Raw genomic sequence first — 48,561 nt, 5'->3', positions numbered from 1 at the left:
TATCAAAGATTCTAGCAGTTTCTTTATATGAAAGTTGATTAGTAATTCTATACTGAATGATTCTTAATTTTTCATCTGTTGAATATTTCTTTCTGGTCATACTGGATATAAGACCGTCAATACCGAATGTATCAAATTGGTAAGTCCATGTTTTTAGTTGTGAAGGATCGATATCATATTTGTTACTTAATGAATCATAACCAATATTTCCTTCTTTATATTCTTTGATTAGTTTTAATTTAAAATCAAGATTATGCTTTTTATTCAAAATAAACACCCCTAAAGTTGAATTTTAAGGTTCATTTAGGGGTGCACTTCAATTTTTGCGGTTTTTTTATTTTTGATTATTTTGCTGATTCGCTATATATCTTTTTCTGTTTCGAGTTGCTCCGATAATAAATAAAGTGAATAATATGATAATCGCACCAGCAGCAATTAGGTAACCATTGTTAAATCCTTGATTCTTCACAACTGCATATAGTTCCGCTTCTTCACGATTTGTAATCAGTGAAAACTTATTATCTTTATAATGAATACGGTCTCCTATTAATAATCCACTTAACATTTTATCTTTAGGAATACGGTTGCTATCCAGCTTAATATTCGTTGCCTTGCTCGTATTATTAATGTTATAGATAAAGTCAACCTTGTTTGTATCAAAATAAATTAATTGATTACCTTCATTATTATAGATAACCTCGGATTTACCATCAAACAATTCATTATACTTTTTGTAAACACCACTCGTAACTTCTAAGTATTCAATAACTTCTTTATCAACACGGAAATCAAGTAACTGATGAATATCAGGCGCTTTATCTCCGTTCATTGCTATTTCAGTACCATATGTCATACTAATAGGCATTTTCTGAACCATCAAATAGCTCATAAGCTGCTTTATACGAGTACCTGGAAACATATTTTCATTCGCTGCATAATTTGTAAACCTCGGCATAAAGAAGTTATCACTTGCTAGTAATTCATTCATTTCGTACTTTTTAGGAATATCTTGATCAGTTGTCTTAAAAGCATTAGCGATTGCTTTTGTAGTAGCTAATTTTTGTATGTGTTTGAAACCAGAGACATTAATATCTTCATTTAATATTGCAATCGTTTCAACATTCTCAGGGAATATTGCTTTTGCATCAATGCCATCCTGCATAACGTACATCGAAACACCGTCAATATTATATTTATCAACAAATTGCGTCACTGATGTTTTGAATTTTTTTTGGTTATTACTATTTTTTAAGTCTATGATTTTCATGTCCTTAAAATAAGCTCTTTGAAAGTCATTCATCTTCGTGTCATTTGTCTCAGTATAACCTTCTGTCACAGTAGACGGAATATCTACAATAACTTTCATCTTCTTATCATGAGCGAGTTTAATCATTTTTTTAAATTGTTTCTCGCCACCGTAAACATCATCAATCGTATTATAATTCTTAACTTTATAACCTAAATAATCATTTTGATCTTTTTCGAATACTGGAGAAAGATGAATGGTATTAAACCCCATTTTCTTAATATAATCCATCTTATTGATAACACCATTTAAATCTCCACCATATGGTAGTGTATTATCTTTTTCGTTATGAATATGTTTGTTATTCTCATCATTGGCATTCATAAAACGATCGATTATTAAACTATAAATACGTAAATCCTTTTTTGTAGCGGCATCAGCATTCTGATGAAACGTTAATAATAAAAGAATGCTTGCTAGTAGTGTTATAAATTTTTTCATTCTAATTACCTCACTTTAGTCGTTATCTTTGATTATACTAAAATAAACAGAACGTGGGGAGAAATTCATAAAAAGTTCATGAATGAAAAAAAGAACCTCAATTCTGAGGTTCTTAATGGATTACTTAAACATACCTGTGATTGGTCCAAGTGGTAAATGAACACCTAGTCCAATCGTAATGAGTGCAACTAAAATCACGATGTAGAAGAAGTTTCTTGAAGGTTTCTTTCTCTTCTTACGTGCTAAAGTTACTTCCATCAAAGCAATTGTTGCTAATCCTAATAAAAATTTAAATCCATACATCATTGCATCTGCATTCATTGCTTTAAAGAAGATGTAACATCCACTTACTAGAGCAAGTAAAGCAAAGATACGTAATAACATCATCAGTGGTTTAAAATATTTGCTTGGTCCTAAGCGATCTGAGAAGTTTTCATATGCTGCAAAAAAGACGATTAATAAAACAACCCAACTCATGATGTGTAAATGTAACATACCAGTAATCAACTGTATTCCCCCTATCTATAATACATACTCATATAGTTTAACATATATTTAATTTTTTCGTTACTAATGCGTATAGTTTATTAACTATTATTATAGTTATTCATAAAAAGAGACAGTCCGTTTAAAAAACTGTCCCTCTCATAAAAAGTTTTATTCGCCTACCGTGTTCATCAATGTACCAATACCATCAATCGTAACTTTGATTTCATCGCCACGTTTTAAGTAAACTGGAGGATTCATACCAGCGCCAACCCCACTTGGCGTACCAGTTGCAATAACATCTCCCGGGTGAAGTGCTACATATTTTGAAATTTCAGCAATTAAATCATCAATCTTTAATACCATATCCTTCGTATTACCGTCCTGACGAATTTCATTGTTAACTTTTGTCACAATATTTGCATTTTCAGGCATAGGTAATTCATCTTTCGTAACAATGTATGGTCCCATCGGACAACCACCAATTAAACTTTTTGAAAGAAATGCCTGTGAATGTAATTTCTGTAGGTCACGTGCTGTAATATCGTTGATGATCGTATAACCATAAACATAATCTAATGCCATCGCTTTTGGAATCTTATGTCCGTACTTACCGATAACAACCCCTAGTTCACCTTCATAATCCAACGCTTTCGTTACGTCACTATGTGAAGGAATTTCATTTCCGTCACCAATTAAACTTGATGGTGCCTTTGTAAATACATATAATGCATCCACTTCATTATTTAATTCAGATGCATGTTCTTCATAGTTACGACCGATTGCAATAACGTTATTTGTAGGTGTAACAGGTGGTAAGAATTGAATCGCTGTGAATTCATATTTATAATCAGCTTTATTTTCAGATGCTTCAACTTTTTCAATTGTTGCACGTACTAACTCCTGAAAATCAACTGTATTATTTTGCTGTAAAGCTTCAAGTAACGTTTTAGGATAATCCCCTTCCTTGAAATCAGCAAATACTTTTACTAAATCCCAAGCTGCATCCTCACGTTTAACTTTAACACCATATGTTTCTTTATCGCCAACCTTAAATGTTAAAAACTTCATTCTGCTTCCACTCCTCTTCTGTGTTGCCCTCATTATACAGAATATTGTCATAACTTTCATGCTTTTTAGATTTATCTATTATTATTTTTATAATGTTTATCACTCAAGTTACTTAAATTAATGAATAATATAGCTATAACAAGTGCCACTATCAAAGAATACTGTAATAAATTTATGATAGATGTTGAAGGATACGGTAATTTATATATTCCAGTAAATAAACTATAAATAATCAGTTCAATTAAACACATCATGCTTATAAATAATAATGCATGCTGTGTCATCTCTTCTGCCTTATACTTCCTCTCAATATATCTTACACACAAGATAATTAATAGCATTACTCCTATACCTTGTAAGCCTGAACCAAGAATTGCTAATGAAAATTGCAGAAAGCTATAGCTAAATTTAAAAATAAGTAACTTTACAGCTGTTCCACTAATTAAAAAAATGAGCGCCTGAATGATAATATTAATGGAGTCTTCCCTTTTATTACGATGATACATCCCCATTAACAATCCCGGCATAATTCCGACAAATAATACAACGATATAATGTAATAAGTGTGAAATAAATAACGTTATATTTAAACGTAAGAAATCAAATAATTGATGCTTATTATAAATCTCTATAAACTGCTGAAACTGATTTACATTTAAAAATGCTTCATAATCTTTATAAAGAATCATTAACGGAATGATGATAATAAACAAAAATCCAGCATATATACTGCCAGACAACAACAAATATTGTCTGGAAGATATTTGTTTTCTGCTTAAAAACTTTAATATCGGTAATATAACTGCTAGCTCTAACATCACACTCATTCTTGTGATAAATAATGAAAATAATAAACTAAATAGTATAAATAATAGCATCGATTTATTATTGAGCTTACTTAGAATAGAAAAACGATAAGCAATAATAAATCCGAACATACTAAAACTTACAAATAAAATCATCATGATATATAAAGATAAAGTTGGCATCTCCATTGCATTATAATATTCAAACGGATTAATCAGTTCAATCGGCTGATTGATTAAAAATGCCACACTTAATGTATATAATATAAGTGGTATTGCATATAACACATGTATTAAAGTTTGTTTCATGCTTTCACCTCTACTAATCCACCTTCAAAGAAATACAGATAAGGTGTTACAGGGGCATTCAACACCGTTTCTAGCGCTGCTTTATAATAAGTCATCTGAATACGATAATTCTCTGCCATAGAATGTATTGTTTCATCAATCGTTCTGCCTAACCTTGGCACAACTTTATCTGTCTTATAATCTAATAGATAATATTCATCATGATATTTAAATACACAGTCGATCATCCCCTGTACAAGTTGATCTGGATGTGCATCGACTAAATATTGTTTGCCGATAACAAATGGCAGTTCATGATATACTTCTTCAGCCTCTATTAACATACTGAAAATTTCAGATGACATAAAGGTCTTTATATGCGCGATATTAATATATGCTACGTCTTCAGCAGCAATCAATTTCTTATCAACTAAACTTTCAATGAAGTCCTGTAATTCACTATCATTCATTCTCTTCTGTGGTAAGTGCTGCATAACGAGATGCATTAATGTTCCGACTTCCTGCGCTGTTTTCTTCTGTTCTGTCATAAACTTCGGTCGATCAAATTGTTTCTTACCAAGTTTATATTGATTGACATACGTCCACATTGTTAAGTCGTCTTCTAATTCTGCTTTCTTAATATCAGATACACTTTCTTTTGTCGGTAGCGTAAATTCTTCCTCATATGGATAACGATAATTTTCTAAGTCAGTTAACCATTTTAATGCTTCTAAATCTGCATCAACTGAAGGTTCAGTAATATCTGGTTGAATAAACTCAAGTTCAGAAATCATAGTGACCGGAATATGCAGTGGTGCATCAGGCTGTAATATCGCAGGCAGGATAAATGCTAGAGGCGTCGTAGCATTCATACGATAGAAAAGATCAAGTTTATCGTGCATATCAATATTGTGATATTTCTCTATTGCTTCTTCCGTTCTAACAGAACCAAGTAAAATTAATTTCTCACGTGCACGTGTAAATGCTACATACATGAGACGTAATTCCTCAGATACTTGTGACAATCTGAGCTGATGCTTGAATATACCGTTTAACATTAAAGGAAATGAAACATTTGCTTTTGCATCGAAATAATTAATTGACAATCCCATACGCTGGTCCAGTAATACATCTGAATTCATATCTCTTAAGTTAAATTTTTTATTTAGACCTGCATAGATTACAAATGGAAACTCTAATCCTTTTGAAGCATGGACTGTCATCATTCTTACGACATCCGCTTCATCCGATATAATATTCACTTCACCAAAATCCTTTTGGTTATTTAACATATTATCGATATATCGGATAAACTGGAAAACACCGCGATAACTTGATTGTTCAAAGTTATCAGCTAAACTAAGTAACTTATTTAAATTTGCTTCTCGCTGTTGCCCGCCAGCTAGTAATAAATATTTTTCAACAAAATGTGTATCCTCGTATATATATGACACTAACTGACTTACACTCATCGATTGTTGACAGTTACGATAATCTTCAATATCACTTAATACTTTTATTACTTTTGTTTTTAAAGTATCATTGCTACCACTCTCTTTATACTGCAATAAGTTTTGATAAAGATAGATTGAAGTATCGATAGATCGAATCGTTGCAATTTCATCAGCGCTAAACTGATAGATAATACTACGCAGTATACCTGCTAACGGAATATCCTGCAGCGGATTATCAATAACGCGTAAATAACTCATGATAGATTCAATTTCATCTGTCTTGAAATAACCTTCTTTACTGCTTACATGGAATGGTATATTATATGCTTTCATCACCTGCATATGTGTCACTGCATTACTAAAACCACGTTCAAGAATCGCAATATCTTTATATGCAGCTTTACGGTATTGTTGAGTTTTTACGTCATATACTTGCTCATTTTCAATAATTTGCTGAATACGTTGTGCAATATAATGACTTTCGGGATGTTCTAACTCAATATGCGCTTTATTAATGACAACCATTTCTGTTGATTGTGGTTCATCATCAAATGGTGCCCCGTAATATAGTTTTTGTGCATCATCATACTCAATATCACCTATCGTTGTATCCATAATACGTTCAAATATTGCATTCGTATCATCAATAACAGAAAGACGTGATCTAAAGTTTTTAGAAAGTTCTACAACTTTGCCGGTCTTCTCTGTTTTAAATTCAGCATATTTTTGCAGGAATAACTCAGGTTCAGCCTGTCTAAATTTGTATATCGATTGCTTAACATCTCCAACCATAAATAGATTACCTGAAGCTTCCGGATGTTTTTTTATAGCCTGAATAATACTTTCCTGTACACGGTTAGTATCCTGATATTCATCGACTAAAATTTCATGATAATGCTCACGTAAATTTTGTGCAATTTCAGTTGGTTTACCGTCAGATAATAATATCTTTAATGCAAAATGCTCATAATCACTGAAATCAATGACTTTACGTTCGCGTTTTAATGTTGCAAAACGCTCTATCACTTGCGCTGTTAATTCAGTTAGTGCTGATACTTCACCGTACATTGCCTGAATATCCTCTGCCATTTCTTGTGGTGCAGCGTACAGCATCCTTTGAAGACTAGCAATAATACCTTTTACTTCTGACAGATCTTTAGTGATTAAGTCATTCAACACCTTCGCTTCAGGGTCGTCTTTTGTCTTTACAGCTGGCTTGCGTCCAAACGCAATATCTTTAATAAGTTCATATTGAGCGTCTAATCCATTCGGCATTTCAAGACTTTTATCGATATTCTGTAAATATTCTAACGTCTTCTCAAACACTTCATCCATGCAGTAATTTTCTGCACGTCTGATGAGATATCGTGCATGCTGAATAGACGTGTCTATAATCTCAGCTAAACGTTTGAAATTTTCATCTTCTACATGCGCATCTCTGTATGCTTCTCGCATTTTTTGTAACCATAATAGTGGTTCACTGTTTGCGATTGTAAAGTAGTATAATTTCGACAGTAAGGTGCGTAATTCATTGTCGCTTCGTTCATTTGTTAAATGTAGGATTAATTTTAAATAATCATCATCCAGACGTTCATACGCTTCTTCTAAAACTTCATCAATCGCCTGCATCAATAATAGTGACATTTCTTCGTCGTTTCCTGTTCTGAAAGTAGGATCCAGATCGATTGTATAATAATATTTCTCGATTAAATTTAAACAGAAACGATGAAGCGTTGATATTTCTGCCTGATGAATTTTAATGAGCTGGTTTTTAAGATGTTCTGTTGGATTATTTCTTAATTCACTTAATATTCTTGCATGAATACGTTCGCGCATTTCTTTGGCACTTGCATTCGTAAATGTCACAATCAGCATTTCATCGATATTTATTTTTTGATCGATAATTTTTCGTATAATACGTTCAACGAGAACAGCAGTCTTACCACTGCCTGCTGCCGCTGATACTAAAGTATCCTGACCAACTGTTTCTATCGCAAGCAACTGATCTTCAGTCCACGTCATCGCCATCATTTTGTTCTCCTTTCATTACTTCTTGAATAGCATCTATCTTCTCATCTTTCACACGGATATCCTGTGCATTTAAAATTGGATCGATATGACATACCGGTTTGAAATCACAAAAATCACACGGTAACTTATTATCATATGATAAAGGCATAATACTACAGTCTCCAGATAACACATTTTGCGCCGTCTGTTTAAAGTTATTACGATTATGTTCAATAAAGCGATAAAGCACATCGACAGGTAATACTTTTGATGCAGCAGTAAATTCTCCTGATTTTTTTAAACTAGCAGGTACAATATCAGATTTATTCGATTCACTAATCGCATTATCAAAATAACTCACCAAGTCTAAATCATCAATAATATAACCGTCCATCTTGTATGCCGCAGCTCTTTTCTTTAACAGATCTTCAGACATTTCATTTTTATGATTTAACTTAAGTTTTGGTTCATAAACATGAAAATACAGCATCCCTGCAGGAAGTGTTGTCTCTTTAAGTCCAAGGGCTGATTTATTTTGTAATACGACATCCATATACGTCATCATCTGCATCTGAATGCCATAATAAACTTTTCGTAAGTCAAGGGCTGTAGACCCGGATTTATAGTCTATAACAGAGACATAATCCTGATTCATATGATTTAATATATCAATTCTATCTATCTGACCACTAATCTCGACCTTTTTTCCTGCAGGTAAATTAATCTTCTGGCTTTCAAGTGCTCCGCCTTTACCAAATCGAGTTTCAAATTTAGCCATCTTAAATTTACTTTGTTTCTGATGTGACTGAATCATGCTAAATGTATCAGTCAGCATCGCTTCAATCTTAAGCATCATAAAACGATAATGTTGTTTAGAATACATTATTTCAAACTGTACGTTCGGTAAATATTGTGCTAAATATTGACGTACTGCTTGTCTGATATCTTCTTTAGAAATGTTAAATAATTGGTCTTTAAACGTTTCACCTAAATAGGCCAATACTTCATGATAAATATTTCCAAGCTGGAAACTTTGCAGTTCATAATTATCACGAGGTCTTAGTCTTAATCCATGATCAGCAAAATGTTTAAAAGCACATTGATTATAGCTTTCAAAGCGCGATACACTCGCTTTTATAACATCACCATATAGTGTATCAATATTTATTTCATTCAGTGGTTTTGTCTGGTTACGGTATCTACCTAAATCAAATATGTCGCTGTATCCATTGTTAATGTAGTAGTTAATAATTGACTGCCACTCAGCATCCTGATAATGATGCGCTGCAACATTAATACCAGTATTTATCGTCGTTATACGTTCGTTTGGTTTAAATTCTGACGTGGTAACTGTATGGATAAGACTGATGCCTTTAATATCGTTAATATAAGGAGAAGGACGCATCGCCTCATAAGACTGATTCATCAAACTATATGACAGGAAAAGCAATTCAGAAGCATTGGTCATCGCTATATACGCAACAAAACGTTCATCTTGTGTCAATAAATCAGTGGTTGGTGCTAATTTTAAGCCACCTATATCTGATATATTTCTTTTTTCATAATCGGTAATAATTGCATCTTCTTTTATTCGACGTGGTAATATTTCATCGTTCAATCCACAAACAAAAATAACTTTTTTATTTTCAACTTTAGCTAAATCTAAGTTCAAAATTTGTATTTGGTCCAACCCTTGTGGAGCTGCACTATATTCTAAAGCAACAAGGCCAACATCTAAGATTTCTGTCATTACTTGATAAGGTAAATCTTTATCTCGTAGTACTTCAACAAAGTCGTCCAGCACTTGGTTAATGCCTGTTAACAATTGATCAAACTCAAGTGCCTTATAATTTTGGCCCGCTTCATGCATCTTATCACGACTTGCCATCAAATATTCAGGTAACTGAATTTCCAACAGAAATTGATATAAATATGTAGCAAATTCATTCGCATTCTCAGCACTCATTAAACTAATTCTTAAAGGTTCAATAATTTCCAGTGTTGTTTCAATGTATTGTGAAAACTGCTCCCAAACTTCCGTGGAATACATGTCATCCTTATTAAATTGAAGCTTTCTTCTTTGAATCAAGTCTTTATATTGCATACCTCGTGTTATCATTACATTTTCAAGCATATCAACAAACTGTATGTCTAATCGTTCAACATTTTTCGTGAGTAAACCTGTTTTTAATGCTCTAAACAGATGATCGATTTGATAAGTATTTTTGAAGAAATCAAGTAAAGAACGGATTAATTCTATACTATGGTGATGATGCATCACTTCTTTTTTATCTGTGTGATAAGGAATATTCAGTTGATTTGCTCTTTTAATCAAAGCATCCACATAAGATTGATCTCGATATAATACAGCGATATCTTTATATCTGTATTCTGATTTTCCTAAGTTGTATATTTTATGCATTATTGCATTCACTTCAGACTGGATGTTATCTGATTCTAATAATTCAATAGTAGTTTCAGGTAAAGCATCTACATGAATTGCATCGAAATTTTCTTCTAAATGGTTTAAAGCTGTATTTTTAAAACGAAATTTCGTAATAAATTTTTTGATTTCAAAATCAATTTGGGCAGCCTTTAAATATTCTGTAATATCATGATAAGTTTCTTCTGTTTTACGAAATAGATCACTTCGCTTTTCCGGATCAATCGTCAATGCAATCGTCACAGATTTTGCATGTCTACACAGTGCTAAAATAACTAAATATTCCATGGTCGTAAAATTATAAAATCCGTCTATATATATTTCAGATTGCTTTATTGATGCAGATGATTCTATCAACTGAATTAAATGATAGAGGGTGTCTTCGGATTGCATAAATTCATTGTTCATTTCATTATTTAAATGATCATAAACAAGTGCAATATCATGTAGTTTATCCTGCGTTCTTACTTCTAAGTTAGCAGTTGATAATGCTTTTAATTGCTCAACAGTAACATTATATTTTTTTAATTCACTAATCGTCTGACTGAGTTTTTGACTAAAGCCATAATACTGGCTCGATGTCTGGAAACGACGTAATTTTGTTTGTTGCTGTAATAATACATCATACGTCAACATCTCAATACCCGCTTTTGAAATCAATGATAAATCCGTACCACCAAGTTCACTTTTCAGACGCCAGTATAATCGATCAAAAGAATATATTGCCGTGCGCATACTTCCTTTAATTAATTCATCATGACTTAACGCCTGTTCAATTGAAAATGTACTCTGTCTCGGTGCTATCATAATAATTGGATCACCTAATGCTTGCTCTTTAAGTTTATCTTTAATAGATTCGATAATATATTGCGTTTTACCTGTACCACGTCTACCCATCAAAAATTTAACGGACATAAAATTTACCTCCTAAAAAAAATGCACTTCTTATAATAAATTATAAAAAGTGCAGTAGTTTTTATTTTGAATCAAAATTGTAATGAAAACTATTGAATGGCCAGTAGCGTAATGCAACTTCACCGACCACCTGATCCTCTTTAATTAAACCAAAATAACGGCTATCTTTACTTACTTCACGATTATCACCTAATACAAGTAAGCTATCTTCAGGTATCTTATTTTTACCATTAGCGTTTGCTAAATCTTTAACGCTAAAATTTTCAGTTAATAAAATATTTGTTTTTGCTACTTTATTTTCTTCAAGATAAGGTTCATCTACTTTTTTTCCATTCACAAATAATTGATCATCTTTATATTCAACTGTATCACCTGCATTACCGATAACACGTTTTACATAGTCTGCTTTTTCATCTGCATGGAAAACAATTACATCACCATTGTCAATATTTCCTAATGTATAGCCAATCTTGTTCACAATTACTTTTTCTCCGTCTTTTAAAGTAGGATCCATTGAATCTCCTTTTACGGTATATGTTACAAATAAAAATTGATTAATTACAAATATTAAAGCTACTGCAACTACTATCGCAATCAACCATTCTACGATTTCCTTCTTCAAATTGCCACCTCTTATTTTTTATTCTGCCAATACGTATAAATCACTTTTCCTAACATTTGATTTCGACTGATACATCCATATGTTCTTGAGTCAGTACTATCATTAATATTGTCACCAAGAACTAAATAACAATCTTGCGGAACAGTACGATACTTTCTCATCTTATCATGCAGCAATAGCTTCATCGACGAATCACTGTATCTTGACTTCTTTCCATTAATATAAAGCGTATCCTTAGATATTTTTATGTAATCACCCGGCGTTGCAATAATACGTTTTATCATAGTTTCATTTTCATTCAGTTTAAAAAAGTAAACATCATCTATTTGGGGTTCAATTACAATATCAATAAATTGATTGACGAGTACACGATCACCATCATGATATGTAGGTTCCATTGAGTGACCAACAATAATATAGTTAGAAATAAAAAATGAACGTAATAATATGACAAAAATCAGTGAAAATATTAACGAAATGATAATACTTTTAATTTTCATCGTTTGGCCTCGTTATGTGTAATACTTCTTTCAATAAGCTTTCCAATCATCCATAAAATGAATAAAGCTATAGCTACAATTATACTCTTTTTCGGCTCTCTAACAAAGGAATATATATCATTACCTATAAAACTTAATATGAATAACATAACTGCTTTTCCGCTTAAAACAGCGATAAGATATTGTTTCAAAGGTATTGTACTTAACCCTGCGACAACATTTATCACACTTGATGGTGTAAATGGAAAACATAATAAAATGAATAACGGCATGACACCTTTTTCATCAATACGTCTAATAAACTTTAACGTATGAGGGTGTTTATTGAGATGCCTCAGAAATTTGTGTTGTCCGTATTTCCTTATTAATAGAAATACAATATATGCACCACAAAAAGCACCCAACCAGGTAATAATAAACCCCCAATAAAGCCCATAGGTATTCACATTAACAACTGCAAATAAAGCAATCGGTAATATCGGTATAAATGCTTCGAAAAAAGGTAGTAAGAATGCAATGATGATACCAAATGATTGAAAAGTATCAAAGTATCCTTTGATTGCTTCTTCACTAAAATACTGCATTATAAAATCCATAACGCCACCTACTCTCACCTCATTTTATCGAAAGTAAAGAAAAAGTGCATTAAAAAAGCTAAGGCAATACGCCTTAGCTCAAAAAGTCAACAATATTATTGATTCAAACGTGCTTCAAGTTCAGCTTTTTTATCTTCAAATCCTGGTTTACCTAATAATGCGAACATATTCTGTTTATATGCTTCAACTCCAGGTTGGTTAAATGGATTCACACCTAGTAAATAGCCGCTCATCGCTACACCTAATTCAAAGAAATAAACCATGTAACCAAACGTGAACGCATCAAGTTGTGGTACTTCAACAACCAAGTTCGGCACACCACCATCACTATGGGCTAGAATAGTTCCCTGGAATGCTTTCGTATTAACAAAATCTAATGTTTTACCTGCTAAGAAGTTTAATCCATCTAAATCATTCTCATCAGCTTCAATCGTAATATCAGCTCTTGGATTTTGTACTTTCACAACTGTTTCGAAAATGTCACGGCGTCCTTCCTGAACATACTGACCTAATGAATGTAAGTCAGTAGAGAAGTTTGCACTTGAGGGATAAATACCTTTAAAGTCTTTACCTTCTGATTCACCGAATAATTGTTTCCACCATTCGTTAAAATATTGAAGACTCGGCTCATAGTTGATTAACATTTCGATTGTGTAACCTTTATTATAAAGAACATTACGAATAACGGCATATTGATATGCAATATTTTCTTCTAAGTTATCTGAACCTAAATCGATACGCGCTTGATCTGCACCTTGCATCATCGCTTCAATATCATGACCACTTGCTGCAATCGGTAATAATCCTACAGCTGTTAATACTGAGAAACGTCCTCCCACATCATCAGGTACTACAAATGTTTCGTATCCTTCAGTTGTTGCAAGTGATTTTAAAGCACCTTTAGCTTTATCAGTAGTCGCATAAATTCTAGACTTTGCGCCTTCTTTACCGTATTTCTCTTCTAATATTTTCTTAAATACACGGAATGCTACAGCAGGTTCTGTTGTAGTTCCTGATTTTGAGATAACGTTAACTGAGAATTCTTTATCTTTTACATATTCGATTAAGTCGCTTAAGTATGAAGAAGATAACTGGTGCCCTGCAAAGATGATTTGAGGTTTACCTTGTTCAGTTTTTAAATGATCAAACGATTTGTTTAACATTTCAATCGCTGCACGCGCTCCTAAATAAGAGCCACCAATTCCGATAACTACCAGCACTTCACTATCAGACTGAATCTTTTTCGCAGCAGCCTGAATACGTGCAAATTCTTCTTTATCATAATCTTTCGGTAAGTTCACCCATCCTAGAAAGTCACTACCAGCACCTGTACCGTCATGAATTGTGCTGTGTACGTTCTTAACGATTGACTGCATTTGCTCTAATTCGTGTTGACCAAAAAAAGTTTCAGCTGTACTGTAATCAAATTTAATATGTGTCATTATATATCCTCCTGTTTGTAAATTCACATTTATTGTACTCTATCCAAACATACATCTCAATGGAATCGCATTTTGTAAGCGTATACATAGTTATAAAATTAAAATTTTATGACAATTGATTTTTGCGTAGTATACCTAACGTAGAGCGTTTAAATGATGATCAAACAAATTTATTTTTTATAATTATGCACTTTTATGAATAAAATACTTGAAGTCAATTTTCTATTCTGCTATCTTTATATGTATATTAATTCATAATATCAAATATTTATTACTAAGGAGTTTTTATTTATGACAAAAGAAAAAGTTGTACTTGCATACTCAGGAGGTTTAGATACTAGTGTTGCGATTCAATGGCTTATTGAAAAAGGATATGATGTCATCGCTTGTTGTCTAGACGTTGGCGAAGGTAAAGATCTTCAGACTGTAAAAGAAAAAGCTCTTACAGTTGGAGCAATCGAATCCATTATGTTAGACCAGGTAGAAGTTTATGCAAAAGATTATTTAAGCTATGCGATTAAAGGTAATACTTTATATGAAAATACATATCCTTTAATTTCTGCACTTAGCCGTCCACTTATCGCTAAAGAACTTGTAAAAGTTGCACATCAGTTCGATGCGCAATATATCGCACATGGGTGTACAGGAAAAGGAAATGACCAGGTACGTTTTGAGGTTGCAATCCATAGTTTAGATCCGAGCATAAAAACGTTAGCACCTGTGCGTGATTGGGGATTTAGTCGTGAAGAAGAAATTGAATACGCTAAAGTTCATACCATCCCTATTCCAATCAATCTCGACTCACCTTATTCAATCGACCAAAATTTATGGGGAAGAAGTAACGAATGTGGTATTTTAGAAAATCCATATGTAGAACCACCAGAAGATGCCTACGAATTAACAAAGTCACCCGTTGATGCTCAAGACAATCCAGTTTATCTCGAAATTACGTTTAAAGATGGACTGCCAACTGAAATCGATGGAGAAAACTTACCATTACATACACTGATTAAACAACTGAATAAAATAGGTGGAGAACACGGCGTCGGTAGAATTGATCACGTTGAAAATAGACTTGTCGGTATTAAATCTCGTGAAGTCTATGAAGCACCAGGTGCTATGATTATTATTAATGCCCACCAGGCTTTAGAAACAATAACGCTTACGAAAGATGTGCAACACTTTAAACCATATGTGGAACAACAATTTGCAAACCTCATTTATAATGGCCTATACTTCTCTCCATTATCAGATCATATTAGAAATATGCTGAATGATATGCAGCAATATGTAAATGGAAAAGTTAAAGTTAAACTGTATAAAGGAAATATTACTGTTGTTGGACGTACAAGTGATAACTCATTATATAATGAGAAACTCGCAACATATACAAAAGAAGATGCGTTTAATCAACAAGCAAGTGTCGGCTTTATTGAAATATACGAATTACCTACAAAATTAGCTACAGAAGTTTACAGAGGTGATTTTAATGAGTGATGCATTATGGGGAGGACGCTTTGAAGCATCCATGGATGCGCTCGTTGAGAAATTCAATCAGTCTATCGATGTTGATCAGGCCCTGTTTTATGAAGATATTGAAGGCAGTATTGCGCATGTCACAATGCTTGGTAGTAGTAATATCTTAACGCATGATGAAACAAAGCAAATTAAAGAAGGGCTCGAATCACTTAAGTTGGATCATCAAAACAATGCACTTACTTTTTCATCAAAGTATGAAGATATTCACTTGAATATTGAACATCTGTTGACCGAAAAAATTGGGCCAGTTGCCGGAAAACTTCATACTGGGCGTTCACGTAATGATCAGGTGGCGACAGATATGCATTTATTTACCGTGAAAAAAGTGAAGCTAATGATTAAAACAATAACAAAACTTCAGGAAAGTATTATCCGTGTTGCAGAAGATAATATCGAAGTCATTATTCCAGGCTATACACATCTACAACGTGCCCAACCGATACTATTATCACATCATTTGATGAGTTATTTCTGGATGTTACAACGTGATAAGGAAAGATTAGAGGAAAGTCTATCACGCATTAATGTATCGCCGCTTGGTTCAGGTGCTTTAGCAGGAACTACTTATCCAATCAATCAGCAACATACTGCTGAACTATTAAACTTTGATCACATTTACCCAAATAGTATTGATGCAGTAAGTGATCGAGATTATATTCTTGAGACAATGAACAATATCAATCTAATCATGATGCATCTATCCAGATTATCAGAAGAAATCATCATTTGGTGTTCTCATGAATTTAACTTTATTACGTTGAGTGATGCTTATTCTACAGGATCATCTATTATGCCTCAAAAGAAAAATCCTGATATGGCAGAACTCGTACGTGGCAAATCTGGAACAGTCGCTGGCAATTATATTGGTATGCTAATGACACTTAAATCATTGCCGCTTGCCTATAATAAAGATTTACAGGAAGATAAGAAATCATTCTTTGACTCAATTGAGACTTGTTTAGATAGTTTAACAATCTATAGCGGGATGATCGATACAATGCAAATTAATAAAGAAAATATTTCAAATACGCTTGAACAAGACTTTTCAAATGCAACTGAACTTGCTGATTACCTCGTAAGTTTCGGAATTCCGTTTAGAGAAGCACACGCTATAACAGGTAAACTCGTCGCTGATTGTATAAAAGAGGATATATATTTAAAAGATGTGACGTTAGAAAGATACAAAGCGATTCATCCTGAAATTAGTGATGAAATTTATATTATATTAGCTCCAAAATCTGCTGTTGAACGAAGAACAAATTATAACGGTACAAGCACTCAATCAGTATTAGCACAAATAAAACAAGGCAAGTCTAAGTTATATTAGACTCGCCTTGTTTTTATAATGCAGCTTGATAAATTGACATAATATCTTCTTTTTGAAGTTTATAGAAGTTTCCATAAGGACCATAGATTAAAGTTTTCTCTGCAAATACTTCTAAGTCTTCTTCTTTTACGCCAACTTCAGATAATTTCGTTGGTGCACCAAGTGAAGTCCAGAAATTAGATATCGCATCAATTCCGAAATTAATTTTCTCTTCATCAGATAAACTACTATCGACATCAAATACATCCTCAGCAAACTTGATGAATCGCTCTGGTGATTTCTTACTTACATAACGCATCCATTCAGGGAATATAATTGCTAAACCAACACCATGAGGAATGTCATATATAGCACTAACTGCATGCTCTAAATTATGTGTTGCCCAGTCCCCAGCATATCCTAAACGCATGAAACCATTTAATGCAACTGTAGCGCCAAGCATTGTTGTCTCACGTGCTTCGTAGTTATCAGGTTGTTCTATTGCTACAGGACCAGCTTTCATGATTGCTTTCATTACCCCACTGATCATCGCATCTCCGATTTCAGTATTTGACGCTTCATTGAAATATTGCTCCAGTAAATGACTCATACTATCGATAATACCATTTGCTGTCTGATTTTTAGGTAATGTATAGAGTAATTCCGGATTTAACAAACTAAATTTAGGAAATACAAGTGGAGAACCCCAACCAAGTTTTTCATTTGTTTCCCAGTTAGTAATTACACTTCCTGAATTCATTTCTGAACCAGTAGCTGATATTGTAAGAATCGTTCCAAAAGGAACTGCACTTTCAACAGTTGCTTTTCTTGTAACGATATCCCATGGATCAACATCGCTTGTTGAAGCAGCAGAGATTAACTTAGTACCGTCAATAACTGAACCACCACCTATTGCAACAATAAAATCGATGTTGTTATCTTTAACGGCCTGTACACCTTTTTTTACAGTTGAAAGGCGTGGATTTGGTTCGATACCAGCAAGTTCAAATACATTGTAACCTGCTAATAATTTGATAACACGTTCATAAAGACCCGTTTTCTTAATGCTGCCACCACCATATGTTAATAAGATGTTCTTACCCTCAGTAAATTTTTCAATCATTTGTGGTAATTGGTCAGTACTCTCTTTTCCAAACACTAAAGTGGTTGGATTTTGAAATGTAAAATCGTTCATTTTTATAATCTCCTTTCTATTTGTGTTTATTGTATTAGAAATATTCGATTTTTGGAATTTATTCGACTTAAGAATGAATCTTTACACAAGATATTAGCTTTCGAAATTGGTGATATCCCAATTTCAGTACTTATAAATAAAAAAGACACACCCATAAAAGAGTGTGCCTCAAAAATCTTATGCCCATCCACGGTAACGTGCAGCTTCTGCTGTACGTTTAATACCTACGATGTATGCTGCTAAACGCATATCTACTTTTCTAGCTTCTGCTAATGAATAAACATTATCAAATGCTTTCACTAATTTTTCACGTAATTTTTCATTTACTTCTTCTTCTGTCCAGTAGTAACCTTGGTTGTTTTGTACCCACTCGAAGTAAGATACAGTAACGCCACCAGCACTTGCTAAAACGTCAGGTACAAGTAAGATACCACGTTCAGTTAAAATCTTAGTTGCTTCTGGCGTTGTTGGCCCGTTTGCTGCTTCTACTACGATTTCAGCTTTAATATCATGTGCGTTATCTTTCGTAATTTGGTTAGAGATTGCTGCTGGTACTAAAATATCACAATCTAATTCAAATAATTCTTTGTTTGTAATTGTATCTTCAAAAAGGTTCGTTACAGTACCGAAGCTATCACGACGGTCTAATAAATAATCAATATCTAATCCATTTGGATCATGTAATGCACCATGTGCATCAGAGATACCTACAACTTTAGCACCCATGTCATATAAGAACTTCGCTAAAAAGCTTCCTGCGTTACCGAAACCTTGAATAACAACACGTGCGCCTTCAATTTGTTTTCCACGGCGTTTCGCCGCTTCTTCAATCGCAATTACAACACCTAATGCAGTAGAACGGTCACGGCCTTGTGATCCACCTAATACAATAGGTTTTCCTGTAATAAATCCTGGAGAGTTGAACGCATCCATCATGCTATATTCATCCATCATCCAAGCCATGATTTGTGAGTTTGTAAATACATCTGGCGCAGGGATATCTTTTGTTGGTCCAACAAATTGAGAGATCGCACGAACGTAGCCACGTGATAAGCGTTCTACTTCGTGTATACTCATTTGACGTGGATCACAAACGATTCCACCTTTACCACCACCGTATGGTAAATCAACGATACCGCATTTTAAAGTCATCCACATAGATAACGCTTTTACTTCATCTTCGTCAACGTCTGGATGGAAACGAACGCCACCTTTAGTAGGTCCTACTGCATCGTTATGTTGTGCACGGTAACCTGTAAAAGTTTTTACTGTTCCATCATCCATCTTAACTGGAATACGCACTGTTAATAAACGTAAAGGTTCTTTAACCAGATCATACATTCCTTCATCAAAACCAAGTTTATCCAATGCTTCATGAATTATATTTTGTGTAGATGATACTAAACTTGTAGTGTTTTCTGACATGTTATTCGCCCTCTTTTTCATTCTTAAGTACTTCAATGTTTATTGTAACATATTTAAAATCTTTTAAAACCCCTTTTTGAAAACGCTGCCATTTATTTTTCGAATACTGATTTTACTTTTTCAATCGCCCAGTCTAAATCTTCTTGAGAAATGATTAATGGTGGCGCAAAACGAATTACAGTATCATGTGTTTCTTTACATAATAAACCTAATTCTTTTAATTGCTCACAGTATGGACGTGCATTTTCAGTTAATTCAACTCCGATAAATAATCCTTTACCACGAACTTCTTTAATAATTGGGTTATCGATTTCTTTTAACTTAGATTGGAAATATTCTCCTAACTCTAAAGAACGTTCAGATAACTTTTCATCAACTAGAACATCTAAAGCTGCCATTGAAACTGCACAAGCTAATGGGTTACCACCGAATGTAGAACCATGACTTCCTGCATTGAATACTTCTAAAATTTCTTTATCCGCTAATACACATGAGATAGGAAATACTCCGCCACCTAATGCTTTACCTAAAATGTACATATCAGGGACTACGTTATCCCAGTCAGTTGCGAATAATTTACCAGAACGTCCAAGACCAGCTTGAATTTCATCAGCGATAAATAATACATTATTTTCAGTACAAAGATCACGAACTTCTTTTAAGAATCCGTCTTTTGGAATGTTGATTCCTGCTTCACCTTGAATTGGCTCAAGTAATACTGCAGCAGTGTTAGGTGTGATTGCTGCTTTAATTTGTTCAATATCACCAAACTCAACTAATTTAAAGCCGCCTAATAATGGACCATATCCACGTTGATATTCTGCTTCACTTGATAAAGAAACTGCTGCCATTGTACGACCATGGAAATTACCTTTCATTGCAATAATTTCAGCTTGATCTTTTGCAACACCTTTAACATCATAAGCCCAACGACGTGCTGCTTTAATAGCAGTTTCAACCGCTTCAGCACCTGTATTCATCGGTAATACCATTTCTTTACCAGCAAGCTTACAAATCTTTTCATACCAAGGACCTAATTGATCACTGTGGAATGCACGTGAAGTTAATGTAACACGATCAGCCTGATCTTTTAAAGCTTGTATAATTTTAGGATGACGGTGACCTTGGTTAACTGCTGAATAAGCAGATAACATGTCCATGTACTTATTCCCTTCAGGATCTTTTACCCATACACCTTCAGCTTCAGAGATAACAATCGGAAGTGGATGATAGTTTGGTGCACCATAATGATTTGTAATTTCAATGATATCTTGTGATTTAGTCATTATTATTCTCCTTTTTTAGAAAAGCAGTAGTGCCTTGCACTACTGCTATATTTATTTGATTATTTTATTTTCATTTATTTATGAAACAAATACTTTCTTATAACATTTCTGAAGTTGTTTTACCTTGCATATGAAGTACTAGGTAATCAGGTCCACCGGCTTTAGAGTCTGTACCTGACATTTTGAATCCACCAAATGGTTGGTATCCAACAATTGCACCTGTACATCCACGGTTGAAGTATAAGTTACCTACATGGAAGTCACGACGTGCTTCTTCTAAATGCTCACGATTATTTGTAATTACTGCACCAGTTAAACCGTAATCAGTATCGTTTGCAAATTTGATAGCTTCTTTGAAATCTTTAGCTTTAGCAATACCTACAACAGGTCCAAAGATTTCTTCCTGCATAATACGGTCATCATGTTTAACATCTACAAATACTGTAGGATTTACGAAATTACCAACAGACTCTTCTGTAGTTCCTCCAACTAATAATCTACCTTCTTGTTTACCAATTTCAATATATTCTTTAATTTTGTTTAAAGATTTTTCATCGATAACAGGACCCATGAAGTGTTCGTTAGTTTCTGGATTACCAACAGTTAATTTTTCTGTTTTTTCTTTAACTTTTGCAACTACTTCATCATAAACGTCTTCTAAAACGATTGCACGAGAACATGCAGAACATTTTTGACCTGAGAAACCGAAAGCAGATTTAACAATCGATTCAGCTGCTAATTCTAAATCAGCTTCGCTGTCAACTACGATTGTATCTTTCCCACCCATTTCAGCGATAACACGTTTTAAGTTTAATTGACCTTCGTGAACTTTTGCTGCACGCTCATAAATATGAACACCAACATCACGTGAACCTGTGAATGAAACGAAACGCGTATCAACGTGATCCACAATGAAGTCACCGATATCACGGCTTGAACCAGGAATGTAGTTTACTACACCTTTAGGCATACCAGCTTCTTCTAAAACTTCTACGAATTTATATGCAACTACAGAAGTGTTTGAAGATGGTTTTAATAATACTGTGTTACCAGTTACTAATGGCGCAACAGTAGTTCCAGCCATAATTGCTAATGGGAAGTTCCATGGTGAGATAACTACACCAACACCTAAGGCGATATAGTCATAACGGTTGAATTCGCCTGGACGGCTTTCAACTTTAACACCATCTTTAAGACGTAACATTTCACGCGCGTAAAACTCTAAGAAGTCGATACATTCTGCAGTATCTGCATCAGCTTCGTTCCATGGTTTACCTGCTTCTTTTACTAATAACGCAGAGAATTCAAATTTTCTGCGTCGAATAATCGCTGCTGCACGGAATAAAATATCAGCGCGCATTGCAGGATTAGTAGATCTCCATGTTTCAAATGTTTCTTTCGCAATAGCCATAGCTTTCTCAGCATGCTCTTGTGTTGCTTGAGATACATGACCAATTGTTTCTTCTCTATTAGCAGGATTAAATGAACGTAATTTGTTATCAGTCATAATACGTTCTCCACCAATTACTAACGGATAATCTTCTCCTAAATATGCATTTACTGTTTCTAAGCCTTTTAACATTGCTTGTTTATTTTCCTCGATGCTAAAGTCTGTGAATGGTTCGTGTTTGTACGAAATCATTACATTGCCTCCTCTTTGTTTGTTAATTAGAAAACCCTTACATACTATATAATGACTAATTTTAAGAAATACTTCAACCCTTAATACTTAAATTTTGCAAAATAATTTTTTATGCACAAACATGCATAAATTAAAGAAAGAAACTACAGTACTATTGTAGTTTCTTTCCCTTTTCTACCCATTCCGGTAGTTTTTCTCGTAACGATTCGAAACCAATATTTTCTGGTTGCTTAAGTTCTTCAAGTACTGATTTCTTTTCCTTTTTTCGTTCCTGACGTTTAAAATAATCGTTTTCTTTTAAAGATAAATTTAATTTACCATCTTCAGAAATATCGAGAATTTTCGCTTTAACAATTTGACCCACTGAAAGAAATAAATTTAAGTTGTGTACATAATCATTCATCACTTCAGAGATATGTATTAATCCCTCTGTATGCTGATCAGTCTCAACAAACGCTCCATATGGTTGTATGCCTGTCACTTTAACTTTAATAAACTGTCCCTTTTTATACTTTTTATTCATCATATTTATCCCTCATTTTTAATATCATTATTTTACCATAAAAATGTGTATAAAAAAATCATGTAGCTAATAAGATGCTACACGATTTCGCAAGTTGCACGTAATTTATAAATTTCATTTAAAATATCTTTAATTTCTTGTTTATCAGGTGACTGTTCGAAACTGTGCATGAAAATTTCTGATATTCTCTGAATTGTTTCATCAAAAGATAATTTTTGATGTACAATATCCATTATTTCGTAATATTCCATATCTCCCTGAGAAGCATCTTCAAGTTGCATCGGGTTCCAGTTGTTTAAGATTTTGTACATTGCTATATTAAAATCTGGATTCATGGCGTTCATCCTCAAGTTTTCGCATCACTTCAGCTTCAAATATTTTAAACTTTTCTTCCTGTTTCTGTGAATTTCTTTTAAACAATTTAAAAGAAATATAAGCAAGTATCATAAAGAATATTAATGATAACACTGCCGGGACATATTCCCACTTATTTTCCGGAAAATATAAAAAATCCATCATCATGCATCACCCCTAATCTAATAAATTATTATAACATTAAAAATCCACAAAAAAAGAATAAGTCATGAACATTTCATGACTTATTCCAGGTCGTCGCCAAAGTGTTTAGTCCTATGCAACAATTATTTTAATATGTTAATCTTCTCAATCACTACATCTTCTAACGGTTTGTCTTGAGCGCCAACCTGAACATTAGCGATTGTTTCTAATACATCAAATCCTTCTACTACTTGACCAAATACTGTATGTTTTTGATCTAGCCATGGTGTTCCGCCAACTTCAGCATATTTATCAACAATCTCTTCTGGCCATCCACCTTGCTTTAATTGTGATAACATTTGAGCTGGTACTTGTTTCATTTGAACGATGAAGAATTGAGAACCGTTAGTATTTGGTCCCGCATTAGCCATAGATAAAGCACCATATAAGTTGAATGCTTCCATAGAAAATTCGTCTTCAAACTTATCTCCGTAAATACTTTCTCCACCCATACCAGTTCCAGTTGGGTCTCCACCTTGAATCATGAAATCATTAATAACACGGTGGAAGATAATACCTTCATAATATCCTTTTTCAGATAACTGAATAAAGTTTTCAACTGTTTTTGGTGCAACTTCCGGGAATAATTTAATTTTCATCGTTCCTTTTGTTGTTACCAATTCTACTAAACGTTCATTTTCTGAAATTTCTGTATTTAATTGCGGAAAATTAGTCATTTTTAAGCTCCTTCATGATATGATTATTACCATAATATATTAACACAAAAAGGATGAGAAATATGTATTTTAGACTTATGCACAAATCTGGTATTTATATTGTAGAGAAAGTTCAGGATCACCCTAATGGTGTTCTGGTTAGCATTGAAAGTGTTATCACTCACCCAATGCAGGGAGATTTGCATAATAGAGGAGAAGTTGAAAATGTATTCTTCCATGAGCGTAAAGCACTTTCTCATAAAGAAAAACGTGTGGTAGATGAAAATTTACTGAAACCTTATACAGATAAAGTACTCCCATATGTTGAATCATTAATTCAGGCAGTATCAAAAATGGAGCAAAAACTAAAAAATGAAGATACTCCTTTTAATAGTAAGGCACTTGATACGTTATCAAATATTAAATATGATTATGAACGTCAATACAAGTTTTCTTTCCCGGAATAAAAAAGTGACAATTATATGACGATTTTTTAATTTTAATCTGTTTCTTCTTATTTAAGGAATATATTATACGTTGTCACCATATTAAACTATTAGAAATCAATCCGTTTATTTTTCTTGTATAATAAAATACTAAAGGAGGTTTTAAGATGACTTTATGGATAGTATTGCTGCCATTTATAGCAGCGTTATTTCCAATTATTCTACAGAAACAAATACGTACTATTCATACGGGTTGGTTTGTACTACCCATTCCTGTAATTGCTTCAATATTCTTTATCAGCAAATTATCTTCATTAGGTCAGACATTGTTTGAAAAGAATAACTGGATGTCACGTATAGGATTAAATTTAAACTTTAAAATAGATGGCATTAGTTTACTTTTTGCTCTGCTTATTTCTGTGATAGGTATGCTCGTAGTATTCTATTCTATTTCATATCTTAGTAAACGAGAAGAACTTGGAAAATTCTATACATATTTATTGTTATTTATGGGTGCAATGTTTGGCGTTGTACTGAGCGATAATATTTTAGCACTTTATATGTTCTGGGAACTGACGAGTATTTCAAGTTTCTTATTGATTTCGTTCTGGTATTTTAAAGAAAAATCAATTCAGGGTGCTTTGAAATCGATGTTAATCACCGTCTTTGGTGGTTTAATGTTACTAGGTGCTATTGCCATCTTAGTTAGTATTACACACACGACTTCAATAGATGCAATGATTCAAAACGCAAATTTAATTCAGCATCACAAATTATTTCCGTTAGCTATCGTATTAATCTTATTAGCCGCATTTACTAAATCAGCTCAGTTTCCATTTCATATATGGTTACCAGATGCTATGGAAGCACCGACACCAGTAAGTGCATATCTGCATTCAGCGACAATGGTTAAAGCCGGTATTTATCTCGTAGCAAGGTTTACTCCTATTTTTGCTGTCAGTAATATATGGACAAACAGCTTAATCTTTATCGGCTTATTCACAATGTGTTTTGCATCGTTGAAAGCTGTTAATCAAAAAGATTTAAAAGGGATTCTTGCATTCAGTACAATCAGTCAGTTAGGACTTATTATGTCTTTACTTGGATTTGGCTCATTTGCACTAAAAAATAATCATAATGAACTTTTCGTTATTGCAGTTACGGCTAGTGTGTTCCACATTTTAAATCATGCCTCATTTAAAGGCGCTCTATTTATGGCTGTAGGTATTATCGACCACGAAACAGGATCACGTGATATCCGTAAGCTTAATGGATTACTAACATTAATGCCTGTAACTTTCACAATTGCAGTGCTTGGCTTATTAAGTATGGCAGGTGTCCCACCCTTTAACGGATTTTTAAGTAAAGAAATGTTTATTACATCTGTTTTAAATGCAGTAAAGAGTAGTTTCTCAGGTCAACCATTGCTTTCAAGTAGTGCATTAATACTTATGTTTATAGGGAGTATATTTACTTTTATATACTGTATAAAGTTAATCATCGATATTTTCTTTGGCTCCCCTAAAGATAATACAACTGAGAAACAGCCTCACGAAGCTCCAAAGTTATTACTAGCTTCACCTATTATATTAATCAGCATCATGGTTGTGATTTCACTTGTTCCAAATATATTTTTACCATTATTAAATGCGGCGACAAACAGTATATTAAATCAGTCTGTTCATATAGAGCAAATCCATCATTTTCATGGATTTAATACACCACTATTTATTACATTAGCTATCATTATTTTTGGTGCACTACTCGTTGCTACTTTTAAATACTGGGAAAAAATATATACTTTTTTCCCTGCTCAGTTCAGTCTGAATAGGGGATATGATCTGTTACTTACACAATCACAAAAGAAAAGTAAGTTAATCAATCAGTTTCTCGTGTTAAGAACCATTCGTTTCAGTATGTCTGCAATACTGATTACGTTTATTATCATAACAAGCTATGTATTTATCAATAATCCGATTCATTTTAATTTTGAGTCGCTAGGTTCAATCCAGCCATATGAGTTGATCCTCATTGGCATCATATTAATTGCAAATATTATGATCTTAAAATCAAAATCGCGTTTATTTAGTATTATCATGTTAAGTACTATCGGTTATTCCATTGCACTATTATTCGTTTTCTTTGATGCACCTGACCTAGCATTAACACAACTTGCTATTGAAACGATTTCAACAGCATTATTCTTAATGTGTTTCTATCATCTACCACGTCAGTATCGTCATGAAGAAAGTTCAAAATTTAAGTTATCAAATTTTGTGATTGCATTGCTTTCAGGTATTTGTGTCACAATCATTGCTTTAGCAGCATTTAGTAACAAACTTTATCCATCCATTGCAGAATATTATATTAAAAATGTATATGAACTTGCCGCAGGAAAAAATATGGTAAACGTAATTTTAGTAGACTTCCGTGGATTTGATACTTTATTCGAATCAAGTGTACTAGGAATAGCAGGTATAGGTATCTATACATTAATACGATTAAGACAGAATAGAGGTGATAATAATGAAAAAGCAAAATAATGATGTCATTCTACAGTTTTGTACGCTCGTTGTCTTCTTCATTATTATCACTTTCGCCTTTGCCATATTTATGGGTGGTCATTATACGCCAGGCGGAGGGTTTGTAGGGGGATTACTCATATCATCTGCACTTCTCATTATTTTAATTGCTTATGATATTAAAACTTTACAACAGATTATTCCTATAGATTTCAAAAAGGTCATTGCTATCGGATTAATGTTTTGTTACGGCACACCGTTAATCAGTATCTTACAGGGTAAACCCTTTTTCACGCATACTTTTGGTGACCTGCATTTACCGCTCCTGGGTGAACTACATCTTCACACTGCAGTATTATTTGATATTGGAGTAATGCTTGCAGTAATTGGAACGACTTTGACGATAATCTTAACGATTGGAGAGAATGAATAATGGAAATATTAATCATTATATTGAGTGGCATACTTGTTACTTGTGGTGTCTATTTGATTCTCTCTAAAAGTTTGCTCAGAATCATTATCGGATCTTCTATCATTTCTCATGCCGTCAATTTAATATTGCTTACAAGTGGCGGCTTAAAAAAAGGTGCTTCACCAATCTATGAAGAAGATCAGCATTTTTATACAGATCCAATTCCACAGGCATTAATATTAACAGCAATCGTAATAAGTTTTGCTGTAACTGCGTTTTTCTTAGTACTTGCTTTTAGAAGTTATAAAGAGTTAGGTACTGACAATGTATCAGATTATAAGGGGGTACCTGAAGATGAGTAATTTAATCGTATTCCCAATTATATTACCAGCTCTCACTGCTATTATTTTAATTTGTATCGGAAAAAAACCTATTATTAAAAGAATGGTAGCATTTTTTGGTACTTTAATAACATTTTTAGTTACACTTTATCAGTTTATACATGTTTTTAAACATGGCACAATATATCTAGAACTTGGAAACTGGAAAGTACCATATAGTATTGTGCTCGTTTCTGATATGCTATCGGCAATTTTAGTCCTCACAACAACATTAATTACTTTGATTATAATCTATTATTCTTATCAATCAATTGGACTTGACCGAGAAACATATTATTATTACTCATCAGTGATGTTTATGCTGGCTGGTTTAAATGGCGCATTTACAACTGGAGATATCTTTAACTTATTCGTATTCTTTGAAGTATTCTTAATCAGTTCATATGTGTTAATGATTATCGGAGGAACGAAGATACAATTACAGGAAAGTATTAAATATATACTTGTGAATGTTACGAGTTCGGCATTTTTCGTACTCGCAATCGGTATGTTGTATTCAGTTATCGGCTCATTAAATATGGCTGATATGAGCAGTAGAATCGATGGCATAGAAAACCAAAATATTATTGTGATCTGTGCGATATTATTTATCTTTGTATTCGCTACAAAAGCAGGTATGTTTCCTTTATATTTCTGGTTACCAGGCGCATATTACGCTCCACCGATACCAATTCTTGCTTTATTCGGTGCGTTGCTTACTAAAGTGGGTGTTTATGCACTATACAGAACGTACAGTTTATTCTTCAGTCAATCTGGCGAATTCGTGCAGAACATACTGCTTGTATTAGCAATACTCACAATTATATTTGGGTGTATTGGTGCACTTGCATATCGTGATATGAAGAAAATTATCATCTATAATATTATGATTGCCGTGGGAGTAATTATCGTGGGACTTGCAATTTTTACAAAAGAAGCTACAATTGGCGGCATTTATTACTTAATTCATGACATGATTATTAAAGCGAGTTTATTTATGCTTATCGGTATCATTATGAAAGTTACGAATGAAACAGACATTAGAAAAATTGGTGGACTTATAAAAGATTATCCGCTGCTTGGCTTTACGTATTTTATTGCAGCGTTATCACTTGCAGGTATTCCACCACTAAGTGGTTTCTACGGAAAATACTTTATCGTAAAAGCAGCGATGAATGAAGGATATGTGATAACTGCTATCATCGTATTAATCAGTAGTTTAGTCGTATTATATTCAGTAATCAATATCTTTTTACAAGTTTTCTTTGGTACTGGTAAAAAATACGTGCAACCAACTATCAATAAGATGATGTTTGCGGCAGTATTAATGACAGTTCTCGCAGTATTATTCGGGGTTATGAGTGATGCTTTATATCCAGTCATTGAAAAAGCTGCATTATCAATTCATTCACCAGAAACTTATGTCAAAGCATTAGGGGTGAAATAATGGCGATACAAATGATTATACATACAGGGCTAGTCATACTATGGTGTATCTTAACTGGTTCTGTATCTTTCGGTAATATGTTACTTGGTTATTTATTTGGACTCATAGGGATATATATCATGAGACCATTTTTACCTGGTGGGTTCTATCTCATTCCTTTCTTAAAAGTGCTACGTTTAATCGTTATATTTATTATCGAATTATTTAAAGCAAATATCAATGTTCTAAAAATCGTTATTGCACCAAAAATAGATATACAGCCTGCATTCTTTATGTATCCAACCGATTTAAGAAAAGATTGGGAAATCAGTTTATTGTCTCTACTGATTACGTTAACACCAGGAACAGTCGTTGTAGCAGTTAGTGATGATAAAAGTAAGCTTTATATCCATGCAATAGACTTTAGTGATATAGAATCAGAAATAGATGGCATTAAGCATTCTTTTGAAGATGCGATAAAGGAGATTGGATTATCATGACAATAGAATTTACCAATATTATCATTATTATCGCATTGATTATCGTTTCTTTATCGATGCTCGGTATACTATATCGTGTCATTAAAGGCCCAACTATAGCCGATAGAGTTGTTGCACTTGATGCATTAGGTATCTCTCTAATGGCAATGATTGCACTATTCTCTGTACTGTTAAATACTAAATATTATATCAGCATCATTATGCTACTTGGCGTACTGGCCTTTTTAGGAACAACTGCTTTTGCCAAGTTTATGGAGAAAGGAGAAATCGTTGAATATGATCGACACAATCGTCATCGTCATTAGTATGTTCTTTATTATTATCGGTGCATTGCTGACAGTAATAAGTGCTATCGGTTTAATCCGCTTACCTGACGTGTATACCCGTGCACACGCAGCCAGTAAATCTTCAACGCTTGGTGTTATGTTTATGATGTTCGGCGTATTTCTTTACTTTTTAGGTCGTGATCATCATTTTGAACCGACATTGATTCTCGCAATTCTTTTTATATTCTCTACCGGACCGATTGGTGCACATTTAATTATGCGCAGTGCTTATTATTCTGGTACTGCTTACACAAATTCAACTGTGAGAGATGACCTTAAGAATGCAGAATAATAACATAAAAAGTTTAATACAAAAAAGCTGAGATAAGGATTTCGTCCTTATCTCAGCTTTTTAATTGCCACGGTACATCGTGACGTGGAAATTAATCTATCATTGTCATCATATACTTTTATTTCCCAAACATGAGTCGATTTGCCTTGATGGATAATCAATGCTTTCGCATATACATCGCCTGATTTTGCGCTTGATATATGATTAGCATTAATCTCTAAACCTAATGGAATCTCATCTTTACCGATAAGTAAAGATGAGCCATATGATGCTGCTGTTTCACAAAGTGCAACTGTTGCTCCTCCATGCAGGTAACCAAAAGGTTGACGGACCAAATCAGTAATTGGCATTTTCATTACTAATAAATTGCCCTCAAAACTTACTTGTTCAATCTTAAAATGTGTTATTAAACTTGGTACAGATAATAAATTTGAATCCATGATATCCTCCATGACTTCTTTTTATCTATAATACCATTGCTGCAATAAATCCGAAAATAATGAGCGGTATATTAAACAATAAGAATGTCGGTACACATGTATCCCAAATATGGTTATGCTGACCATCCATGTTAAGCCCTGCTGTTGGACCAAGTGTAGAGTCACTAGCCGGACTACCTGCATCACCAAGTGCACCTGCAGTACCAATAATAGCTATAATCGCCATGCTGCTTAATCCAATAGAATTTCCTAACGGAATAAATAATGCAGCAATGATAGGAATGGTTGCAAACGAAGATCCGATACCAAGTGTCACAATTAAACCAACGATTAACATAAAAATTATTGTTAATACTTTTGAACCATCAGTGAATGCTACCATATCCTGAACTAAACGTTCTACATCTCCAGTAGCACTCATAAGACTCGCAAAACCATTTGCAGTAAGCATCACCACACCAATGTAAGCCATAATCTTAATACCATCTGTTAAAGTGTCATCTAACGCTTTCCATTCATATGCAAATGATACAAAGAAAATTAATATCCCTGCTAATGCACCAAAGATCATTGATTCAGTCATAGTCTGCACAATAAATGTACTTAAAATCGCAAGTATTGTTATAAATATGACGTATGGTCTAAGCGGCGGCCTATTCTCAGTTGGGGTTAAAGTTACGGTATGATATGTTCTTGGTTTTCTAAATATAATGAAGGCAAGAATGAGTCCTACAATAAATCCCATAGAAGGTATAATCATCGCTTTATATATATCGCTAAATTCTATTGCATAATCTGCTTTATCGAATCCTTTTTTAATAATACCATGGAAGATGTATCCATAACCGTAAGGCATCAATACATACGGAAAGTTTAATCCGAAGCAAAGGATTACTGCTAATAATCTTCTATCTATCTTTAACTCATTAAATAAACTAAGTAAAGGTGGAATGATAATTGGAATAAATGCAATATGTACCGGAATAATATTTTGAGACATACAAGAAATAATAATTAAAGAAACAAGTAATATCACTTTAGTATATATTCTCGTATTTTTCTTATTTTCAACTTTTAGTTTATTTATTATTTTCTCAACAAAATAATCTGTAATACCACTATAAGAAATTAATGCTGCAAAGCCTCCAAGTAACGCATAGCTTAATGCGACTTCACTTCCATCCACGATACCTTCAGTGAATATTTTAATGGTCTTTTCAATACCTAGACCTGAAACAAGACCACCTGTTATTGCTCCTATAAATAGTGATAGCACGACATTAAGCCTACATAAACTTAATATGACCATCACAAGTACTGCGATTAAAACTGCATTCATAAATAAATAACCTCCAAATACTTTAATTCGCTAATGTACTACCATGATAAAGGAGTTATTTATTTTCGTCAAGTGCTTCATGCATTAGTTTTATGATGTAGGTATAAACATGCTGATTATCAGGATAATTGATTAAATCAACTTCAAGAACATTTGGACTTATAACATTAAGGCCAAATTGTTCAAGGGTAATTAAATCCAGAACATCTTTATGTTCTATCTGATGCTGAAATTGATAGGTAAACTCAAAGTTTTCTTCGATGAGCTTTGAAATGAATTGTAAATTATTATGATTTATATTTATCTGTCTTTTGTCAATTTGGCTCATACTACTTATCTGTTGTTCTTTATATTCATGATTTTTTAACTGTATACAAGCTGTATTTAAACGATATTGTTTTGCATAGAACAACACATCATATAAAATATTAAAGTAATTTTGACGATGTGTTTTGACAGTCTTACCGTTGAAAGCAATGCGTGCTTCACTTTCTTGCACCATTTCGCTGTATTGAATATAGATAATACCAACAGAAGATGCTAATAATGCTTTTAATAATGATTTAGGTATAAAATTTTCATGCCTTATAACGATAAACAATGTCGTAGCACTTTTGGGAATATATTCATACATCTTAATATTTTCATCATTTATTAAACATATCGTTCTTTCTGTAACTTCATCTGGAATTGCTGTTAACGTATTTTCCACATCACTATGATTATTATTTATTTTAAATAAGTTATACAACGCTGTCTGAATCATCATCACTTGTTCATGTGACAAATATTTTGAAAGTAATGCCAGATGAATATTCATGTGGACAGCTCGTTTTAATATCTCTGAATTTTTAAGATATAAATTTTCAATCACTGTAACGTGATTAATAACCTTCTGCATATCAATATGTTTTAAATTTCCGACTGGTATAAATAAAAATAAAGTATTCTCCGATGAAATAAAGTATGGTAATGTCTTATCTCGTAAAGGATACTGTGCTTCAATGATTGCTTTATGATTTTCCAGCAATGGTCTTAACTGACTGATTTGTGATGGTAAAAAACACACATAGCACGTGTCTATGTGTGTCTGTAAATGTTTATTTAGCATATGCCCACTCCTTAAAACATTGTATACCCGCTACGTCTTAAATTTCTAATGACAAAACCTGCAGCAATTGCCCCTATTAAGCCCCCAGATAACATGATGATGTCTGCAGGTAAAAGGTGGGTTAAACCTGTCCATAATTTATTAAATGCAAATTTTGGTTTCAATAAATAATCAGCTGTAGAAATTTTATCAACAATTGCAAATACAACAATCGGATATAAAGCCGTCATAATCCAAGTTGATTTCAGTAACATATTTAAAATAAATGCGATACCAAAAAATAAAACAAAAAATAAAAGTGTTGAAATAATCAACTGAATGAGTGCTGTCAAAAATGCCCCTCCTAAGTATATAAGTGATAATGTGTATAATTAAAGTGAGCTCCAGGAGACTCAGTACTTGTTAGCGTTATTGCTTCGCTTTTTTCTTGTAAAAGATGATGAATCATCGGTGATACAGTATTGTCCTGAAGAATTTCATCTGGCGTTCTCCATGCGACAACTTCAATTTCATCATTTGGATACTTGAGTGTAATATCAGTTGAAAGCGGTTTGATGAGAAATAAAATCATATTATCAGATATTTCATTATTAATGACACCGCTTCTTAGCCCGATTACACCTTGAACTTCTCCTTCAATGCCAGATTCTTCATATAGTTCCCTTAATACAGCCTGATCTGCAGTTTCACCATTATCAATAAATCCTGCAGGTGTACTCCACATGCCACGCATACCGCTATATTGTTTCTTAAGTAAGAGCCATTCACCTGCTTCATTAATTACTATTGCATTGACCCCTAACCAAACTTTATCTCGTGCCATAATATTCTCCTTACTTATAAAAAAAGTGAGGTGGGCAATCATTATGCCCCGCTCACTTTTTAAGCATTTAATATTGAGACAATATTAAAATTTACCTTTTTTGTATGCAACACCAGCGCCACCAATTTTGAATATCGCACGTGTATCGATTAATTTTTTCATGAATGCTGCTTTTTTACCTGTAATTTCTTTACCGAATACAACTCCTACACCATCATGAGAACCTAAAGAACATACAGTTCCTTTATCATCATATGCAAATGCTGATAATTTTTCACCATTTAATAATTTTTGGATTGCAGCCGCAGTGAATTCACCTTGTTGCATTGCAATTTGAGCAGTCGTTGGTAATGGACGCTCTCCACTCATTACTGCAGAACAGTCACCGATTACAAAAATGTCGTCGTAACCATCGATACGTAAATCTTCACGAACTACGATACGTCCACGTTTAACACCATCAAATGATTCTTCCATTAATTTAGAACCACGAACACCCGCAGCCCAGATTACTGTGTTAGCGTATAATTGTTCTTCTTGTTCATTAACTTTAACAACGAAACCATTTTCGTTCGCAGCAACGATTGGTGTAGCAATCTTGAATTCAACCCCGCGTTTTTCTAAATAGTTCATTACATATTCCACTAAATCTTCAGAGAACATTGGAAGCATTTTTGGAGCTGCTTCAACACATGTTAATTTCACTTTTGATTGATCGATATTGTATTCTTTACATAAAGCAGGTACCTTTTCTACTAATTCCCCTAATAATTCGATACCAGTAAAGCCAGCACCACCAACTAAGATTGCTAAATCTTTTTCGTCTTTTTCAGAACTGTTTGCATAGTGTGCAAAACGCTCTTCAATATGCGCAGCAATACGACGTGCAGTATTAATATTTTCAATTTGGAATGCATGTTCTTTCATACCTGCAATACCAAAAGTTTCTGATTCGAAACCTAATGCTACTACTAAAATATCAAACTTATAAGTACCATTTGTTGTTTCCACAGTTTTTTCATCTTTATTGATTTTAGTAACTTCGTCAACTACGAAGTCTACTTTTGAATGATTTAAAACGCTTGCGATAGGATATAAACAATCCTGATATTCACGTGTACCAGCTGAAGCTTCATGCAACCAAGTTGATTCATAGTGATATTCGTTTTTGTTGATTAATGTAATATCACAATCCTGTGAAGAAACTAATTTCTGTAATTTGGTTACAGTTTGAAGACCTGCATAACCTCCACCTAATACAACTACTTTTTTTCTTTCAAATCCCATTTGTATTCACCCATTCTCAATAAATTTTTTAATATATTAATCTTTCAATTAATAAAATGTGATTTTTGTCACAAAGTTATTTTTGAATATTCCAACTTATATATTAAGACTTTTATACTATAAATACAAGTGAATTGTGAATATTATTATACAGACGCTTAACAATTTTCTGGCGTACCTGCGACATCTTTTGTTCTAAATGAACTACCACATCCACAAGCTGCAATCGCATTTGGGTTTTCAATTGCAAATCCACCACCCATTAATGATTGTTTAAAATCTACAGTCGTTCCATTTAATATTGGTGCATCTGCTTTATCTACCAATACTTTCACACCATAGTAATCTAAAACTTCATCATTTTCGTCAGGGCTTTCTTCAGCGCTCATACCGTATGATAAACCAGTACATCCGCCACCTTTTACCGAAATTCGTAAGTAACCGTTCGGTAAACCATTGCTTTCCATCATTGATTTAACTTCATATGCAGCTGCTTCTGTTAAAATTACAGTACTCATAATAAATTCCTCCTTAAAATAACCATGTTTCTTCGATATGTTTGTATATATTTTGTTTTAATAGTTCTGGTGTGTCGCCTGTTACGATATCCCCGTTAACAAGTGCATAAAGACTATCATTACACTGTCCACAATATGTTAGACAACCATAGTCTAACACATCAATATTTGGATCATTAGATAATTCATCAAACACACTTTGACTGCCTTTGGCTAAATTTGAAATACAAAACTCCACAATTGGATTCATTTTCATCTTCCTTAATAATGATAACTTTTACTTATCGTTTTATATCAACTTTTGTTATCGTTAGTATTATATAATCGCTATAATTTAATGGTAATCTATATTATAATTTAGATTGAGGAAAAACAATAGAACTTTGACTTACGAAGGGGATTAAAACAATGAAAAATTTAGTATTACTTGGTGGGGGCTATGGTAATATGCGTATTATGCAAAGACTTCTGCCGAATACATTACCAGCGGAATACAATATCACATTAATCGATAAGATTCCATTTCATGGTTTAAAGACAGAGTTTTATGCACTTGCTGCCGGAACAGAATCAGATAAAGATGTACGTGTAGAATTTCCACAGGATAAGCGCTTAAATATCGTCTATGGAGAAGTTACACAAATAGACCTTGAAAAGCAAATTGTGTCTATCGGTGAAAATCATGTAGATTATGATGAGTTAGTAATTGGTCTTGGTTGTGAAGACAAATATCATAACGTTCCTGGTGCAGAAGAATATACATACAGCATACAGACAATGACAAAAGCACGTAAAACTTATCAGGCGATAGCTGACTTGCCATCTGGCGCTACAGTGGGGATTGTAGGAGCTGGTTTAAGTGGTATCGAACTTGCAAGTGAATTACGTGAATCAAGAAAAGATTTAAAGATACAACTATTTGACAGAGGTGAAAGAATATTACCAGCTTTCCCTGAGAAATTAAGTAACTACGTTAAGAAATGGTTTGATAAGAACAATGTAGAAGTTATACCTAATTCAAACGTCGTTAAAGTTAAACCTGGTATGCTTTATAATAATGACATTTCATATTCAGTAGATATTTGTGTATGGACTGCAGGTATACAACCTGTTGAAATTGTACGTAACCTGCCAGTGGAAATCGGTGATGGTAATCGTGTTAAATTAAATCAATATCATCAAATCCCGACGCATCCAAATGTTTACGTCGTTGGCGATTGTGCTGCATTACCACATGCACCAAGTGCACAACTTGCTGAAGTTCAGGCAGAACAAATCATCGATGTAATGAAAATGATCTGGTCAGATAAACCACTACCTGAAGTTATGCCAGAATTAAAACTACAAGGGTTTATGGGATCTTTAGGAGAAAAAGAAGGCTTTGCTTATTTAATGGAGAAAACAGTGACGGGAAGACTCGCAAGATTAATGAAGTCAGGTGTTTTATGGTTATATAAATATCACAATGGATAAAATAAAACGATTAGGTCATCCTAATCGTTTTATTTTACATAATGTTCTTCTACGAATTTAGTAACCTGTGGTAATTGAATATATCCATCAGCTACAATTTCGTCATTCATCGTTATTAGCGGATAAAATAATTCATCATTGTTAATCTGTTCAATGATATTTTCATCATGATCTGTTAAATTTTCTGATTTGTTAATATCAATATAATGATAGTTAAACTTTAAATCAGGAAACTTTCGTTCCAGATTCGGTTGAATCCAGTCATAAATATCTTTTGACGTCGGTGCATTAACACAACTTGCACACACAACGTCAGCACCGTAAATGATAACATTTATCATTTATAATACATCCCCCTTTAAACTATCAAATTAATATGCTATATTGATTATACTAAAAAAGTTAGAGTAAACCATTACATTTACTCGAAAGGAGTTAAAATGACAACTGAACAACAAACAATGTTTGATGCTGTGAATGAAGTGTTAGAAAAATTACGCCCATTCTTATTAAGAGATGGTGGCGATTGTGAATTAGTAGATGTTGAAGATGGAATTGTTAAACTTCGCCTTTTAGGTGCATGTGGTACTTGCCCTTCATCAACAATTACATTAAAAGCTGGTATTGAACGCGCGTTACTTGAAGAAGTACCTGGCGTTGTGGAAGTAGAACAAGTATTTTAATGATCATTTGAACCGAGACAACAGTCTCGGTTTTTTATTTTGACGATAATAATATCGATTCCGCCAAATCTTTAAAATATAAATAAATGAGATTGATTAATAAATAACCTGAATCAATTTTATGACCTGCTACTAATTTAATCTCCACCTATTGTAAACCTATGATATAATTTAGTTAACTAATTATTAGGGGGACTAAAATTGAATTATGCAGAAAGTGTCATTAATGGCTATACGTTAACAAAAGAAGAAGCACTCCAAATTCTACAAACGCCTGACCATCAATTATTATCACTATTAAATGATGCTTATCAAGTACGTTATCACTATTATCAAAACAAGGTAAAACTTAATATGATCTTAAATGCAAAAAGTGGTCTCTGTGCGGAGGACTGTGGCTATTGTGGTCAATCAATCAAAGTAGATAAAAATGAAACAGGTTGTACACCTTACGCTTTAGTCGATGAGGATAAGATTATTCAAGGGGCAGATAGTGCAGTTAAAAATAAAGTAGGTACTTATTGCATCGTTATGAGTGGACGTAAGCCTACAAACCGTGAAGTCAACCGAGTTACGAACGCTGTTGAAGCGATCAAAGAAAATCATCCGCAGCTCAAAATTTGCGCTTGTCTTGGATTAACGAATGATGAGCAGGCAAAAAAATTAAAAGCTGCAGGTGTAGATCGATATAACCATAATCTCAACACGAGTGAACGATATCATGAAGAAGTCGTTTCTACACATACATATGAAGATCGAGTAAATACTGTTGAAATTATGAAAGCTAATAATATCTCACCTTGTTCCGGCGTAATTTGTGGTATGGGGGAAACAGATGAAGATATCGTTGATATGGCATTTGCACTTAAAGCAATTGATGCTGATAGTATCCCGGTAAACTTCTTACATGCGATAAAGGGAACAAAGTTTGAAGATAAAGATGAACTGACTCCAAATAAATGCTTAAAGATTTTATCTTTATTCCGTCTTGTTAATCCAACGAAAGAAATTCGCGTTTCAGGCGGCCGTGAAGTCAACCTTCGCTCTTTACAGCCTCTTGCCTTGTATGCTGCGAACTCTATCTTTGTTGGTGATTATTTAGTAACTGAAGGTCAACCGAACAAAGAAGATTATCAGATCATCGAAGATTTAGGTTTTGAAATTGAATCAAATGCTTTTTTACAGTCTCCTGATAAAATAGAAAATAAGGACACAAAAATAGAAATTAAATAATAATATAATCACTAAAAAAAGAATGATCCTGATCATGGATCATTCTTTTAATTATTTTTTCACTTCACTTACAGGCTTTTTACCTTCAATAATTAACTTAGCATTTTTTATACACAGCTCAATCATCGCATTTCTCGTATCTACTGTTGCACTTCCGATATGCGGAAGAACTGTAATACGCTTTTCAGATAGGAATGGATGCTCTTTCCCTACAGGTTCGTTATTTAATACATCGACCCCTGCTGCATAAATCTCTTCGTTTTGAATGGCTTCCAGTAAGTCATTTTCAACAACATGCCCACCACGACCGATATTTATAAATATCGCACTTGATTTCATCTTTTTAAATGCATCTTTATTAAATATATTTTTTGTTTCATTTGTTAATGGTGCAGTACATATGATAAAGTCACTTGTTTCCAGCAATTTATCAAAAGATACATAATTAGCTCCAAGTGCTTTTGCAGCTTCGCTTTCACTACGGTTATGATATTGAACGTGCATATTTAGTCCAATACAGCGTTTCGCTAATGCCGTACCGATATTTCCCATACCAAAAATTCCAACTGTCTTTTTGTACACATCAAGTCCGGCAAGTAAATAAGGAGACCATCCAACCCAATTGCCCTCTTTTACTAATTCATTTGCTTCAATGATGCGTCTTGCTGTAACAAACATTAAAGTAAATGCGAGTTCAGCAGTTGTTTCTGTAAGTACATCAGGTGTATTACAAATAATTATATCTTTACTACTTGCATAATCGATATCAATATTGTCATAACCCACTGCAAGATTGATTACTGCTTTAAGGTCCGGGTTGTTATCCATAAATTGTCTATCAATATTATCACTTAACATAGAAATGATAATAGATTTATCTTTTGATGATTCTAGTAATGCTTCTCTTGGCATCGGTTGAATCGTCTCTGGATAAACTTCTACCTCTGCAATAGATTCTAATTGCTCAACATAATGCTTTGGAATACTTCTTGTAATCAATACTTTCATATTATTCCCCTTCATACATGTCGATTACTTCTAATAGGTTCTTAACACTATATGTCGGTGGTACTGCTTCAGCCATGACCTGTTCATAAGTTGAAACACCTGTCTGTACATGAAGTGTATCGATATCACTATTAATACCACTCATAATATCTGTCATATATAAGTCACCAATCATAACAAGTTCTGACTTATCCAGTCCAATCATTTCAACAGCTTTATTCATAATTGTAGGCATCGGTTTACCGATAAACTTAGGTTCCACGCCAGTTGAAACAGTGATAACACTTGTTAATGCACCATTACCAGGTAAGAAACCACGTTCAGTTGGAATCGATGTATCTGGATTAGTAGAAATAAATTTCGCACCGTTTCGTACAGCTAAACAAGCGATTGATAATTTTTCATAGTTGATATCTACATCCAATCCGATAACAACATAATCTACATGTTCTTCTTCTTTAATCACTAAACCTTCATCTTCTAACGCTTGACGAATACCTGTTCCACCAATAACATAGACCGTTGCACCAGGTTTTTCATCAGCTATATATGATGCTGTAGCCATCGCGCTTGTGACAACGTTATCAGCATGTGCTACAAATCCCATCTTAGAGAGTTTATCCGCAACTTCATCCGGTCTTTTCGATGCGTTATTTGTTACAAATAAATAAGGTAAGTTATTATTCGCTAAATAGGCAATAAATTCTCTAGCACCTTCAATGATCTCTGTTCCGGCATACATCGTGCCATCTAAATCTAATAAGTATCCACTATATTTTTTCATTTTTACTACCTTTCCCAAATGCTGATACAGGGCCAAGTTCATTTGCTATAAACGTATCAACATCGTTTTTGAATTTTTGATAGGCATTGATGTTCTCCATAAAAATGCGCTTTACTTCTGCATGGTTAATATCAGTATAGTTTCGAACAAACCATTGACGTGTTGGTAATGTCTTACTAATTTCATCTTTAGATAACGAAGAAATCACCTTTTCCATCTCTAAAATATCAATGACATCCTGATAACTACCAGGATCACGCATAACAAATCCATCAATAATCATATTTCCTACATCAACAACTGCTTCTATAAGCATATGACATACACGTTCTAATGCGAATCCTTCAGAATTTACTACTTCTTTTGATAACTTATCAATATACACGAGTTTTTCTTCTAATTCATCTCTATCTACAAAATACATCTGATCGCCTCCACCACTATTCTATCAAATTTTGAAAAGCAATACACAACATGTATAATAAAATTACTGGAGGAATGCTTAATGATAGATATGTATTTATACGATGATACTGAAAAGGCAAATATACGATTTGTAAGCTTTGTTGGTGAAAATCGACATGACTTAGCACTGATTCAAACAGATAGACATTATGGCAAAACGATTGTGCTCAATACTCAGTCGAATAAATTCGGTATTATTGGTCGCGATGACCTTGATGAAGAAGGTTATATTGCCCATGTGTTTGGCATTAGTGACGCTGATGCTAAAGAAATCACTGAATTCCTTAACGAAGTGATCCATTAAAAAATTCCAGCTTACCGAAGTAAGCTGGAATTTTAAATTAATTAATGAAATCACTAAATGTCTTCATATTCTTTTCATTAGATTCACTCGTCGTATTTACTAAATTTTCTTCTTCTGAAGTTAATTCTATTGGAAAAGCCTCATTATTTTCATTAAATCCTTCTATTTCTTTTGTTGCTTCAGTCTGGTTATTGTCTTCCTTCGATTCAATATCTGTTATTAATTCAGGCTGTGTTAATTTTACAACTTCACTTTCAGTTAAACGTTTTAACACGAAATAGGCACATCCAAAATTGCAGTACTCTAATAAGTAATCCTGAATTGCAGAAAACCTCTTACTGATATCAGCACCTTTTTTCTTATCATCAAAGAAACCTGTCAACCTTAGTTGTTCAAATCCTATATCTCCGACAATATATGGATAACGATCTAAAATTTCTGAATAACGTCCTTCAAACATTTCCTGATTAAATGCATCTTTATGATTTTCTATAATATGAAAGTAATGTTGATTCACGTTAATAATCATAAGTCACCTACTCGCTTGCAGCTTCACCTAGTCTGTGTTTTTCTTTTGCTGCTGCATTTACCTGCTCATCCGCATGGTAAGAACTACGTACCATAGGTCCAGCCTGACAATGTTTAAAACCTTTTTCCATTGCTATTTTACGTAATTTACCAAACTCTAATGGTGTATAATATTTTTGAACTTTTAAATGTTTACGTGAAGGTTGTAAATATTGACCAATTGTCATTATATCTACATCGTTTGAACGTAAATCATCCATAACCTCTAAAATTTCTTCCCAAGTTTCACCTAAGCCAACCATTAAGCTTGATTTTGTAGGAATATCTGGTTGTAATTCTTTTGAACGACGTAATACTTCTAATGAGCGATCATATTTTGCACGGGCACGAACTCTTGGTGTTAAACGGCGCACTGTTTCAATATTATGATTTAAAATATCAGGACGTGCATTCATTAAACGTTCCCAGTTATCAAAACTGCCACCCATATCTGATGGTAAGACTTCTATAGTGGTATAAGGATTTACTTCACGTACTTTACGAATCGTTTCAGCGTATACTTCAGAACCACCATCTTTTAAATCATCACGGGCTACTGCAGTGATTACTACGTGCTTAAGATTCATTAGACGTACAGATTCTGCAACTCGTTCCGGTTCATTTAAATCAAGTTCGTTCGGTAAACCTGTCTTAACGGCACAGAAACGACATGCACGCGTACATACGGCACCTAAAATCATAATTGTAGCTGTACGACGTTCACCCCAACATTCATGTATATTAGGACATTTTGCTTCTTCACAAACTGTATTTAAATTATGCTCACGCATCATTTTCTTTAGGCCAGTGTAATTCTTATTAGTATTTAACTTAATTTTAAGCCATTCGGGTTTTCTTAAGATTTCTTCGTTCTTAGTCGCCAATTCAATCCCTCCAATTAATTATGCTACAATTATAACATAAAGATATTATTTTGAAATTCTAAGATTTTATTGTTCAAAAATTGTACTCATTATTTTCAATTGCTGTTTGCATTAGATCACGCAAAAATTCAGGCATGAAATATTCTTTTTCATTTTGAACAAACTGTGGGAAGAATCGGCCAAAAGTATACATATCTAATGTTGCTAGTTTATAATTCTTATGATTATCAATTTCTTCTGTACCAATAAAATATCTTTGCTGTGATTGTATATACCCGATATTATGTAATACATACATACCAAATAGATCGCCTCTAAAACCAAATCCTTTAACGATCTCATCTTTATATTCATGTTGCTGACTAACGTTTATCACTTCTTTTAACTCACGTCCGGTCAAAGTAATTTTTACAGGGTTAATCGGATGTGGCAACATTTTATGCAGTTCATATTTTGTATATTGATTGCCGGTATATCCATTAACGATAAGTCCGGTATTGATTAACGCACATTCACCACCAGTAAATTGCATTAGTTTATCAGCTAATATGTATGTCGTATATGATGCACTATATAATCTTCTTGGTAAATCAATTTGTCTTTCTGTAATCGGTTCTGATAATAACGTTTTACCTTGAGCATAATAATCATCTTCAGTATTACGAATATCATCTGTATTAATCAGCCTTGCTTTTTTATCCACTAGATTGTTGCCATCAAAAGATAATGTAACTTCCCCTAGATATTCACCATATCTTCCTGCCGCTCCGATTAGAACACCGTTAACTTGCTCACCATGTTCAAAATAATGATGTGTATGTGCACCGAGAATCAAATCGATTTCCGGATGACTTTCTGCAAGCGTTCTATCAAAAAATTTACCTAAATGACTTAATACGATAACGACATCAACATTCGGTCGTAAATTTTGTATTTCTTCAGTAATAGCTGCCATCGGGTCTGTAACAATCCATCCTAAAGCTTTATAAAATGGTGTAAATTCCGCCGTAGCACCAACAATACCAAATTTAATACCTTTCTTTTCATAAATCACTGATTTATCAATATTGTTAGGCAAATCACCGGCTTCATCAAACAAATTACAGCAAGTCACTTTAAAATTTGCATCCTGATAAAGTCGATTTAAATCATCAAAATTTAAAGTTATTCCTTCATTATTACCAAGTGTTACGACATCCACCTGCGCTTCGTTTAACAATTGAACATTTGCCTGACCAAGCGTTGCTTCTGTAAATGGATGACTTCTATCAACATGATCGCCTAAATCTAAATAAAGCATGTTTTGTGATTCTGATTTTATATCAAGAATATAACGTGTGATTTTCTTATAGTTTGATAAATAACTATGTAAGTCATTCGTATGAAATATTTTTATATCCATTCACTTGCCTCCTTATCATCCAGTGAAGCTTTTAATAATTAAATATATTCCTAATAGCATTAATATAATACGTAACATCAGAACAACTGTTGTTGATTTCATGCGTTTATTAATCTGAACACCGATTTTTGCACCGATAAAACTCGCGATAATCAGTAAAATTGCATATGACCATATAATATTCCCTTGTACAATATGACTCGTTGCGCCACTCACACTTGATACGAATATCATAATCATGCTTGTTCCTACTGCAATATGAGGCGGAAATCTAAAAATGATAATCATCAGAGGTGTCATCAATGCGCCTCCTCCGATTCCAAAAAGACCTGTTAAACATCCTACCAGAAATGTTAAGAATACAGCAGGTATCGGTGCAATACTATAATGGTAAGTATCACCTTTTATATCGGTATACGATTTTTCATACTTTTTATTCTGGAAGAATTTAATCGGTTTTATTTTATCTCTTACCATTAAGACAATACTCATAATAATTAAGAATATACCGAAATAAAGGTTAAAGCGGTGTATCGTTAAATACTGACTTAAATGAGCACCTACCAATGCTCCTGGAATGATACCTACCATAAAGATAACAGCATTTTTAAGATCTGCCTGTTTGTTTTTTATATAGCCTAAAGCAGCAGATAAGCCTGTTGAAATTAAAATTACAGTGGATGTTCCAATCGCTTTCTGTGGTGTAATACCATCTATCAATCCAATTTCCATACCTAAATAAATTAAAGCCGGCACAATAATGATGCCACCGCCGATACCAACGATTGAACCGATAATACTTGAAAATAAACCTAAAAATATTAAAACAAAAATTGCAGTCATACTCATTTCGACACTTCCTAAAATAGTTTTAGTTGTTTAAAGTTTAAACCTGTATATTCGATATTTAATATTTCACACATTCTTTTTGCATTGCCGGCTGCATGACCACCTGAATTATTATTAAATACAACATAAACATTTCTTGCTTTCTGATCGAGAATTTGAAGTTCTTTCGCTAAAAATTTTAATTCAGTTTCGTTATAATCATAGAGATAGCGTACATCTCGCCATTCCAGGTCAGACAAATCTTTTTTTGTCCATCCGGCAACATTTCTCCCATGAAAGCGAACAAGTGCATCCTCATGTGTGATACGATTAACGAAGGGTATACTGCCGTGACCTGCTTGTGGTTCATCACATACAGAATGAATCAACTGTTGTTCGTATAAAAAATTAAGTGTATGTTCTTTCATATCAGGTGTAAACCAGCTATCATTTCTGAATTCAATGCAAATAGGAAATTGTTTAAAATGATTTTTCAAGTAAATAATATAATTGATATTTACTGTAGTACAATCATACCAGGGCGGAAACTGAACGAGTAAACAACCAAGCTTTCCAGCATCATAGATTGGCTGAAGCATTGTTTTAAATTGTCCAATGAGTTCCATTCTCGATGCAGCAAAATCTTCTACAGCAGCATGCCCTGTGAGGGCCTGATGAATTTTAACGATAAATTTAAAATTATCCGGTGTTTCTTTTATCCATTTTTGAATATTGCGTTCAGGTTGAATAGAATAATAAGTAGCATCTAGTTCAACTATCGGAAAATGTGCACCGTAATGATAAAGCTTTTCATTTTTATTTGTGAGATCTGCATATAATAAATCATGATCTCCCCAACCTGTAAGTCCTATATAAATCATTTCATCACCTAACTGTTATTTTATCATAAACTTATCAAAATATAGATTGGAGAACTTATGACTACCATTACCCTTAATAATGTAAATTTTTCTGTTAATGATAAACATATTATAAAAAATGTATCTACAAATTTTCATTCCGGTAAGATTACTGCTTTAATCGGTCCTAGCGGTGCCGGCAAAACGACTATTTTAAAAATGATCAACGGATTAATCAGTCCAACTTCAGGTGATATATTAATTGATGATCAATCCATTCAATCACTAGATTTAGTTGAGCTAAAAAAACAAATTGGATTAGCACTTCAAAGTGCTCCGATGATACAAGGCACAGTATACGATAATATCAATCTACCTAAGAAGATATTTAATCAGACACTACCGTTTGAAGCGGCCACTAAACTTCTTGATCAGTTAAACCTGGATTCGATTGACCTAAACAAGAATGTTAAAAACCTTTCAGGAGGGCAACGTCAACGCCTATCTATCGCACGAACATTAGTTAACGAACCTAAAGTACTATTACTCGATGAAATTACATCGAGCTTAGATCCACGAAGTGTACGTGAAGTAGAAGCATTGATTCATAAAATCAATGAAAGATATAACGTCACGGTTATCTGGATAACGCATGACGTTGAACAGGCGAAACGGGCTGCAGACTACTACTGCATGCTTAAAGATGGTGAAGTTGTTACTACAGGTGAAGCGAGACAATTATTTGAATCAAATAATGAAACCTTGAATGCTTTTCTGAAAGGAGAGATAGAATGACATTAACACAACTGACATTAACACTTATATTCGTACTGATACCTTTAGTCTTAAGTTATACATTGAAACTAGGTCTTGAAAAAGATATTATCATTGCCACGATCAGAAGCACAATACAACTGATTATTATCGGTTATTTACTGACTTTTGTTTTTGATGGCAATCATCCAATCTACATACTGTTAATGATTTTACTTATGATTACAGCCGCAACACAAAATATAATAAAAAAAGGCAAAGGAATAAAAGGTATCACCTGGAAGATTGTGTTGACTTTAATCACAGTTGAAGTTGTTACGCAAGCTATTCTACTAGGCTTTCATATTATTCCATTTGAAGCGCGTTATGTTATTCCGATTAGCGGTATGATGATTGGTAATGCAATGGTATTATCATTACTATTTCTCAATCGCTTCTTAAGTGAACTTGATCAAAATGATGAACAGATAGAATTAATTCTATCTCTTGGAGGAAATCCTAAACAAGCTATTCACAGAGTGCTTATGACATCAATTAAAAATTCGATGATACCGACTATCGAAAGCCAAAAGACAATGGGGCTCGTGCAACTTCCCGGAATGATGAGCGGACAAATTATCGGTGGGGCTGATCCTATAGTTGCTGCACAATTTCAGTTACTTATTCTGTTCTTGTTATTGACAGCAGCAACACTATCAAGTGTGATGGTAGGATTTTTAAGTTATCCGACTTTGTTTAACGACAAACAACAATTCATCGGTAAATTTTATAATACAGAAAAAAATGCCTAAGACACTGCGTCTTAGGCATTCCAGACTGTAGACAAAGTCTCCTTCGGAGATGAAGTTTACAGTCTTTTTTTGATAAAATATAGATATATCATTGAACGGTGGTGTTTTACTTGATTAAGAGAAGTAAGTCTGAAGATATTAATATCATTCGCAGTCAATTTGAAATGTATTCA

At 33.5% G+C, this 48,561-nt stretch carries 51 protein-coding genes and 1 pseudogene; 16 read left to right on the top strand and 36 right to left on the bottom strand.

Annotated elements, in window-relative coordinates; genetic code table 11:
- The 11 genes from BHX94_RS12010 to BHX94_RS11960 form a co-directional block, all read right to left on the bottom strand.
- Nucleotides 1–277 (bottom strand): helix-turn-helix domain-containing protein (locus BHX94_RS12010; RefSeq protein WP_146606930.1); only part of this gene is annotated, 277 nt, incomplete at its 3' end.
- A gap of 57 nt (nt 278–334) precedes the next feature.
- Nucleotides 335–1,747 (bottom strand): alpha-amylase family protein, encoded by a 1,413-nt coding sequence (locus tag BHX94_RS12005; protein ID WP_111746978.1) that lies wholly within the window; start codon nt 1,745–1,747, stop codon nt 335–337.
- Nucleotides 1,748–1,867: 120 nt separating this feature from the next.
- Complete coding sequence (locus BHX94_RS12000; protein WP_232508180.1) at nt 1,868–2,254, bottom strand: YisL family protein; 387 nt, start codon at nt 2,252–2,254, stop codon at nt 1,868–1,870.
- A gap of 150 nt (nt 2,255–2,404) precedes the next feature.
- Complete coding sequence (locus BHX94_RS11995; RefSeq protein WP_111746976.1) at nt 2,405–3,304, bottom strand: fumarylacetoacetate hydrolase family protein; 900 nt, start codon at nt 3,302–3,304, stop codon at nt 2,405–2,407.
- Between the two features lie 71 nt (nt 3,305–3,375).
- Nucleotides 3,376–4,419 (bottom strand): hypothetical protein, encoded by a 1,044-nt coding sequence (locus BHX94_RS11990; RefSeq protein WP_111746974.1) that lies wholly within the window; start codon nt 4,417–4,419, stop codon nt 3,376–3,378.
- Complete coding sequence (addA, locus tag BHX94_RS11985; RefSeq protein WP_170120842.1) at nt 4,416–7,880, bottom strand: helicase-exonuclease AddAB subunit AddA; 3,465 nt, start codon at nt 7,878–7,880, stop codon at nt 4,416–4,418. The genes BHX94_RS11990 and addA overlap by 4 nt, the downstream gene beginning before the upstream one ends.
- Complete coding sequence (gene addB, locus BHX94_RS11980; RefSeq protein WP_111746970.1) at nt 7,861–11,220, bottom strand: helicase-exonuclease AddAB subunit AddB; 3,360 nt, start codon at nt 11,218–11,220, stop codon at nt 7,861–7,863. Before addB ends, addA begins: the two co-directional genes overlap by 20 nt.
- 61 nt (nt 11,221–11,281) lie before the next feature.
- Nucleotides 11,282–11,842: a signal peptidase I gene (lepB, locus tag BHX94_RS11975; RefSeq protein ID WP_096077012.1), complete on the bottom strand. Its 561-nt coding sequence runs from the start codon at nt 11,840–11,842 to the stop codon at nt 11,282–11,284.
- An 11-nt stretch (nt 11,843–11,853) separates the two neighbouring features.
- Entirely contained in the window at nt 11,854–12,342 is a 489-nt protein-coding gene (lepB, locus tag BHX94_RS11970) for a signal peptidase I (protein WP_111746968.1), read from the bottom strand.
- A complete protein-coding gene (locus BHX94_RS11965) occupies nt 12,339–12,938 on the bottom strand; it encodes a TVP38/TMEM64 family protein (protein WP_111746966.1) in 600 nt (199 codons plus the stop codon). The genes lepB (BHX94_RS11970) and BHX94_RS11965 overlap by 4 nt, the downstream gene beginning before the upstream one ends.
- Before the next feature lie 95 nt (nt 12,939–13,033).
- Nucleotides 13,034–14,380: a glucose-6-phosphate isomerase gene (locus BHX94_RS11960; RefSeq protein WP_111746964.1), complete on the bottom strand. Its 1,347-nt coding sequence runs from the start codon at nt 14,378–14,380 to the stop codon at nt 13,034–13,036.
- Nucleotides 14,381–14,671: 291 nt separating this feature from the next.
- On the opposite strand from BHX94_RS11960, the gene BHX94_RS11955 reads away from it, so the two are divergent.
- Nucleotides 14,672–15,877, top strand: a complete 1,206-nt coding sequence (locus tag BHX94_RS11955) for an argininosuccinate synthase (protein ID WP_111746962.1) — start codon at nt 14,672–14,674, stop codon at nt 15,875–15,877.
- Complete coding sequence (gene argH, locus BHX94_RS11950) at nt 15,870–17,246, top strand: argininosuccinate lyase (RefSeq protein ID WP_111746960.1); 1,377 nt, start codon at nt 15,870–15,872, stop codon at nt 17,244–17,246. Before BHX94_RS11955 ends, argH begins: the two co-directional genes overlap by 8 nt.
- Before the next feature lie 13 nt (nt 17,247–17,259).
- Here argH and BHX94_RS11945 read toward each other — a convergent pair whose 3' ends face one another.
- From BHX94_RS11945 to BHX94_RS11910, 8 genes are all read right to left on the bottom strand, one after another.
- Nucleotides 17,260–18,420, bottom strand: coding sequence for an iron-containing alcohol dehydrogenase (locus tag BHX94_RS11945; RefSeq protein ID WP_111746958.1), 1,161 nt, complete (start codon nt 18,418–18,420; stop codon nt 17,260–17,262).
- 177 nt (nt 18,421–18,597) lie between these two features.
- Complete coding sequence (locus BHX94_RS11940; protein ID WP_111746956.1) at nt 18,598–19,845, bottom strand: Glu/Leu/Phe/Val family dehydrogenase; 1,248 nt, start codon at nt 19,843–19,845, stop codon at nt 18,598–18,600.
- A 92-nt stretch (nt 19,846–19,937) separates the two neighbouring features.
- The gene (locus BHX94_RS11935) at nt 19,938–21,131 is read right to left on the bottom strand and encodes an ornithine--oxo-acid transaminase (protein ID WP_111746954.1); all 1,194 of its coding nucleotides are present in this window, start codon (nt 21,129–21,131) and stop codon (nt 19,938–19,940) included.
- A 97-nt stretch (nt 21,132–21,228) separates the two neighbouring features.
- Nucleotides 21,229–22,773, bottom strand: a complete 1,545-nt coding sequence (gene pruA / locus BHX94_RS11930) for an L-glutamate gamma-semialdehyde dehydrogenase (protein WP_111746952.1) — start codon at nt 22,771–22,773, stop codon at nt 21,229–21,231.
- Between the two features lie 151 nt (nt 22,774–22,924).
- On the bottom strand, nt 22,925–23,296 hold the full coding sequence (gene ygs, locus BHX94_RS11925; RefSeq protein WP_096078102.1) for a S1 domain-containing post-transcriptional regulator Ygs: 372 nt from the start codon (nt 23,294–23,296) through the stop codon (nt 22,925–22,927).
- Between the two features lie 77 nt (nt 23,297–23,373).
- Entirely contained in the window at nt 23,374–23,631 is a 258-nt protein-coding gene (locus tag BHX94_RS11920; RefSeq protein ID WP_157742197.1) for a DUF1871 family protein, read from the bottom strand.
- Nucleotides 23,615–23,815 carry a hypothetical protein gene (locus BHX94_RS11915; protein WP_111746984.1) on the bottom strand — a complete coding sequence of 67 codons (201 nt, stop codon included), beginning with the start codon at nt 23,813–23,815 and terminating at the stop codon, nt 23,615–23,617. Before BHX94_RS11915 ends, BHX94_RS11920 begins: the two co-directional genes overlap by 17 nt.
- Nucleotides 23,816–23,937: 122 nt before the next feature.
- A complete protein-coding gene (locus BHX94_RS11910; protein ID WP_096077023.1) occupies nt 23,938–24,531 on the bottom strand; it encodes a peptidylprolyl isomerase in 594 nt (197 codons plus the stop codon).
- Between the two features lie 62 nt (nt 24,532–24,593).
- On the opposite strand from BHX94_RS11910, the gene kapB reads away from it, so the two are divergent.
- The 8 genes from kapB (at nt 24,594) to mnhG (ending at nt 30,814) form a co-directional block, all read left to right on the top strand.
- The gene (gene kapB / locus BHX94_RS11905) at nt 24,594–24,977 is read left to right on the top strand and encodes a sporulation phosphorelay system protein KapB (protein ID WP_111746950.1); all 384 of its coding nucleotides are present in this window, start codon (nt 24,594–24,596) and stop codon (nt 24,975–24,977) included.
- A gap of 146 nt (nt 24,978–25,123) precedes the next feature.
- Nucleotides 25,124–27,499 (top strand): Na+/H+ antiporter subunit A, encoded by a 2,376-nt coding sequence (locus tag BHX94_RS11900; RefSeq protein WP_111746948.1) that lies wholly within the window; start codon nt 25,124–25,126, stop codon nt 27,497–27,499.
- A complete protein-coding gene (locus tag BHX94_RS11895) occupies nt 27,483–27,911 on the top strand; it encodes a Na(+)/H(+) antiporter subunit B (RefSeq protein WP_111746946.1) in 429 nt (142 codons plus the stop codon). Before BHX94_RS11900 ends, BHX94_RS11895 begins: the two co-directional genes overlap by 17 nt.
- Nucleotides 27,911–28,252, top strand: a complete 342-nt coding sequence (locus BHX94_RS11890; protein WP_096077027.1) for a Na(+)/H(+) antiporter subunit C — start codon at nt 27,911–27,913, stop codon at nt 28,250–28,252. Before BHX94_RS11895 ends, BHX94_RS11890 begins: the two co-directional genes overlap by 1 nt.
- On the top strand, nt 28,245–29,717 hold the full coding sequence (locus tag BHX94_RS11885) for a Na+/H+ antiporter subunit D (RefSeq protein WP_111746944.1): 1,473 nt from the start codon (nt 28,245–28,247) through the stop codon (nt 29,715–29,717). The genes BHX94_RS11890 and BHX94_RS11885 overlap by 8 nt, the downstream gene beginning before the upstream one ends.
- On the top strand, nt 29,717–30,196 hold the full coding sequence (locus BHX94_RS11880) for a Na+/H+ antiporter subunit E (protein WP_111746942.1): 480 nt from the start codon (nt 29,717–29,719) through the stop codon (nt 30,194–30,196). The genes BHX94_RS11885 and BHX94_RS11880 overlap by 1 nt, the downstream gene beginning before the upstream one ends.
- Nucleotides 30,193–30,501 carry a Na(+)/H(+) antiporter subunit F1 gene (locus BHX94_RS11875; protein WP_111746940.1) on the top strand — a complete coding sequence of 103 codons (309 nt, stop codon included), beginning with the start codon at nt 30,193–30,195 and terminating at the stop codon, nt 30,499–30,501. Before BHX94_RS11880 ends, BHX94_RS11875 begins: the two co-directional genes overlap by 4 nt.
- Nucleotides 30,473–30,814 carry a monovalent cation/H(+) antiporter subunit G gene (gene mnhG / locus BHX94_RS11870; RefSeq protein WP_111714348.1) on the top strand — a complete coding sequence of 114 codons (342 nt, stop codon included), beginning with the start codon at nt 30,473–30,475 and terminating at the stop codon, nt 30,812–30,814. The genes BHX94_RS11875 and mnhG overlap by 29 nt, the downstream gene beginning before the upstream one ends.
- A gap of 47 nt (nt 30,815–30,861) precedes the next feature.
- On the opposite strand, the gene BHX94_RS11865 is transcribed toward mnhG, so the two are convergent.
- From BHX94_RS11865 to BHX94_RS11830, 8 genes are all read right to left on the bottom strand, one after another.
- The gene (locus BHX94_RS11865) at nt 30,862–31,254 is read right to left on the bottom strand and encodes a PaaI family thioesterase (RefSeq protein ID WP_111746938.1); all 393 of its coding nucleotides are present in this window, start codon (nt 31,252–31,254) and stop codon (nt 30,862–30,864) included.
- A 25-nt stretch (nt 31,255–31,279) separates the two neighbouring features.
- Nucleotides 31,280–32,593: a Na+/H+ antiporter family protein gene (locus BHX94_RS11860; protein ID WP_111746936.1), complete on the bottom strand. Its 1,314-nt coding sequence runs from the start codon at nt 32,591–32,593 to the stop codon at nt 31,280–31,282.
- 55 nt (nt 32,594–32,648) lie between these two features.
- Nucleotides 32,649–33,704 carry a hypothetical protein gene (locus tag BHX94_RS11855; protein ID WP_111746934.1) on the bottom strand — a complete coding sequence of 352 codons (1,056 nt, stop codon included), beginning with the start codon at nt 33,702–33,704 and terminating at the stop codon, nt 32,649–32,651.
- An 11-nt stretch (nt 33,705–33,715) separates the two neighbouring features.
- Nucleotides 33,716–34,036, bottom strand: coding sequence for a YuiB family protein (locus tag BHX94_RS11850; RefSeq protein WP_111746932.1), 321 nt, complete (start codon nt 34,034–34,036; stop codon nt 33,716–33,718).
- An 11-nt stretch (nt 34,037–34,047) separates the two neighbouring features.
- Complete coding sequence (locus BHX94_RS11845) at nt 34,048–34,527, bottom strand: NUDIX domain-containing protein (RefSeq protein WP_170120841.1); 480 nt, start codon at nt 34,525–34,527, stop codon at nt 34,048–34,050.
- Between the two features lie 84 nt (nt 34,528–34,611).
- A complete protein-coding gene (locus tag BHX94_RS11840; RefSeq protein ID WP_096077037.1) occupies nt 34,612–35,814 on the bottom strand; it encodes an NAD(P)/FAD-dependent oxidoreductase in 1,203 nt (400 codons plus the stop codon).
- A gap of 158 nt (nt 35,815–35,972) precedes the next feature.
- On the bottom strand, nt 35,973–36,332 hold the full coding sequence (locus BHX94_RS11835; protein ID WP_096077038.1) for a HesB/IscA family protein: 360 nt from the start codon (nt 36,330–36,332) through the stop codon (nt 35,973–35,975).
- Nucleotides 36,333–36,345: 13 nt separating this feature from the next.
- Nucleotides 36,346–36,582 (bottom strand): YuzB family protein, encoded by a 237-nt coding sequence (locus BHX94_RS11830; protein WP_099580433.1) that lies wholly within the window; start codon nt 36,580–36,582, stop codon nt 36,346–36,348.
- A 158-nt stretch (nt 36,583–36,740) separates the two neighbouring features.
- Between BHX94_RS11830 and BHX94_RS11825 the strand changes: the two genes are divergently transcribed.
- The gene (locus BHX94_RS11825; protein WP_111746928.1) at nt 36,741–37,805 is read left to right on the top strand and encodes an NAD(P)/FAD-dependent oxidoreductase; all 1,065 of its coding nucleotides are present in this window, start codon (nt 36,741–36,743) and stop codon (nt 37,803–37,805) included.
- A 29-nt stretch (nt 37,806–37,834) separates the two neighbouring features.
- Here the strand turns inward: BHX94_RS11825 and BHX94_RS11820 are convergent, their stop codons facing one another.
- Entirely contained in the window at nt 37,835–38,146 is a 312-nt protein-coding gene (locus tag BHX94_RS11820; protein WP_111746926.1) for a YuzD family protein, read from the bottom strand.
- Between the two features lie 24 nt (nt 38,147–38,170).
- Between BHX94_RS11820 and BHX94_RS11815 the strand changes: the two genes are divergently transcribed.
- Both BHX94_RS11815 and bioB read left to right on the top strand, forming a co-directional pair.
- On the top strand, nt 38,171–38,488 hold the full coding sequence (locus BHX94_RS11815; protein ID WP_379875392.1) for a NifU family protein: 318 nt from the start codon (nt 38,171–38,173) through the stop codon (nt 38,486–38,488).
- Between the two features lie 201 nt (nt 38,489–38,689).
- Nucleotides 38,690–39,721 carry a biotin synthase BioB gene (gene bioB / locus BHX94_RS11810; protein ID WP_111746924.1) on the top strand — a complete coding sequence of 344 codons (1,032 nt, stop codon included), beginning with the start codon at nt 38,690–38,692 and terminating at the stop codon, nt 39,719–39,721.
- 51 nt (nt 39,722–39,772) lie between these two features.
- Here bioB and BHX94_RS11805 read toward each other — a convergent pair whose 3' ends face one another.
- From BHX94_RS11805 to BHX94_RS11795, 3 genes are read right to left on the bottom strand one after another with little or no spacing between them, the layout of a single operon-like run.
- The gene (locus BHX94_RS11805; RefSeq protein WP_111746922.1) at nt 39,773–40,729 is read right to left on the bottom strand and encodes a 2-hydroxyacid dehydrogenase; all 957 of its coding nucleotides are present in this window, start codon (nt 40,727–40,729) and stop codon (nt 39,773–39,775) included.
- Nucleotide 40,730: 1 nt separating this feature from the next.
- Nucleotides 40,731–41,513, bottom strand: a complete 783-nt coding sequence (locus BHX94_RS11800; RefSeq protein ID WP_111746920.1) for a TIGR01457 family HAD-type hydrolase — start codon at nt 41,511–41,513, stop codon at nt 40,731–40,733.
- Complete coding sequence (locus BHX94_RS11795) at nt 41,500–41,937, bottom strand: DUF86 domain-containing protein (RefSeq protein ID WP_111746918.1); 438 nt, start codon at nt 41,935–41,937, stop codon at nt 41,500–41,502. The genes BHX94_RS11800 and BHX94_RS11795 overlap by 14 nt, the downstream gene beginning before the upstream one ends.
- 81 nt (nt 41,938–42,018) lie before the next feature.
- Between BHX94_RS11795 and BHX94_RS11790 the strand changes: the two genes are divergently transcribed.
- The gene (locus BHX94_RS11790) at nt 42,019–42,282 is read left to right on the top strand and encodes a DUF3055 domain-containing protein (RefSeq protein ID WP_111746916.1); all 264 of its coding nucleotides are present in this window, start codon (nt 42,019–42,021) and stop codon (nt 42,280–42,282) included.
- 234 nt (nt 42,283–42,516) lie between these two features.
- Here BHX94_RS11790 and BHX94_RS11785 read toward each other — a convergent pair.
- The 5 genes and pseudogenes from BHX94_RS11785 to BHX94_RS11765 all read right to left on the bottom strand — a co-directional run.
- Nucleotides 42,517–42,808 (bottom strand): annotated as a pseudogene (locus BHX94_RS11785) (YutD family protein); the annotation flags it as partial.
- A gap of 10 nt (nt 42,809–42,818) precedes the next feature.
- A complete protein-coding gene (gene lipA, locus BHX94_RS11780; protein WP_111746914.1) occupies nt 42,819–43,733 on the bottom strand; it encodes a lipoyl synthase in 915 nt (304 codons plus the stop codon).
- Between the two features lie 73 nt (nt 43,734–43,806).
- Entirely contained in the window at nt 43,807–45,135 is a 1,329-nt protein-coding gene (locus BHX94_RS11775) for a bifunctional metallophosphatase/5'-nucleotidase (protein WP_111746912.1), read from the bottom strand.
- Nucleotides 45,136–45,150: 15 nt separating this feature from the next.
- A complete protein-coding gene (locus BHX94_RS11770; RefSeq protein ID WP_242446700.1) occupies nt 45,151–45,984 on the bottom strand; it encodes a sulfite exporter TauE/SafE family protein in 834 nt (277 codons plus the stop codon).
- An 11-nt stretch (nt 45,985–45,995) separates the two neighbouring features.
- On the bottom strand, nt 45,996–46,844 hold the full coding sequence (locus BHX94_RS11765) for a DUF72 domain-containing protein (RefSeq protein WP_111746910.1): 849 nt from the start codon (nt 46,842–46,844) through the stop codon (nt 45,996–45,998).
- Nucleotides 46,845–46,901: 57 nt separating this feature from the next.
- On the opposite strand from BHX94_RS11765, the gene BHX94_RS11760 reads away from it, so the two are divergent.
- Nucleotides 46,902–47,618, top strand: coding sequence for an ABC transporter ATP-binding protein (locus BHX94_RS11760; RefSeq protein WP_111746908.1), 717 nt, complete (start codon nt 46,902–46,904; stop codon nt 47,616–47,618).
- Nucleotides 47,615–48,388: an ABC transporter permease gene (locus tag BHX94_RS11755; protein ID WP_111746906.1), complete on the top strand. Its 774-nt coding sequence runs from the start codon at nt 47,615–47,617 to the stop codon at nt 48,386–48,388. Before BHX94_RS11760 ends, BHX94_RS11755 begins: the two co-directional genes overlap by 4 nt.
- The last annotated feature ends 173 nt before the right edge of the window (nt 48,389–48,561 follow it).

This window comes from Macrococcoides bohemicum, assembly GCF_003259675.1.
Taxonomy (GTDB): Bacteria; Bacillota; Bacilli; order Staphylococcales; family Staphylococcaceae; genus Macrococcoides; species Macrococcoides bohemicum.
Note: the sequence above shows the minus strand (reverse complement) of the source record. Positions and strands in the feature narration are given on the sequence as shown.

Excerpts from the sequence above, each read along its gene's own strand:
- BHX94_RS11875 (WP_111746940.1), top strand. The coding sequence starts at position 30,193 with ATGACAATAGAATTTACCAATATTATCATTATTATCGCATTGATTATC.
- BHX94_RS11900 (WP_111746948.1), top strand. The coding sequence starts at position 25,124 with ATGACTTTATGGATAGTATTGCTGCCATTTATAGCAGCGTTATTTCCA.
- BHX94_RS11890 (WP_096077027.1), top strand. The coding sequence starts at position 27,911 with ATGGAAATATTAATCATTATATTGAGTGGCATACTTGTTACTTGTGGT.
- BHX94_RS11795 (WP_111746918.1), bottom strand. The coding sequence starts at position 41,937 with ATGTATTTTGTAGATAGAGATGAATTAGAAGAAAAACTCGTGTATATT.
- ygs (WP_096078102.1), bottom strand. The coding sequence starts at position 23,296 with ATGAATAAAAAGTATAAAAAGGGACAGTTTATTAAAGTTAAAGTGACA.
- BHX94_RS11835 (WP_096077038.1), bottom strand. The coding sequence starts at position 36,332 with ATGAGTACTGTAATTTTAACAGAAGCAGCTGCATATGAAGTTAAATCA.
- BHX94_RS11770 (WP_242446700.1), bottom strand. The coding sequence starts at position 45,984 with ATGAGTATGACTGCAATTTTTGTTTTAATATTTTTAGGTTTATTTTCA.
- BHX94_RS11855 (WP_111746934.1), bottom strand. The coding sequence starts at position 33,704 with ATGCTAAATAAACATTTACAGACACACATAGACACGTGCTATGTGTGT.
- BHX94_RS11880 (WP_111746942.1), top strand. The coding sequence starts at position 29,717 with ATGGCGATACAAATGATTATACATACAGGGCTAGTCATACTATGGTGT.
- BHX94_RS11830 (WP_099580433.1), bottom strand. The coding sequence starts at position 36,582 with ATGAATCCAATTGTGGAGTTTTGTATTTCAAATTTAGCCAAAGGCAGT.
- pruA (WP_111746952.1), bottom strand. The coding sequence starts at position 22,773 with ATGATTTCGTACAAACACGAACCATTCACAGACTTTAGCATCGAGGAA.
- BHX94_RS11915 (WP_111746984.1), bottom strand. The coding sequence starts at position 23,815 with ATGATGGATTTTTTATATTTTCCGGAAAATAAGTGGGAATATGTCCCG.
- BHX94_RS11940 (WP_111746956.1), bottom strand. The coding sequence starts at position 19,845 with ATGTCAGAAAACACTACAAGTTTAGTATCATCTACACAAAATATAATT.
- BHX94_RS11755 (WP_111746906.1), top strand. The coding sequence starts at position 47,615 with ATGACATTAACACAACTGACATTAACACTTATATTCGTACTGATACCT.
- BHX94_RS11820 (WP_111746926.1), bottom strand. The coding sequence starts at position 38,146 with ATGATAAATGTTATCATTTACGGTGCTGACGTTGTGTGTGCAAGTTGT.
- BHX94_RS11775 (WP_111746912.1), bottom strand. The coding sequence starts at position 45,135 with ATGGATATAAAAATATTTCATACGAATGACTTACATAGTTATTTATCA.
- mnhG (WP_111714348.1), top strand. The coding sequence starts at position 30,473 with ATGATCGACACAATCGTCATCGTCATTAGTATGTTCTTTATTATTATC.
- BHX94_RS11960 (WP_111746964.1), bottom strand. The coding sequence starts at position 14,380 with ATGACACATATTAAATTTGATTACAGTACAGCTGAAACTTTTTTTGGT.
- BHX94_RS11920 (WP_157742197.1), bottom strand. The coding sequence starts at position 23,631 with ATGAATCCAGATTTTAATATAGCAATGTACAAAATCTTAAACAACTGG.
- BHX94_RS11990 (WP_111746974.1), bottom strand. The coding sequence starts at position 4,419 with ATGAAACAAACTTTAATACATGTGTTATATGCAATACCACTTATATTA.
- BHX94_RS11790 (WP_111746916.1), top strand. The coding sequence starts at position 42,019 with ATGATAGATATGTATTTATACGATGATACTGAAAAGGCAAATATACGA.
- BHX94_RS11825 (WP_111746928.1), top strand. The coding sequence starts at position 36,741 with ATGAAAAATTTAGTATTACTTGGTGGGGGCTATGGTAATATGCGTATT.
- BHX94_RS11945 (WP_111746958.1), bottom strand. The coding sequence starts at position 18,420 with ATGAACGATTTTACATTTCAAAATCCAACCACTTTAGTGTTTGGAAAA.
- BHX94_RS11895 (WP_111746946.1), top strand. The coding sequence starts at position 27,483 with ATGAAAAAGCAAAATAATGATGTCATTCTACAGTTTTGTACGCTCGTT.
- kapB (WP_111746950.1), top strand. The coding sequence starts at position 24,594 with ATGTATTTTAGACTTATGCACAAATCTGGTATTTATATTGTAGAGAAA.
- BHX94_RS11935 (WP_111746954.1), bottom strand. The coding sequence starts at position 21,131 with ATGACTAAATCACAAGATATCATTGAAATTACAAATCATTATGGTGCA.
- BHX94_RS11845 (WP_170120841.1), bottom strand. The coding sequence starts at position 34,527 with ATGGCACGAGATAAAGTTTGGTTAGGGGTCAATGCAATAGTAATTAAT.
- BHX94_RS11800 (WP_111746920.1), bottom strand. The coding sequence starts at position 41,513 with ATGAAAAAATATAGTGGATACTTATTAGATTTAGATGGCACGATGTAT.
- BHX94_RS11885 (WP_111746944.1), top strand. The coding sequence starts at position 28,245 with ATGAGTAATTTAATCGTATTCCCAATTATATTACCAGCTCTCACTGCT.
- argH (WP_111746960.1), top strand. The coding sequence starts at position 15,870 with ATGAGTGATGCATTATGGGGAGGACGCTTTGAAGCATCCATGGATGCG.
- BHX94_RS11965 (WP_111746966.1), bottom strand. The coding sequence starts at position 12,938 with ATGGATTTTATAATGCAGTATTTTAGTGAAGAAGCAATCAAAGGATAC.
- BHX94_RS11805 (WP_111746922.1), bottom strand. The coding sequence starts at position 40,729 with ATGAAAGTATTGATTACAAGAAGTATTCCAAAGCATTATGTTGAGCAA.
- BHX94_RS11860 (WP_111746936.1), bottom strand. The coding sequence starts at position 32,593 with ATGAATGCAGTTTTAATCGCAGTACTTGTGATGGTCATATTAAGTTTA.
- BHX94_RS11865 (WP_111746938.1), bottom strand. The coding sequence starts at position 31,254 with ATGGATTCAAATTTATTATCTGTACCAAGTTTAATAACACATTTTAAG.
- BHX94_RS11910 (WP_096077023.1), bottom strand. The coding sequence starts at position 24,531 with ATGACTAATTTTCCGCAATTAAATACAGAAATTTCAGAAAATGAACGT.
- addA (WP_170120842.1), bottom strand. The coding sequence starts at position 7,880 with ATGGCGATGACGTGGACTGAAGATCAGTTGCTTGCGATAGAAACAGTT.
- BHX94_RS12005 (WP_111746978.1), bottom strand. The coding sequence starts at position 1,747 with ATGAAAAAATTTATAACACTACTAGCAAGCATTCTTTTATTATTAACG.
- BHX94_RS11955 (WP_111746962.1), top strand. The coding sequence starts at position 14,672 with ATGACAAAAGAAAAAGTTGTACTTGCATACTCAGGAGGTTTAGATACT.
- BHX94_RS11760 (WP_111746908.1), top strand. The coding sequence starts at position 46,902 with ATGACTACCATTACCCTTAATAATGTAAATTTTTCTGTTAATGATAAA.
- addB (WP_111746970.1), bottom strand. The coding sequence starts at position 11,220 with ATGTCCGTTAAATTTTTGATGGGTAGACGTGGTACAGGTAAAACGCAA.
- BHX94_RS11840 (WP_096077037.1), bottom strand. The coding sequence starts at position 35,814 with ATGGGATTTGAAAGAAAAAAAGTAGTTGTATTAGGTGGAGGTTATGCA.
- BHX94_RS11765 (WP_111746910.1), bottom strand. The coding sequence starts at position 46,844 with ATGATTTATATAGGACTTACAGGTTGGGGAGATCATGATTTATTATAT.
- BHX94_RS11995 (WP_111746976.1), bottom strand. The coding sequence starts at position 3,304 with ATGAAGTTTTTAACATTTAAGGTTGGCGATAAAGAAACATATGGTGTT.
- lepB (WP_111746968.1), bottom strand. The coding sequence starts at position 12,342 with ATGAAAATTAAAAGTATTATCATTTCGTTAATATTTTCACTGATTTTT.